The organism is Pseudoalteromonas sp. S2893, assembly GCF_005887105.1.
GTDB classification, from domain to species: Bacteria; Pseudomonadota; Gammaproteobacteria; order Enterobacterales; family Alteromonadaceae; genus Pseudoalteromonas; species Pseudoalteromonas atlantica.
Genome location: NZ_PNCY01000007.1, coordinates 1 through 51,321, shown reverse-complemented (window position 1 = coordinate 51,321; position 51,321 = coordinate 1). Strand labels below are relative to the sequence as shown.

The 51,321-nt window shown below is 40.6% G+C and carries 51 protein-coding genes and 2 tRNA genes; 22 read left to right on the top strand and 31 right to left on the bottom strand.

Annotated features, from left to right (window positions below; genetic code table 11):
• Positions 1 to 37: 37 nt before the first annotated feature.
• The 3 genes from CWC04_RS03635 to CWC04_RS03625 form a co-directional block, all read right to left on the bottom strand.
• Positions 38 to 114 (bottom strand) — tRNA-Val (locus tag CWC04_RS03635).
• Between the two features lie 113 nt (positions 115 to 227).
• On the bottom strand, positions 228 to 1,274 hold the full coding sequence (locus CWC04_RS03630; RefSeq protein ID WP_138684632.1) for a DUF3080 family protein: 1,047 nt from the start codon (positions 1,272 to 1,274) through the stop codon (positions 228 to 230).
• A complete protein-coding gene (locus CWC04_RS03625; RefSeq protein ID WP_024033477.1) occupies positions 1,267 to 2,616 on the bottom strand; it encodes an MATE family efflux transporter in 1,350 nt (449 codons plus the stop codon). The genes CWC04_RS03630 and CWC04_RS03625 overlap by 8 nt, the downstream gene beginning before the upstream one ends.
• A 128-nt stretch (positions 2,617 to 2,744) precedes the next feature.
• On the opposite strand from CWC04_RS03625, the gene CWC04_RS03620 reads away from it, so the two are divergent.
• Complete coding sequence (locus CWC04_RS03620) at positions 2,745 to 3,371, top strand: riboflavin synthase subunit alpha (RefSeq protein WP_138684631.1); 627 nt, start codon at positions 2,745 to 2,747, stop codon at positions 3,369 to 3,371.
• On the opposite strand, the gene CWC04_RS03615 is transcribed toward CWC04_RS03620, so the two are convergent.
• Both CWC04_RS03615 and CWC04_RS03610 read right to left on the bottom strand, forming a co-directional pair.
• Positions 3,368 to 3,571 carry a CPXCG motif-containing cysteine-rich protein gene (locus CWC04_RS03615; RefSeq protein ID WP_004586763.1) on the bottom strand — a complete coding sequence of 68 codons (204 nt, stop codon included), beginning with the start codon at positions 3,569 to 3,571 and terminating at the stop codon, positions 3,368 to 3,370. The two genes, CWC04_RS03620 and CWC04_RS03615, sit on opposite strands and share 4 nt — an antisense overlap.
• Before the next feature lie 197 nt (positions 3,572 to 3,768).
• Entirely contained in the window at positions 3,769 to 4,632 is an 864-nt protein-coding gene (locus tag CWC04_RS03610; protein WP_004586762.1) for a fructosamine kinase family protein, read from the bottom strand.
• A gap of 109 nt (positions 4,633 to 4,741) precedes the next feature.
• Here CWC04_RS03610 and CWC04_RS03605 point away from each other — a divergent pair, with 109 nt between their 5' ends.
• Complete coding sequence (locus tag CWC04_RS03605; RefSeq protein WP_126007259.1) at positions 4,742 to 5,434, top strand: DUF445 domain-containing protein; 693 nt, start codon at positions 4,742 to 4,744, stop codon at positions 5,432 to 5,434.
• Between the two features lie 49 nt (positions 5,435 to 5,483).
• On the opposite strand, the gene CWC04_RS03600 is transcribed toward CWC04_RS03605, so the two are convergent.
• Positions 5,484 to 5,849 (bottom strand): DUF3718 domain-containing protein, encoded by a 366-nt coding sequence (locus CWC04_RS03600; protein ID WP_138684630.1) that lies wholly within the window; start codon positions 5,847 to 5,849, stop codon positions 5,484 to 5,486.
• Between the two features lie 250 nt (positions 5,850 to 6,099).
• Between CWC04_RS03600 and CWC04_RS03595 the strand changes: the two genes are divergently transcribed.
• The 3 genes from CWC04_RS03595 to CWC04_RS03585 all read left to right on the top strand — a co-directional run bounded on the left by CWC04_RS03595 (position 6,100) and on the right by CWC04_RS03585 (position 9,623).
• The gene (locus tag CWC04_RS03595) at positions 6,100 to 6,885 is read left to right on the top strand and encodes a hypothetical protein (protein ID WP_138684629.1); all 786 of its coding nucleotides are present in this window, start codon (positions 6,100 to 6,102) and stop codon (positions 6,883 to 6,885) included.
• A gap of 100 nt (positions 6,886 to 6,985) precedes the next feature.
• On the top strand, positions 6,986 to 8,368 hold the full coding sequence (locus tag CWC04_RS03590) for an amidohydrolase (protein WP_004586758.1): 1,383 nt from the start codon (positions 6,986 to 6,988) through the stop codon (positions 8,366 to 8,368).
• A gap of 10 nt (positions 8,369 to 8,378) precedes the next feature.
• Positions 8,379 to 9,623: an amidohydrolase family protein gene (locus CWC04_RS03585; protein ID WP_138684628.1), complete on the top strand. Its 1,245-nt coding sequence runs from the start codon at positions 8,379 to 8,381 to the stop codon at positions 9,621 to 9,623.
• Between the two features lie 145 nt (positions 9,624 to 9,768).
• Here the strand turns inward: CWC04_RS03585 and CWC04_RS03580 are convergent, their stop codons facing one another.
• Positions 9,769 to 11,991 (bottom strand): NADP-dependent isocitrate dehydrogenase, encoded by a 2,223-nt coding sequence (locus CWC04_RS03580; RefSeq protein ID WP_138684627.1) that lies wholly within the window; start codon positions 11,989 to 11,991, stop codon positions 9,769 to 9,771.
• A 449-nt stretch (positions 11,992 to 12,440) separates the two neighbouring features.
• Positions 12,441 to 12,659 (bottom strand): cold shock domain-containing protein CspD, encoded by a 219-nt coding sequence (gene cspD, locus CWC04_RS03575; RefSeq protein ID WP_004586755.1) that lies wholly within the window; start codon positions 12,657 to 12,659, stop codon positions 12,441 to 12,443.
• Between the two features lie 209 nt (positions 12,660 to 12,868).
• Between cspD and clpS the strand changes: the two genes are divergently transcribed.
• Complete coding sequence (clpS, locus tag CWC04_RS03570) at positions 12,869 to 13,177, top strand: ATP-dependent Clp protease adapter ClpS (RefSeq protein ID WP_004586754.1); 309 nt, start codon at positions 12,869 to 12,871, stop codon at positions 13,175 to 13,177.
• A gap of 68 nt (positions 13,178 to 13,245) precedes the next feature.
• On the top strand, positions 13,246 to 15,507 hold the full coding sequence (clpA, locus tag CWC04_RS03565; protein WP_004586753.1) for an ATP-dependent Clp protease ATP-binding subunit ClpA: 2,262 nt from the start codon (positions 13,246 to 13,248) through the stop codon (positions 15,505 to 15,507).
• A gap of 244 nt (positions 15,508 to 15,751) precedes the next feature.
• Here clpA and infA read toward each other — a convergent pair whose 3' ends face one another.
• The 4 genes from infA to trxB form a co-directional block, all read right to left on the bottom strand.
• Positions 15,752 to 15,970: a translation initiation factor IF-1 gene (gene infA / locus CWC04_RS03560; RefSeq protein ID WP_002962494.1), complete on the bottom strand. Its 219-nt coding sequence runs from the start codon at positions 15,968 to 15,970 to the stop codon at positions 15,752 to 15,754.
• Between the two features lie 90 nt (positions 15,971 to 16,060).
• Positions 16,061 to 16,765 carry an arginyltransferase gene (locus CWC04_RS03555; protein WP_054982611.1) on the bottom strand — a complete coding sequence of 235 codons (705 nt, stop codon included), beginning with the start codon at positions 16,763 to 16,765 and terminating at the stop codon, positions 16,061 to 16,063.
• Positions 16,758 to 17,474, bottom strand: a complete 717-nt coding sequence (gene aat, locus CWC04_RS03550) for a leucyl/phenylalanyl-tRNA--protein transferase (RefSeq protein ID WP_138684626.1) — start codon at positions 17,472 to 17,474, stop codon at positions 16,758 to 16,760. The genes CWC04_RS03555 and aat overlap by 8 nt, the downstream gene beginning before the upstream one ends.
• 93 nt (positions 17,475 to 17,567) lie before the next feature.
• Positions 17,568 to 18,518 (bottom strand): thioredoxin-disulfide reductase, encoded by a 951-nt coding sequence (gene trxB / locus CWC04_RS03545; RefSeq protein WP_024033489.1) that lies wholly within the window; start codon positions 18,516 to 18,518, stop codon positions 17,568 to 17,570.
• Between the two features lie 287 nt (positions 18,519 to 18,805).
• Between trxB and pssA the strand changes: the two genes are divergently transcribed.
• Positions 18,806 to 20,131, top strand: coding sequence for a CDP-diacylglycerol--serine O-phosphatidyltransferase (gene pssA, locus CWC04_RS03540; RefSeq protein WP_004586749.1), 1,326 nt, complete (start codon positions 18,806 to 18,808; stop codon positions 20,129 to 20,131).
• 114 nt (positions 20,132 to 20,245) lie between these two features.
• On the opposite strand, the gene ald is transcribed toward pssA, so the two are convergent.
• Entirely contained in the window at positions 20,246 to 21,367 is a 1,122-nt protein-coding gene (gene ald / locus CWC04_RS03535) for an alanine dehydrogenase (protein ID WP_004586748.1), read from the bottom strand.
• Positions 21,368 to 21,509: 142 nt separating this feature from the next.
• Between ald and lrp the strand changes: the two genes are divergently transcribed.
• From lrp to serS, 6 genes are all read left to right on the top strand, one after another.
• A complete protein-coding gene (gene lrp, locus CWC04_RS03530) occupies positions 21,510 to 21,989 on the top strand; it encodes a leucine-responsive transcriptional regulator Lrp (RefSeq protein ID WP_004586747.1) in 480 nt (159 codons plus the stop codon).
• A 154-nt stretch (positions 21,990 to 22,143) separates the two neighbouring features.
• Complete coding sequence (locus CWC04_RS03525; RefSeq protein WP_138684625.1) at positions 22,144 to 24,672, top strand: DNA translocase FtsK; 2,529 nt, start codon at positions 22,144 to 22,146, stop codon at positions 24,670 to 24,672.
• Complete coding sequence (lolA, locus tag CWC04_RS03520) at positions 24,672 to 25,298, top strand: outer membrane lipoprotein periplasmic chaperone LolA (RefSeq protein ID WP_138684624.1); 627 nt, start codon at positions 24,672 to 24,674, stop codon at positions 25,296 to 25,298. Before CWC04_RS03525 ends, lolA begins: the two co-directional genes overlap by 1 nt.
• A complete protein-coding gene (locus tag CWC04_RS03515) occupies positions 25,291 to 26,634 on the top strand; it encodes a replication-associated recombination protein A (protein WP_138684623.1) in 1,344 nt (447 codons plus the stop codon). The genes lolA and CWC04_RS03515 overlap by 8 nt, the downstream gene beginning before the upstream one ends.
• Positions 26,627 to 27,007 carry a fluoride efflux transporter CrcB gene (crcB, locus tag CWC04_RS03510; protein WP_004586743.1) on the top strand — a complete coding sequence of 127 codons (381 nt, stop codon included), beginning with the start codon at positions 26,627 to 26,629 and terminating at the stop codon, positions 27,005 to 27,007. The genes CWC04_RS03515 and crcB overlap by 8 nt, the downstream gene beginning before the upstream one ends.
• Positions 27,008 to 27,016: 9 nt before the next feature.
• Positions 27,017 to 28,321 carry a serine--tRNA ligase gene (gene serS / locus CWC04_RS03505; protein ID WP_055018482.1) on the top strand — a complete coding sequence of 435 codons (1,305 nt, stop codon included), beginning with the start codon at positions 27,017 to 27,019 and terminating at the stop codon, positions 28,319 to 28,321.
• Positions 28,322 to 28,647: 326 nt separating this feature from the next.
• On the opposite strand, the gene CWC04_RS03500 is transcribed toward serS, so the two are convergent.
• Together CWC04_RS03500 and CWC04_RS03495 are read right to left on the bottom strand one after the other, a co-directional pair.
• Positions 28,648 to 29,328 (bottom strand): hypothetical protein, encoded by a 681-nt coding sequence (locus CWC04_RS03500; RefSeq protein ID WP_126007244.1) that lies wholly within the window; start codon positions 29,326 to 29,328, stop codon positions 28,648 to 28,650.
• Between the two features lie 347 nt (positions 29,329 to 29,675).
• On the bottom strand, positions 29,676 to 30,863 hold the full coding sequence (locus CWC04_RS03495; RefSeq protein ID WP_138684622.1) for a PQQ-dependent sugar dehydrogenase: 1,188 nt from the start codon (positions 30,861 to 30,863) through the stop codon (positions 29,676 to 29,678).
• Between CWC04_RS03495 and CWC04_RS03490 the strand changes: the two genes are divergently transcribed.
• Positions 30,848 to 31,294, top strand: coding sequence for a hypothetical protein (locus CWC04_RS03490; protein WP_138684621.1), 447 nt, complete (start codon positions 30,848 to 30,850; stop codon positions 31,292 to 31,294). The two genes, CWC04_RS03495 and CWC04_RS03490, sit on opposite strands and share 16 nt — an antisense overlap.
• Positions 31,295 to 31,371: 77 nt before the next feature.
• Here the strand turns inward: CWC04_RS03490 and CWC04_RS03485 are convergent, their stop codons facing one another.
• A complete protein-coding gene (locus CWC04_RS03485; RefSeq protein ID WP_138684620.1) occupies positions 31,372 to 32,634 on the bottom strand; it encodes a valine--pyruvate transaminase in 1,263 nt (420 codons plus the stop codon).
• Between the two features lie 239 nt (positions 32,635 to 32,873).
• Between CWC04_RS03485 and CWC04_RS03480 the strand changes: the two genes are divergently transcribed.
• Both CWC04_RS03480 and CWC04_RS03475 read left to right on the top strand, forming a co-directional pair.
• Entirely contained in the window at positions 32,874 to 33,968 is a 1,095-nt protein-coding gene (locus tag CWC04_RS03480) for an endonuclease/exonuclease/phosphatase family protein (RefSeq protein ID WP_138684619.1), read from the top strand.
• 144 nt (positions 33,969 to 34,112) lie between these two features.
• Complete coding sequence (locus tag CWC04_RS03475; RefSeq protein WP_004586735.1) at positions 34,113 to 34,532, top strand: MAPEG family protein; 420 nt, start codon at positions 34,113 to 34,115, stop codon at positions 34,530 to 34,532.
• Between the two features lie 369 nt (positions 34,533 to 34,901).
• Here CWC04_RS03475 and CWC04_RS03470 read toward each other — a convergent pair whose 3' ends face one another.
• Positions 34,902 to 36,749 (bottom strand): ABC transporter ATP-binding protein, encoded by a 1,848-nt coding sequence (locus CWC04_RS03470; RefSeq protein WP_138684618.1) that lies wholly within the window; start codon positions 36,747 to 36,749, stop codon positions 34,902 to 34,904.
• A gap of 91 nt (positions 36,750 to 36,840) precedes the next feature.
• On the bottom strand, positions 36,841 to 37,680 hold the full coding sequence (locus CWC04_RS03465) for a hypothetical protein (RefSeq protein ID WP_138684617.1): 840 nt from the start codon (positions 37,678 to 37,680) through the stop codon (positions 36,841 to 36,843).
• A 204-nt stretch (positions 37,681 to 37,884) separates the two neighbouring features.
• Between CWC04_RS03465 and CWC04_RS03460 the strand changes: the two genes are divergently transcribed.
• Positions 37,885 to 38,289, top strand: a complete 405-nt coding sequence (locus tag CWC04_RS03460; protein WP_138684616.1) for a GFA family protein — start codon at positions 37,885 to 37,887, stop codon at positions 38,287 to 38,289.
• 1 nt (position 38,290) lies between these two features.
• Here the strand turns inward: CWC04_RS03460 and CWC04_RS03455 are convergent, their stop codons facing one another.
• Positions 38,291 to 39,088, bottom strand: a complete 798-nt coding sequence (locus CWC04_RS03455) for a class I SAM-dependent methyltransferase (RefSeq protein WP_138684615.1) — start codon at positions 39,086 to 39,088, stop codon at positions 38,291 to 38,293.
• 228 nt (positions 39,089 to 39,316) lie between these two features.
• Here CWC04_RS03455 and CWC04_RS03450 point away from each other — a divergent pair, with 228 nt between their 5' ends.
• A complete protein-coding gene (locus CWC04_RS03450; RefSeq protein ID WP_138684614.1) occupies positions 39,317 to 40,720 on the top strand; it encodes a M28 family peptidase in 1,404 nt (467 codons plus the stop codon).
• A 142-nt stretch (positions 40,721 to 40,862) separates the two neighbouring features.
• Positions 40,863 to 41,309 (top strand): DUF4826 family protein, encoded by a 447-nt coding sequence (locus CWC04_RS03445; RefSeq protein WP_138684613.1) that lies wholly within the window; start codon positions 40,863 to 40,865, stop codon positions 41,307 to 41,309.
• Between the two features lie 46 nt (positions 41,310 to 41,355).
• Here the strand turns inward: CWC04_RS03445 and CWC04_RS03440 are convergent, their stop codons facing one another.
• The 5 genes from CWC04_RS03440 to mnmA all read right to left on the bottom strand — a co-directional run bounded on the left by CWC04_RS03440 (position 41,356) and on the right by mnmA (position 46,152).
• Positions 41,356 to 41,814: a GNAT family N-acetyltransferase gene (locus tag CWC04_RS03440; RefSeq protein WP_029772652.1), complete on the bottom strand. Its 459-nt coding sequence runs from the start codon at positions 41,812 to 41,814 to the stop codon at positions 41,356 to 41,358.
• 9 nt (positions 41,815 to 41,823) lie between these two features.
• Positions 41,824 to 42,969: a cupin domain-containing protein gene (locus CWC04_RS03435; RefSeq protein ID WP_138684612.1), complete on the bottom strand. Its 1,146-nt coding sequence runs from the start codon at positions 42,967 to 42,969 to the stop codon at positions 41,824 to 41,826.
• 77 nt (positions 42,970 to 43,046) lie between these two features.
• Entirely contained in the window at positions 43,047 to 44,417 is a 1,371-nt protein-coding gene (gene purB, locus CWC04_RS03430; protein ID WP_024033516.1) for an adenylosuccinate lyase, read from the bottom strand.
• 32 nt (positions 44,418 to 44,449) lie between these two features.
• A complete protein-coding gene (gene hflD / locus CWC04_RS03425) occupies positions 44,450 to 45,052 on the bottom strand; it encodes a high frequency lysogenization protein HflD (RefSeq protein WP_004586725.1) in 603 nt (200 codons plus the stop codon).
• Complete coding sequence (mnmA, locus tag CWC04_RS03420; protein ID WP_004586724.1) at positions 45,052 to 46,152, bottom strand: tRNA 2-thiouridine(34) synthase MnmA; 1,101 nt, start codon at positions 46,150 to 46,152, stop codon at positions 45,052 to 45,054. The genes hflD and mnmA overlap by 1 nt, the downstream gene beginning before the upstream one ends.
• Before the next feature lie 339 nt (positions 46,153 to 46,491).
• On the opposite strand from mnmA, the gene CWC04_RS03415 reads away from it, so the two are divergent.
• A complete protein-coding gene (locus CWC04_RS03415; RefSeq protein ID WP_138684611.1) occupies positions 46,492 to 47,760 on the top strand; it encodes a sensor domain-containing diguanylate cyclase in 1,269 nt (422 codons plus the stop codon).
• 54 nt (positions 47,761 to 47,814) lie between these two features.
• On the opposite strand, the gene CWC04_RS03410 is transcribed toward CWC04_RS03415, so the two are convergent.
• The 7 genes from CWC04_RS03410 to CWC04_RS03380 are packed head-to-tail and all read right to left on the bottom strand — an operon-like array spanning position 47,815 to position 50,960.
• Positions 47,815 to 48,258 carry an NUDIX domain-containing protein gene (locus tag CWC04_RS03410; protein WP_138684610.1) on the bottom strand — a complete coding sequence of 148 codons (444 nt, stop codon included), beginning with the start codon at positions 48,256 to 48,258 and terminating at the stop codon, positions 47,815 to 47,817.
• Positions 48,251 to 48,937 (bottom strand): pseudouridine synthase, encoded by a 687-nt coding sequence (locus CWC04_RS03405; protein WP_138684609.1) that lies wholly within the window; start codon positions 48,935 to 48,937, stop codon positions 48,251 to 48,253. Before CWC04_RS03405 ends, CWC04_RS03410 begins: the two co-directional genes overlap by 8 nt.
• Complete coding sequence (locus CWC04_RS03400) at positions 48,937 to 49,266, bottom strand: TusE/DsrC/DsvC family sulfur relay protein (RefSeq protein WP_004586720.1); 330 nt, start codon at positions 49,264 to 49,266, stop codon at positions 48,937 to 48,939. The genes CWC04_RS03405 and CWC04_RS03400 overlap by 1 nt, the downstream gene beginning before the upstream one ends.
• Before the next feature lie 3 nt (positions 49,267 to 49,269).
• A complete protein-coding gene (tusB, locus tag CWC04_RS03395) occupies positions 49,270 to 49,536 on the bottom strand; it encodes a sulfurtransferase complex subunit TusB (RefSeq protein WP_054982589.1) in 267 nt (88 codons plus the stop codon).
• The gene (tusC, locus tag CWC04_RS03390) at positions 49,533 to 49,889 is read right to left on the bottom strand and encodes a sulfurtransferase complex subunit TusC (protein WP_138684608.1); all 357 of its coding nucleotides are present in this window, start codon (positions 49,887 to 49,889) and stop codon (positions 49,533 to 49,535) included. Before tusC ends, tusB begins: the two co-directional genes overlap by 4 nt.
• On the bottom strand, positions 49,886 to 50,239 hold the full coding sequence (tusD, locus tag CWC04_RS03385) for a sulfurtransferase complex subunit TusD (protein WP_138684607.1): 354 nt from the start codon (positions 50,237 to 50,239) through the stop codon (positions 49,886 to 49,888). Before tusD ends, tusC begins: the two co-directional genes overlap by 4 nt.
• A 55-nt stretch (positions 50,240 to 50,294) precedes the next feature.
• Positions 50,295 to 50,960: a Bax inhibitor-1/YccA family protein gene (locus CWC04_RS03380; protein WP_004586716.1), complete on the bottom strand. Its 666-nt coding sequence runs from the start codon at positions 50,958 to 50,960 to the stop codon at positions 50,295 to 50,297.
• 251 nt (positions 50,961 to 51,211) lie between these two features.
• On the opposite strand from CWC04_RS03380, the gene CWC04_RS03375 reads away from it, so the two are divergent.
• Positions 51,212 to 51,302: transfer RNA gene (locus tag CWC04_RS03375), tRNA-Ser, on the top strand.
• Positions 51,303 to 51,321 lie beyond the last annotated feature (19 nt).

The window sequence follows — 51,321 nt, the reverse complement described above, 5'->3', positions numbered from 1 at the left end:
TATCTTAATTATATTTATTCAGAGGGGAGAATAGATTTGGTACGACTGAGTGGATTCGAACCACCGACCTCTACCATGTCAAGGTAGCGCTCTAACCAACTGAGCTACGGTCGTATTACCTAATTAAGATGCGATAAATTTAATTATCAGCGGCCGCTAATATATAGCGTGGTGAGTGGTGAATCAAGCAAGTTTGTTGCTTTTACGTTTGTTTGCCGTTTTTTTATTCATATTGGGCTGATTTCACACGTTTTATAAAAGTTTTGCCACCAGGTAACGTGTTTTTTGGCTGAGCCTTTAAGCTGGTTTAGTAGATTGCTTTGTGAATCGAGCGCTATAAAAGTATTTATTTGCTTATTTGTTATGGCTTGGTCAAACCACAGTTGGTTATACAAAGGTAAAAGTGTTTCAAGGTAGCCTGCTAAATTAGCCTGATAAGGCTGTATTTCTTTAAGGAAATACTTTTGAAACACGTTACTGACGATAGTGGCTACTTTTTTATTTTTTCCTGCTGGGCATATTTCATCAATGGATTGCGATTCAATAAATTGCGTGGCTGAATTATTAAACGCTATTTGCAGCCGTGCAGAATAAATGAGTAATTGGTTAAAACGGTACTTATTCAGCTGCTCTAACGCGTTAAAAATGTCTGCGGAGTTAATTTTTAAGTAATGTTTATTGAGTATGTGTTGTTTTATGAGTGCAAGCTGCTGCATGGCCGCTACCGTGTCGCTAAACCCTGCCGGCGAGACAGAAAGCTCTGCGCTGCTAGCTTGCCACGTGTTTTTTAGCTCAAATTCGTTATACAACATTAAATTAAAGTAGTGGTTTAGTGTTTGCTCTTTATGTGTTTTTGCTTTTAACAGGGTTTTATAAACTGCTGAGTCAGGCTCAAGCGTGCTTAAGCACTGCTGTGCATTTTGCACAAACTCTATTTGATACTTTAAAACACCGGCATGTCCGGCCGTTTTACCAAGCTGATTGTTGTGCTCACTAATAAGTAAGCTGAGCTTACAATGGCTTAAGCTGGCAAGTTCAATCAAGCTAATGGTGGTGGTGTTTAAAAGCGTGTTAGGGGGTAAAAGCGGGCTAATTGCTTCAGGTTTACTTAAACCGGGGGCTTGGGTTTCAAGGGTATTACTTAAGCGTGCTGTGTATGTTTGATAAGTGTTGCTAGGCGCTTTTGAACACCCAGCAAGCACGGCGCAACACACAGCTAATAAACAACTTAACCATGTTTTGCTTGGTATTAATGTTAGTGCTTTTTTATACAAATGGCGCCTGCTTTAATCGCTTATTAACGGTGAACATAAGCCATACAGCAGCAACGGTTAAGCCAAAAATAATACCTATCCAAAAACCGTGCGGCCCCATGGCGGGCACAATTAAATCTGTTCTTCCCAATACGTAGCCTAAAGCAAACCCGATTAACCAGTAAGATATAAACGTTATATACGATATAGGCTGCGTATGTTTTAAACCTCTTAAAATGCCGTTCGCAGCGACTTGAAGTGCATCAGGAATTTGATAAATACATGCCAAAATCATAATTGAGGTCGCTAATGCAATAACAGCTGGGCTGTCGGTGTATAGTTGGCTTATTAAATCGCGGCCAATAAAGGTTATAAAAGCTAAAAATAACGCAATAGCAATGGCTAATATGTAGCTGGTTGATATAGCAGTTTTTAATTGGCTTAAATGGTTTTGACCAAATAAATTACCAATACGAATACTAATGGCGATAGATAAGCTCAGTGGCATCATAAATAATAACGCGGTCACGCTTCCCGCAATTTGATGGCCCGACACAGCAACAGCACCTAAGTGTGCAATAAATAAAGGTATACACGCAAATAGCGTAATTTCAAAAAAGGTAGCCAACGAAATGGGTATACCTAATTTAGTAATAATTCCAATGGTTTTAATATTGGGCTTTTCAAAATTTGCCAGCAGGGCTTTTGCATCGATTTTTTTACTAAACTGGCAATACGTTACTTGTGCAACAGCCATTACAGTCAGTACCAATGCCGTAGCAATACCACAACCTGCACCGCCGTAGGCTGGTAAGCCAAATAAACCATTTATAAAAATATAGTTAGCTGGAATATTAACACCAAGGCCCAGTAAGCTGATATAAAAAGCGGGTTTTGTCATCCCCATGCCTTCGGTCATATTGCGATAAACGGTAAAAATTAAAAAACCAAAGGCTCCCCATTTCACAAAATGGATATAGTCGTACGCAAGGCTTGCGATAGCGGGGGTTGTATCGAGTTTTAAAATCACTATATCGGCTAGGTTGGCTATACCAAAACCAATTGCGCTTAAAATAGCGGTTAAATACAGAGCTTGCTGAAAATAATGGCTAATACCCTTTTTATCATTAGCGCCCGCAAATTGGGCAATAATACCGGTTAACGCGAGCAAAATACCTTGCAGCGCCAGTAATAACGGGTTCCATATACCGGTTGCAATCGACAGCGCAGCTAAATCTGTTGGGCTTACTTGGCCTGCCATAATGGTGTCGACCACCGACATTAAAACGAGTGTTACTTGTGCTAAAAATACAGGTACGGCAAGGGTGATTAAACGTTTGGCTTCCCAGCTACTAAAGGTCATAAAAACAGCTATTTGATAAAACAGGGCGCAATTGTAATCGATTGTGTTTCAAATAAAAATCACTGTAGTGAATGATTTTACGAGTTGATACGTTAAACTAGCACTTTGTAATAATTTTAAGTGATTTTATGTTTACAGGAATCGTTCAAACTCAAGCTACTGTTGTATCTACCACGCATACCGAAGGGGTTTTACGTTTGGTTGTATCGGTAGGTGATGAATACGTTAAACATTTAGATTTAGGCGCGAGCATTGCAATTAATGGCTGTTGTTTAACGGTGGTTAAAGTTGAATTAAGTAACCACGATGTAGTGGCGCAAGTACATTTTGATGTAATTGATGAAACACTATTACTAACGAATTTAGGCAAGCTTGCACTAGGTAGCTTAGTTAATTATGAGCGCTCAGTAACCTTTGGTACTGAATTAGGTGGGCATATTGTGTCGGGGCACATACACTGCACTGCCCGAATTGGGCAAATAGTTAAGCAACAAAATAACTGTAAAATTCAGTTAAGCTTACCTACTAAATGGCAAAAGTATGTTTTGTACAAAGGCTTTGTAGCAATAAATGGCGCAAGTTTAACCGTGGGCGAAATTGACGAGCAGGGGTTTTGGTTACACCTGATCCCCGAAACGCTGGCCATTACAAATTTAGGCAACGCTCAAGTGGGTGATGAACTAAATATAGAAGTTGATCAGCAAACTTATATCATTATTAACACGGTAGAAAATTACTTACGCCACCAAGGCTAAAAAATTTGTTCATCGTCGCTGTCTATGTGTAACTCTAATTTTTTATGAGCATGGTCTATGTGCATGTTTAAATGAATAGGGTTACAACAGGCACTGCATTCTTCTACGTAGTCTTGATCCCCCATACTTGCGTCAATGTCTAGGTGTATGTGGTTGCCACAGTGTGGACACGTGATACGTTGTGATAAAAAATCTTTCATAATCACTCCAATAGTACCAAGGTAAGAATTAACTTGTTGATACGCGTTAATTAAGTTGTGCAGTTATACTAGCAACAACTTGATGGCTCAAAACTGAACTAAACAACAAGGTATTGAGCCTAAATAACATCCTTTTTAAATATAGTGCTGAAGCAACGATTATGACAGTTATTTTACGTCTTATGAGGCGTTATTATTTAAAGCGATAGCAGCTCATCAATATGCTGCTTAGCCTGAGTAAGATAGTGCCCTGCAAATATATTTGCGTGATTTAAAATAGGGTAAAGTTGGTATATTGCTTTGCGCTTTTTATAGTTTTCGCTTAATGGGTATTGCGCGTTATAGGCGTTATAAAAATCATCAGGTAAGGGGGCAAATAGCTCGCTCATTGCAATATCTACCTCGCGGTCTCCGTAATAACATGCGGGATTAAATAAGGTCGGTACATTTTTAATAAAGCCCATATTTCCTCGCCAAAAGTCGCCATGTACTAAAGAGGGCTCCACAATATGGCTGTGCAATTGCTCTTTTACCAGATTAATTAATAGCTCAGGCTCTACAAGCTGAATGCCTTTTTCGGCTAATAGTTGCAGTTGCCAGCCTATGCGCTCTTCTGCGTAAAATAAGTCCCATTTTTTATGCCATTGGTTTGGTTGCACGGTGGTGGCTAGATAATTATCTACATCAAAGCCAAACATTGCTTGGTCGTGCTTTTGGTGCAGCATAGCCAGTTGTTTACCCATATCGTGCCAATGTGTGTGGGGTTGTTTATCAAGTACTAACCACTCTAGTACAATAAACGAAAATTCAATATTAGCACCTGTTACAATGCAGTCGGGCACCATAAAAACACTATTTTGGGTGAGCTGCTTAAGTCCTATCGCTTCGCTTTCTAGACGATCTAGTTCGCTTTTAAGGGCAATTTTAACCAGGTAATTGTGTTTTCCATCGGTGAGTTGATAGAGTTTATCGGTATTTGTACTTTGCAGCTGACGTTTGTAAGTATGTTTAAAGTCATAATGAATGGCTTGGCTAATGTGCTCGTTTACTGTTTTCCACATATCAATTGCTCGCCTTTTAAACAGATACTTAAACTATGGCAAAAAAGTATTAATTTAACAAACTAATCGTTGTAAAATTAACGATATAAAAAATGCTAATGGAGTAACAATGAACAAAAGTTTTATCACCAATTTGCTCGCTGTCTTGTGCGTAGTTATAGGCTACCTTTTTAACCACGCTATTGTGTTATCGGTGGGGTTATTTGCGCTATCTGGTGCTGTCACAAACTTATTGGCTGTTCATATGTTATTTGAAAAAGTACCTTTATTATATGGCTCGGGTGTTATTGCTCTAAAATTTGAAAGTTTTAAAGTGGCTATTCGTAATTTAATTTTGACTGAGTTTTTCTCTGAGCAAAAAATTAATAACCTACTTAGCAAAGCACAACCTAATATCGACTTTGAGGGCATTATTACTAAGGTTGATTTAAACCCTGCATTCGACAACCTACTTCAAGTAATAGAGCAATCTCAGTTTGGCAGTATGTTAGGTATGTTTGGTGGCACAGCGGCTATAGAGCCAATGCGAGAAAAGTTTATTGAAAAAATGCAGCTATCACTTGCGCAAATTAGCCAAACAGACGATTTTAAAGCGCTAGTAAACGATACGTTATCGCAAGGGAATAGCGCACAAAGCTTACATGCTACGGTACTTAAATTAGTTGATGAGCGCTTAAATGAACTCACCCCTAAAATGGTTAAAGACATTATTCAAACTATGATACGTGAGCATTTAGGCTGGCTAGTAGTATGGGGCGGTGTGTTTGGCGGTTTATTTGGATTAATTGCGGCCATTATTTAATAAATTAAGCCTGCTTACAAAGCAGGCTTAATTTTGCGTTAACACCATACTATTTTGGCCCTGTGATGATTACTTTTTCTGGGTTGTACGATTTAGCTAAATCTTTAATTGATGTGCGAGTACTGGTATCAATATTTAAATAATTTGCGCTTTTATCAAGGTTATACAAAGTAACAAAATCGCCCATTGATAAGTTATTACAGTGCAGCTTTTTGCTCATTACCGCTTTGCTTATATTTAAATCGTGTGACGCTTTACGTACTACGTACGATTTATTTGCTGCAACAGCCATACAAGCCTGTGTACCTGGCGATGAATCGGCCGCGACAAATTGGGTGGCTAATGCTGGTTTTGCAATTAGTAAAGTTGCGCCTAGTACCATAGTTGTGCATAAAGTAGCTTTTAACGTGTTCATAATTAGTCCTCATTGTTTGTGGTTCAGCTTTATTATTGAGCGATTTAAACTAAAAAGCTGTTAACCAAACGCAACAAGGTGTAAGCAGGTATGTTTAAAAATACACACTTAAGCTAGGTGACTGAATTTAAGCCCTAATAAATGTGTTTTTTGACACACTTAGGCAAAATTATTTTATAGCTACTGACATATTTTCTCAGCCTGCTATTATCGCCCCCATTATTTACGCGCTTAATTTTTAGGAGAACCAGTGAGCAAAACGTTAGCCAGCTATTACCAGCAAGCGTATGCCTGCGAGCACAAGCATTTTAATCAATGTTTTTATTGTGGATGCGAAGCCACAGAGCGCGATCATTGCCCGCCGTTACATATGCTGCAGAGCATTATTGATTTAGGCGAAGAGGCCGACTTTGTCTCTATTGCCGCGTGTTATGAGTGCCATGCCTTATTGCATAATGAAAGGCTAATGACGATAGATGAGCGTTTTACAAAACTTAAAAATAAGCTCTCTAATAAGTACGCTAAGGCGCTGCGTGTTTATAACATGTGGGAAGAAAATGAATTAAGTGAAATGAGTGACGAATTTGCGCACAGCATTCAAGCGGGTATGAAATTAGGTAAAGAGGCATCTGAGCGTTTAGCGTTTACAGGCTTTACATATGCCACCGAAGAAGCCCGCGTGACCGTACGCGAAAAAACCAAAGAGTTTGATGTAGAAGGCGCCGTTTTTACCGACTTTAAAGACGCGTTAAATTACTGTATTAACGTACTTAAAGTTCAAAAAAGTGACTTTTATAAAATATTGGTAGAGGATTATAACGGCGACTTTAATAGAGCACTTAGCCAGTATCGTCATCGCCATGATAAAGTAACAGCAGCAAGCGATGGTAATACATTAATTAAGGATTTTGCTAAGCAACATAAGCAAAACTCAGACTTTGTAACTCGCACCGTAAAACACTTTATAAACAAAGATCCATCGCTTACAACCGAAGGCGCACTTGAAAAGCTGTATAACAATTATATAAAAAAATAATTACAGCCGTTTAACTCATTTAATCGCTTTTTTACCTGTTTTTTTAGCTTTATTACGCCGCTTTAGCTAAAGTAGCAAAAAAACAGGAGAACCTAACAACATGCAAAAATTTGCTCCCTCATTGTTAGCAGTTGGTTTAGCTGCTGCCCTTGTTGGCTGCCAAGAAAACGGCCCACAAGATGCAAAAATCACCATTAATAAAAACCCATACCCAAGCACCTACACACCGCTTGCAAGTAAAAGCACACTAATTACCAATGCAACAGTACTAACTGGCACTGGCGAGCGCTTAGATGACGCCGATGTGTTACTTGTTGATGGTAAAGTACAACAAGTAGGTAAAGACTTATCGGCCAATGCAGATGCAACCATTGATGCACAGGGAAAATGGGTTACCCCAGGTATTATTGACGTACACTCTCACTTAGGTGCTTATCCAAGCCCATCGGTTGAGTCTCATCAAGACGGAAACGAAATGACCAGCCCAAATACTGCTGAGGTGTGGGTAGAGCATTCGGTATGGCCTCAAGATCCTGGTTTTAACCGCGCGCGCGAAGGCGGTATTACTTCACTACAAATTTTACCAGGCTCAGCTAACTTATTTGGTGGCCGTGGCGTAACACTTAAAAACATTCCTGCGCATACCATGCAAGCAATGAAATTCCCTGATGCGCCTAATGGTTTAAAAATGGCCTGTGGTGAAAACCCAAAACGCGTATATGGTCGCCAAGGTACTTTGCCTTCAACCCGTATGGGTAACATGGCCGGTTACCGTATGGCATGGGCAGAAGCACAAGAGTACAAACGTGCATGGGATAAGTACGACGCCGATTATGAAGCAGGTTTAAACCCAGAAGCACCAGTTCGCGATATTAAGCACGATACTCTTCGCGCGGTCATTGAAGGTGAAGTGTTAATTCATAATCACTGTTATAAAGCTGAAGAAATGGCGATGATGATCGACCTTTCAAAAGAATTTGGCTATCACGCAGGTACGTTCCATCACGGTGTAGAAGCTTATAAAATTGCAGATTTATTGGCTGAAAATGGCTCGTGTGCTGCACTTTGGCCAGATTGGTGGGGCTTTAAAATGGAAGCCTACGACATGGTTCAAGAAAACGTAGCTATTGTTGATGCGGTAAAAAATTCGTGTGCCATTGTGCATTCTGACTCAGACACCACTATTCAGCGCTTAAACCAAGAAGCGGGTAAAGTAATGTACCGTGCAAACGAAAATGGCTTTGATATTTCGGAGCAGCACGCGATTAAGTGGATCACCTCAAACGCGGCTAAATCATTAGGTATTGAAGATAAAACTGGTTCGCTTGAAGCAGGTAAGCAAGGTGATGTGGTTATTTGGAACCAAAACCCATTTAGCGTTTACGCAAAAGCTGAACAAGTATTTATTGATGGCGCAAAAGTTTACGATAGAAACGATAGCGCATTTCAAGCACAAAGTGATTTTATGTTAGGTCAACAATAAGGAGCCCAGAATGAAAAATTTATCACGTTCGTTTTCGCTATCTCTGGTTGCTGCCGGACTATTAGCCTCAGGTGCAGCTAATGCACAATCGCTTGCAATTATTAATGCCACGCTGCATACCGCAACCGAGCAAGGCGTTTTAGAAAACGCCAGTATTGTTATGGATAACGGTAAAATTACCGCTATTAATCCACAGCAAGTACAAGCAGATAAAGTTATTGATGCAAATGGGCAAATTGTAACCCCAGGTTTTATTGCTAGCATTAATCAACTTGGCTTAGTGGAAGTAAGTGCAGTTGCAGGCTCACGCGATGCAGGCGAAGAAAAAGCAGGCATTGATTTTGATGTAAGCCTTGCTTACAACGCTCACTCAAGTCTTATCCCGTATGCACGTAAAGGCGGTGTAACCCGCGATGTAATTACCCCGCATGGTGGGGATAGTATTTTTTCGGGCTTAGCAAGTGTGGTTGATTTAAGCGGTGATTTACAAGGCGACATACAAAAACAAGCTGCATTAGTGGTTTATTTAGGTGAGCGCAGTAAGGGCTCGCGCGCATTTACATTGCAAACGCTAATTAATAAGCTTGAAGAGCATCAAACAAAAGCAGCTAAAAAGCCTAAAAAAGACGACGACAGCACCCCAAGTACTGAAGATAAAGTAATGGTTAAAGTACTTAGCGGCGATATGCCACTTGTAGTGGGTGTATCTCGTGCGGCTGATATTATTGAGCTACTTAAAGTTAAAGAGCGATTTGGTATTAATTTAGTACTCAATGGCGCACAAGATGCCGTTGTTGTTAAAGAGCAGATTGCTAAAGCGCAAGTACCAGTAATTATGAGTGCTATGGATAGCTTACCTTCAAGCTTTGACTCTTTACATGCCAGTTTAGATAACGCAGCCGCGCTTGAAAAAGCTGGGGTAAAAGTTATTTTAACTGTGGGCGGCGATGCCAGTCATAATATTTATCAACTTCGATTTGATGCAGGCAATGCCGTATCATATGGAATGAGCCAACAAGGTGCATTAGAGGCCGTTACATCTAATGTGGCGAGCGTGTTTAATATTAACGCCGGCAGCATTGAAGTTGGTAAAGCCGCAGATGTAGTGATGTGGAGCAATGACCCGTTTGAGCTAAGCTCGCACGTTAGTAAAATGATTATTAACGGTGAAGAAGTATCTACGCAGTCGCGCCAAGATAAACTACGTGAGCGTTACACTACAGATTCAACAATGCCGCGTGCATATACAAAATAATTAATATAGCTTTAATTATCCAAAATTCAGGTTAATTATTAACGGCCGCTACTTTAAAGTTAAAGTAGCGGCCTTTTTATTTAAAATAAAGACACAAAAAAACCGCTTACTTTAAACGTAAGCGGTTTTTTAATTTAATCTAAAATTATACTAATTTAGATAAAATTTCGTTAAACGTTGCACTTGGGCGCATTGCTTTAAACGCTGCATCATCATTTGGTTGGAAGTAACCACCAATATCCATTGAAGGACCTTGTGCATCGTTAAGCTCGCTTACGATTTGCTCTTTTTGCGTTTCTAAATCGCTCGCAATTTGTTTAAATTGCGCTTTAAGCTCGCTGTCTTCGTCTTGCTTAGCCAGCTCTTGTGCCCAGAATAAAGATAAGAAGAAGTGAGAACCACGGTTATCAATTTCTTTTACTTTACGTGAAGGCGACTTGTTTTCAGCTAAGAACGTACCTGTTGCTTTATCTAGCGTATCAGCAAGTACTTGTGCTTTTTTGTTGCCTGTATTCACGCTTAGGTGCTCAAGCGAAGCCGCTAGTGCTAAAAACTCGCCTAACGAATCCCAACGTAAGTGGTTTTCTTTTTCGAACTGTTGAACATGCTTAGGTGCTGAACCACCTGCGCCAGTTTCAAATAAACCACCACCGTTCATTAGTGGCACAATAGAAAGCATTTTAGCACTGGTACCCAGCTCTAAAATTGGGAATAAATCTGTTAGGTAGTCACGTAGTACGTTACCCGTTACAGAGATAGTGTCTTTACCTTCTTTAATACGCGCTAATGAGAATAAAGTTGCTTCAAGCGGTGCTAAAATTTGAATGTCTAGGCCATCAGTATCGTGATCTGGTAAGTATTTGTTTACCTTTTTAATAAGCTCTGCATCGTGAGCACGATTTTCATCTAACCAGAAAATGGCAGGTACGCCCGTAGCACGTGCGCGGTTTACAGCAAGCTTAACCCAATCTTGGATTGGTGCGTCTTTAACCTGACACATTCTCCAAATATCGCCTTGCTCAACAGTGTGCTCAAGTAATGTTGTGCCATTAGCATCAACAACACGAATAGAACCATCCGCTTTTGCTTCAAACGTTTTATCGTGAGAACCGTATTCTTCTGCTTTTTGAGCCATTAGGCCTACGTTTGGTACGCTACCCATAGTGGTAGGATCGAACGCGCCGTTTTCTTTACAAAAATCAATTGTAGCTTGGTAAACGCTTGAGTAGCTACGATCTGGGATCACAAAGCTAGTGTCTTGTAGTTTACCGTCGTTGTTCCACATTTGACCGCTTGAACGAATGGCAGCAGGCATAGACGCATCAATGATCACATCGCTTGGAACGTGTAAGTTAGTAATGCCACGGTCAGAATCAACCATTGCAATAGCAGGACGCTCAGCGTAAACCGCTTGAATGTCTGCTTCAATTTCTTCGCGCTTAGCATCATCTAATGTTTGAATTTTAGAATAAACGTCGCCTAAACCGTTATTTACATCAACACCTAGCTCTTCAAAAAGCTCGCCGTGTTTAGCAAATACGTCTTTGTAGAAAACTTTTACCGCATGACCAAAAATAATAGGGTCAGATACTTTCATCATTGTCGCTTTCATGTGAAGCGAAAATAATACGCCTTTTTCTTTAGCTGCATCAATTTCTGCTGCTAAAAACGCTTGTAGTTTAGCTGCGCTAATGCGCGATGCATCAATTACTTCGCCAGCAATTAGCGGCGTGCTTTGTTTAAGTACAGTCACATCGCCATTAGTCGCTACGTGCTCAATACGTACATCAGTTGCTGCATCAACAGTTACAGATTGCTCAGAACCAAAGAAGTCACCTTCGCTCATGCTTGCAACGTATGATTGTGAGTCTTTGCTCCACGCACCCATTGAATGAGGGTTATTGCGTGCATATTCTTTAACAGAACCTGGTGCACGACGATCTGAATTACCTTCACGCAATACTGGGTTTACAGCACTGCCTTTAATTTTGTCGTAAGTGGCTTTAATTTTAGCTTCTTCATCATTTTTAGGCTCAGCCGGGTACTCTGGTAGTGCGTAGCCTTTTTCTTGAAGCTCTTTAATGACAGCGCGTAATTGCGGTACAGACGCACTGATATTTGGTAATTTGATGATGTTTGCTTCTGGTGTTTTTGCAAGTTCGCCAAGCTCTGCAAGCGCATCGCCGATGCGTTGCTCTTCAGTAAGGTAATCAGCGAAGTTTGCAATTACACGACCTGCTAATGAGATATCGCGAGTTTCAACTTCAACACCTGCCGCATTTGTATAGGCTTGGATAATTGGTAGCAACGAGTAGGTTGCTAGCGCCGGAGCTTCGTCCGTTTTAGTGTAGATAATTTTTGATGTCATCATCATTCCTAGATAGTAGGCCGCAGTGGCCGTATTCAACAATGCAAAGAAACTCATTAGCGCATGGTTGCGTTAACAAGCAGTTTGTTAGGTGTCGGTACTCTTAATATGCCAAAAGGCAGAATAGTCACACCTGACTAACTGATTTTTATAGGTTGCAAAGTACACGTATTTTAGCCGCGTAAAAGCATAAGCTAAAATGTAACCGCGTAATTTAGCAACAAGAGTGTAACAAGCTTGTTTAAAAAGGGCTAGCGCTTGCGCTTTTGAACAGCCTTAATTAGCAGGTAACTGTTAGAACATTGGGGTATATAAAATAAAATCAAGGAAAAGGGTTGAATTTAGCGTGTACAGGAGCAATTTAGTAATAAGAAGAGAGTTGAATGGTAAGTGGGGAATTAAGCGAGGATCTAAATTAGGTCGCTCGCTTTAGTCGAACAAATTTTTGATCACTCTAAAATGTCGCCGTTAGGCGCAATGTTTTTAGCGTGTAAGCCCTTAGGGCCTTGTTCTAGCTCGAATGTTACATCCTGACCAGCTTTAAGTGTCTTATAACCGTCCATTACAATCGTTGAGTAATGAGCGAAAATATCATTCTCGCAGCCGTCTTCTACGATGAAACCAAAACCTTTGGCGTTGTTGAACCATTTGACTTTACCACAAGCCATACTTCTACATCCTTCTATAAGTTGACTAATTTAGTTATTCTAAACCGTATAATTTGCTAGACTGACTAAGGATTAATCAATCTACTTCTGACTGTAGTTTATTTGGCCAGTCAGTCAAGTGTTTTGTGGTATTTTTTTAACATTTAATTTATTTTTTATTCAAGTTTGCTTGAGTTCTAAAGACAAGACTATATTTAATTATGAGTGGTATGAAAGATTCAGGTGTCATCGACACAGTTCGCGATAGTGAAAAGCAAAAGCTGCAGCCACCGCGAAAATACAAAGTTGTTTTAAATAACGACGACTACACGCCAATGGACTTTGTAATAGAAGTTCTAATGACGTTTTTCAATATGGATAGCGATAGAGCAACTGATGTGATGCTACAAGTTCACGAAAAAGGTAAAGGGATATGCGGTGTATTTAGCGCCGATGTAGCCCATACCAAAGCGGAACAAGTTAACCGTTATGCACGGGATAACGAGCATCCACTGCTTTGTAGTTGTGAGCAGGAATAAATACCAATTAGGTGATCAATCATCTCATTGTTGTGGTATAAAATAATTATCTCAGTAAGGGGTTGCCAATGCTAAACAAAGACTTAGAACTAACGTTAAATGCCGCGTTTCGTGAAGCGCGTACACGCCGCCATGAGTTTATGACGGTAGAACACCTTTTACTTGCGCTTTTAGATAACCCTTCAGCAGGCGAAGCGCTAAACGCCTGCGGTGTTGATATTTCTGGTTTAAAAACCGAACTATTAGAATTCATAGACGAAACCACACCGGTTATTCCCGATTTAGAAGAAGAACGCGAAACCCAACCAACACTGGGCTTTCAGCGCGTGCTTCAACGTGCGGTTTTTCATGTTCAATCATCTGGTAAAAACGAAGTTACAGGCGTTAACGTGCTCGTTGCTATTTTTTCTGAACAAGAAAGCCAAGCGGTTTATTTACTTAAGAAAAGCGATATTTCTCGCTTAGATATAGTGAATTTTATTTCTCATGGTATTTCTAAAACGGATGATGAGTTAGGAGATGACACTGACGATATTCATGAAGAAGTACAAGAGGTTCAAAACGAAGAGGCAAGTAAGTTAGATAGCTTTACCACTAATTTAAATGCCCAAGCCAAAGACGGTAACATTGACCCATTAGTAGGGCGCGACAGCGAAGTAGAGCGCACCGTGCAGGTTTTATGTCGCCGTAAAAAGAATAACCCACTGCTTGTTGGTGAAGCAGGGGTAGGTAAAACAGCCATTGCAGAGGGCCTTGCGTACCGCATTGTTAATGAACAAGTGCCTGAAGTAATTGCCGATGCTGTTGTTTACTCGCTTGATATGGGCGCATTGCTTGCCGGTACTAAGTACCGCGGCGACTTTGAAAAACGCTTTAAGAGCTTATTAAAAGAGTTACAAGCAAAACCTAACTCAATTTTATTTATTGATGAAATACACACTATTATTGGTGCAGGCGCTGCATCGGGTGGTGTTATGGATGCCTCTAACTTACTTAAACCGCTGCTTTCAAGCGGGCAGTTACGTTGTATGGGCTCAACCACTTACAATGAATACAAAAATATTTTTGAAAAAGACCGTGCGTTAGTACGCCGATTCCAAAAAATTGATGTACTTGAACCAAGTGTGGCCGATACCACTAAAATTTTAAATGGTTTAAAAGAGCGTTATGAAGAACACCATGGTATTCGTTACACGCAAAAAGCATTAAAAGCAGCTGCTGAGCTAAGTGCTAAATACATTAATGAGCGTCATTTACCTGATAAAGCCATTGATGTGATAGATGAAGCCGGTGCCAACCAGCGTTTGCAGCCAAGCTCTAAGCGCAAAAAAACCATTGGTGTATCAGATATTGAATCGATTATTGCTAAAATGGCACGTATCCCAGCTCAAAGCGTGTCATCGACCGATAAAGAAACGCTTAAAAATCTTGATCGTAATCTTAAAATGTTGGTGTTTGGGCAAGATCAGTCTATCGACGCGTTAACATCTGCGATTCGTTTATCTCGCTCTGGGCTTGCAAACGAAGATAAGCCAGTGGGCTCGTTCTTATTTGCGGGGCCAACGGGTGTAGGTAAAACCGAGGTTACTAAACAGCTCGCTAAATGTATGGGCGTTGAGTTTATCCGCTTTGATATGTCAGAGTACGTTGAGCGCCATGCAGTAAGCCGTTTAATTGGTGCGCCTCCGGGGTATGTTGGTTTTGAACAAGGCGGCTTACTTACCGAAGCCGTTATTAAAAACCCGCATGCAGTTGTATTATTGGATGAAATTGAAAAAGCCCATCCAGATATTTACAACATATTACTGCAAGTAATGGATCACGGTACGTTAACCGATAACAATGGTCGTAAAGCTGACTTTAGAAACGTAGTGGTGGTTATGACAACCAATGCCGGCGTGCAAGAAACCACACGTAAATCGATTGGCTTTACCGAGCAAGATCATACGCACGATGCAATGAGTGAAATTAACAAGGTATTTTCACCTGAGTTTAGAAACCGCTTAGATAATATTATTTGGTTTAACCACCTTGAAAAAGACGTTATCTTGCAAGTGGTCGATAAATTTGTAGTTGAGTTGCAAGCACAATTAGATAAGAAGTCAGTTAACCTTGAGCTGACCTCCAAGGCTCGAGAGTGGTTAGCAGATAAAGGCTACGATAAAGCAATGGGTGCACGTCCAATGGCACGTGTTATTCAAGATGAGCTTAAAAAGCCATTGGCTAACGAAATACTCTTTGGTGAACTGGTTGATGGCGGTACAGTTAAAGTATCAGTTAAAGATAAGAAAATTAACTTTGACTATGAAAGTAATTTAACACCCGCTTAAATAAGTGTATTCACTTATAGTACCCATCCGCAAAATAAATAACTTAATTATGCGAATGGGTATATAAACTAGCCTGCGCGATACGCGTGGGCTTTTTTGTGCTTTTTTATAGGCAACAAAAAACCCAACAAAAGCTGGGTTTTTTGTTTATTAAATGTAATTGCTAGTCAGTACCATCAATTACATTTAATAAACGCTTTAAGCTAGTTATTCACTAGCCAAAAACTAAATCTCGTTTACGCACTTAGCGAGCACGGAATACGATACGTCCTTTCGATAAATCGTAAGGAGTCATTTCTACCGTTACTTTATCGCCGGTTAAAATACGGATATAGTTTTTGCGCATTTTACCTGAAATATGAGCCACAACTACGTGACCATTTTCTAGCTCAACTCGGAACATTGTATTTGGTAAAGTATCAAGGACTGTCCCTTGCATTTCGATTACGTCTTCTTTCGCCATGTTTAGCGTAACACCTCTTTAATAGTTAAACGCTGCAGATTTTGCCCAAAATACGCCAATAAGTAAAGGCGCAGCGGGCATTTTTGCAAATTAAATAGCCAACCACTGGTCATTAACGTGTTTTTGCGCGGGTAAAAACTGAGTTTTGTATTTCATTTTGGTGCATTCATCGATTTGGTAGCCCAAATACACAAATTCTTTATTTTGCTGTTTGGCAAATTCGAGCTGCTGTAAAATCATCACAGTCCCTAAACTGTAGTGCTCAAAGTCGGGATCGAAAAACGTATAAATAGCCGAAACAGCGTTATCCATGCAATCTGTTACGGCCACTGCAACTAAAGTGTCTTGGTGCCAAAGCTCAATAAACGTTATTTCTAACCAGCTACAAAATAAAAAACTTTGAAACTGTTCTAAGTTAGGCGGAAACATAGTGCCATCGCTGTGGCGCATTGAAATGTATTTACTATAAAGTGGGTAATATTCTTCGCGCTTAGCTTGTGTGTATTTAACTTCAAAGTTTGCTTTTACTTTATTTAGTTTTCTTTTTTGTGACTTTGAAGGGGTAAACTCTTGGGCTAACACGCGCACCGAGTTACAAGCGCTACACGAAGGGCAGTGCGGTCGATAAATTTGATTACCACTGCGCCTAAAACCGAGCGATAAAAGCATCTCAAATTTATGCGTGCTGTAACAGGTTGGGTCAAGTATTACCAATAATTGCTCTTGCCTGTCAGGTAAATAGCTACAAGCAAACTCTTGGCTAAGGCCAACGCGTGCAGGAATGTGTTCACTCATAAATTGCTGTTAACTCCTGTGGTTGCCACATGGTTGAGTTGAGGGTGTAAGCATTTGCTCGTTTAAGTTTAGTCAAAAATTCTGAGCGAGGGATCACTTTTGCGCCTAAAGAGGTTAAATATGGGTTTTCTAGTTGGCAGTCAATAAAATGTGCGTTATGGCGTTTTAACCAATTAACTAACGCCCACATGGCCAGTTTTGAGCAATTAGTTTGATTATGAAACATCGACTCGCCACAAAAAACGCCATTTTGCATAATGCCATACAGCCCACCGGCAAGTTCGCCGTCTTGCCATACCTCAACACTATGCGCAATATTAGCGTCATGTGCAGCAATATAAGCGCTTAACATGTCGTTTGTTATCCATGTGCCTTCGGTGTCTATACGTTGCTCACAGCACGCTTCTATCACCTCAGCAAAGGCATTGTTAACAGTTACTTTAACAGGGTGTTTTTTTAAATGTTTACGCAAGCTTTTACTTATATGAAAGTCATTTAGCTCTACAATGCCGCGTTCACTTGGCGACCACCACATAATGGGCTCACCTTCGCTAAACCATGGGAAAATACCCATTTTATAGGCATTACTTAAGCGCTTTACAGATAAATCGCCGCCTATGGCAAGCAGTCCATCGGGGGAGGTAAGTGCATATTCGGGATTTGGAAATGCTATATCGGTTTCACTTAGTTGGTATAGCTGGTTTCTCATAGAGGGCTTAACTTATTAATTATCATAAAAGTGTAACTATATTTTAGGCATAAAAAAAGGCTGAACTAACAGCCTTTATTAATTTTGTAGCGTTTATAGGTTATCTAAGAAACGCTCTGCATCTAGGGCTGCCATACAGCCTGTACCTGCAGATGTAATTGCTTGACGGTAAATGTGATCAGACACATCACCTGCGGCAAATACGCCAGGTACGCTTGTTTGTGTAGCGTTACCGTTAAGACCAGACTCAACCACTAAATAGCCGTCTTTCATTTCTAGTTGGCCTTCAAACATGTCGGTGTTTGGCTTATGGCCGATAGCAATAAACACACCCGCTAAATCAAGCTCTTCGGTAGCATCAGATTGCGTATCTTTAATGCGTACACCAGTTACACCCATGTCATCGCCAAGTACTTCGTCTAGCGTTCGGTTGTAGTGCATTACTACGTTACCATTTTGCGCTTTTTCGTTAAGACGATCAGCAAGGATTTTCTCACTGCGGAAGCTATCACGACGGTGAATAACGTGTACTTCATCCGCAATGTTAGATAAGTAAAGCGCTTCTTCTACAGCAGTGTTACCACCACCTACAACGGCAACTTTACGCCCTTTATAGAAAAAACCATCACACGTAGCACATGCAGATACACCACGACCTTGAAAATTAGTTTCAGACTCTAAGCCTAAGTATTTAGCCGATGCACCAGTGGCAATAATTAATGCATCACACGTATAAGTACCTTGGTCGCCAGTAAGCGTGAACGGGCGCTTAGACACATCTACTTTATTAATGTGGTCAAACACAATTTCCGTTTCAAAGCGCTCAGCGTGCTCTTTCATACGGTCCATTAATGCAGGGCCTGTTAAACCGTGCGCATCGCCTGGCCAGTTTTCAACTTCAGTTGTGGTCGTTAATTGGCCACCTTGTTGAATGCCGGTAATTAAAACAGGGTTTAAATTTGCACGTGCTGCGTATACTGCGGCAGTGTAACCCGCAGGGCCAGAGCCTAAAATTAGTAACTTAGAGTGTTTTGCTTCAGTCATGATCTTTTCCTAAACGTTTAATACTGAACTTAATGGCTTCGATTCTAAGAAAAACAAGGCACAAGTAAACAAATTATGTGAATATTTTTTTCTGACAAAATTAAAAGCTGTGCAATATTATGTACTGACTTTGCCTTGAATGATAAAAAAGCCCGCGTAAAGGCTAAAAAACAAACAGATGAGCAACAAAGCTTCGTTAATTCATGACCCGTTAGTATTTTTTTGATATGTTTTACCTAATTTTATTTGTCACTGATAGATTATGTGACCTTAGTGAATAGGCAACTATGTTATTTTGGCAGGAAAAACCCGCATTTGGGTTGACTTCAAAAGACGTTAACGTCTTAACCAACGCACAAGAGTACCGTACGCAATTGCTACGTTTAATTAGCAATGCAAAAAAAAGAATCTACATTACGGCACTTTATTTACAAGATGACGAAGCAGGGCGCGAAATACTTGAAGCGCTGCATCGTGTGTCGTTGGCAAACCCCAACCTTGAAATAAAAGTGTTGGTTGATTTTCATCGTGCTCAACGTGGTCTTATTGGTGCGGAAAAGTCAGACGGTAACGCAAGTTTATATTGTGACTATTTAGAAAAATTTAAATCAAACGTACAAGTTTACGGTGTACCGGTTAAAGCCAAAGAGTTGTTTGGTGTGTTACACCTTAAAGGCTTTGTTGTAGATGATACTTTATTATACAGCGGCGCCAGCTTAAATAACGTGTACTTACAATACAACGAACGCTACAGGCTCGACCGTTACTTTTTAGTTGACCAAGCAGCACTGTGCGACTCTGTGGTTGATTTTATTGAGTCTAAGCTAATAGGCTCGCAAGCCGTGCCACGTATTGATACACGCCCGCTTAAGCGCTTAATAGACTTTAAATTTGAACAAAAGCAATTAATGCGCGAGCTAAAGTCGGCCAGTTATGCAAACCCAACTACGCCCAATACCGACCCACTCGGTGTGCGTTTGTTTTTAGGTTTAGGGCGTCGTAATAATAGCCTTAACCGATTAATTAAAAACTTGTTTGATACCACAGAGCAAGAGCTTGTACTTTACACACCGTATTTTAATTTTCCGGCGCCGCTTATGCGCTCACTACGTCGATTATTAAAACAAGGTAAGCAAGTAACCATTGTAGTAGGTGATAAAACCGCAAACGATTTTTATCTGCCGCCAAGTGAGCCATTTAGTAAAATTGGTGCACTCCCGTATTTATACGAAACTATTTTGCATAAATTTGTAAAATCGCAAAAGCGCCATATAGATAACGGCAATTTAAACGTGTATTTATGGAAGCACGAGAGTAACTCGTTTCACTTAAAAGGTATTTGCGCCGACCGACAACGCCACTTATTAAGCGGCCATAACCTTAATCCACGAGCGTGGGGCCTTGATATCGAAAACGGTATTTTAATTGAAGACCCACAGCAAAGTATTATGCAAGCCATAGATAACGAAAAGCAGGAAATTTTAAAACACTGCCGCCGTCTAACTGGGCCAAATGATTTAGAAACAGTAGAAAATTACCCGCAACCGGTTAAAAAGCTACTTGGTCAGGCTAAACGCGTAAAAGTTGATTTTATAATTAAGCGTTTTATATAAATTAATTTATATAGTCAAAATTTAGATACAAAAAAGCAGCTAATTAGCTGCTTTTTTATTGTTCGTAGTTAGGTAACTATTTTGTTCAATAACACCTAACGACTAAACGCAAAATTACGCGTTTTCTACTGCAGTACGAGGGTCAACATATTCCATGTTGAACGCTTCAGCTACTTCTTTGTAAGTTACTTGGCCTTTAATTACGTTTAAGCCTTTTAAGAAGTGCGCGTCATCTAGTAGTGCCTTTTTGTAACCTTTGTTTGCAAGGTTAATAATAAACGGCAATGTTGCATTGTTAAGTGCAAAGGTAGAAGTACGCGGTACTGCACCTGGCATGTTAGCAACACAGTAGTGAACAACTTCATCAACAATGTATGTAGGATCAGCGTGTGTTGTTGCTTTAGAAGTTGCAATACAACCACCTTGGTCAATAGCAACATCAACAATTGCAGAGCCTGGCTTCATTGCTTTAATGTGATCGGCTGTTACTAGTTTAGGTGCTGCAGCACCTGGAATTAGTACGCCACCAATTACTAAGTCAGCTTCTAGTACGTGTTTTTCAAGTGCGTCAGCTGTTGAGTAAATCGCTTTAACTTTGTTACCAAATTGCGCGTCTAGTGCACGAAGTACATCGATGTTGCGGTCAAGTACTACAACGTCTGCGCCCATGCCAACAGCCATTTGCGCTGCGCTACGACCCACCATGCCGCCGCCAATAACAACTACTTTAGCTGCTTCAACGCCTGGTACGCCACCAAGTAACATGCCACGGCCGTGGTTAGATTTTTCAAGCGCTTGTGCACCGGCCTGAATAGACATACGACCTGCTACTTCACTCATTGGTGCAAGAAGCGGTAAACCGCCGCGTGCATCAGTCACTGTTTCGTAAGCAATACAAATCGCTTTGCTTTTAACAAGGTCTTCAGTTTGTGGAAGATCAGGTGCAAGGTGAAGGTAAGTAAATAAAATTTGGTCTTCGCGTAGCATTGCACGCTCAACAGCTTGTGGCTCTTTTACTTTTACAATCATGTCTGCTTTTGCAAAAACATCAGCTGCAGTTGCTAAAATTTCAGCGCCAGCTTGTGTGTAATCTTCGTTAGTAAAACCAATGCCCATACCTGCATCTGTTTCAACAATCACTTGGTGGCCGTGATTTACTAATTCACGAACACTCGCAGGAACCATACCTACACGGTATTCATGGTTTTTAATTTCTTTAGGTACACCAATAATCATAAAATTTGCCTTATTAAGAACGGATTAACATTTTTCACTATTATATTCATCATAAGGCAGTGTGTCTCACCTTTTTTAAAAGGCTAGCCAGTGTTATTATCTAAATAATAAAAATAAACAGAATATTAAACTAGTTGGGTGTATGCATCAGTTATTAGATAGAATTGACCGTAAAATTTTAATGGAATTACAGCACGATGGCCGCCTTTCTAATGTAGAACTGGCCCGACGAGTTGGCCTGAGCGCCACGCCCTGTCTGGAGCGCGTAAAAAAGTTAGAACGTGAAGGTTATATACTTGGCTACAAAGCGGTGGTTGATCCAGCAAAGCTTGGCCAAGGCTTATCTGTGTATGTTGAGGTAACCATTACCAAAACATCGCCCGACGTATTTGATGAGTTTAGTGCGGCGGTTAAACAGCACGAAGAGATAATAGAGTGTCACTTGGTATCGGGTAATTTTGATTTTTTATTAAAAACACGCGTAAACGATATGTCAGAATACCGAGGTGTACTAGGCGACATTCTTTTAAAGCTGCCAAATGTTAGTGAGAGCCGCACCTATGTAGTAATGGAAGAAGTAAAAGGTGAAGACGGCGTAATAATTCGCCCTTACATTGCGTAAATTTAACCGCAAAAGATAAACACACTCTAATTTATAAAAACTTGTTCATAATCAGGCCATACACATTAAGATAAAGTGCATCAAATTGCATTTCCTGCTAAGGTATTTGATTGCAAGCAAGTGCCAATAGAACAATAAAGAGGGATAGGAAGTTATGCGCCTAAACGGTGTGCAAAGACTATTAGAAACAGGGCTGATCATCAGTACCTTTGCGGCAATATTCATTTTATGTGCTTTAATCAGCTTTGATCCCGCTGACCCTGCGTGGTCGCAAACGGGTGAATTTAGAAACGTAAAAAATATTACAGGCACTGCCGGTGCTTGGGTAGCCGATATATTATTACTGTCATTTGGTTGGCTTGCTTATTTAGTGCCGGCCGCTATTCAGCTGTTTGGCTATTTATTATTTAAACAACCTCATCGTATTTTACAGCTCGACTACACCACACTTGCCTTGCGTGTTATTGGCTTTGCTTTATTTATTACCTCAGCAACGGCAATCAGCAGCATTAACTTTGATGATATTTATAACTTTTCATCCGGTGGGGTAGTGGGCGATGTGATTGCATCGGCCATGATGCCGGCATTTAACTTTACCGGTACCTCTATACTATTATTGTGCTTCTTTTTTGCTGGGCTTACTTTATTAACCGGTGTGTCGTGGGTTGAATTTGTAGACTACCTCGGCGATTTAGTGGTTAGAGGCTACCGTTACATTGCTAATTACGCCCAAGGTTGGATGCAACGAGAGCGTATTGCGGCAAATCCGGTGCAAGCCGATGCGCAATTTAATGATGACGTTGACGATTATGAGCAAAGCGATACCACACTCGAGCAATCATCAGAATTTGAACAAGAGCCTGCTAAAAGTAAAAAACCAGCTAAACAAAAAGCTATTACTAAAGAGCAACCTACCTTTAGCGAGCCGCAAATTAGTGATGACTACAGCCCATTTGATGAGCTAGACGATATACTCGACCAAGAAATTGGCTTTAGCGCCATAGACGATGAGCCAATGGATACAGCGGCTGCACTTAATGCGCTTGATCAAAGCCAAGTTGTTGAGCCTGAAAAACCGGTTACCACGGTGGTATCGCCAGCAAGGCCTATGCCTAAGCCAAAACCTGCATATCAGCCTCCGCCAACAGCAAAAGAAAAGTTTGAAGAGTTACTAGATAAAGAGCCACCGCCAGGGCCATTACCGTCGCTTGATTTACTCGACAGACCGGATAAAGCCAAAAACCCGATATCGGAAGAAGAGCTTGAAAGTGTATCGCGTCTTGTTGAAACAAAATTACTCGACTTTAACGTACAAGCAAAAGTGGTTGGCGTATACCCAGGCCCAGTTGTAACACGTTTTGAGCTTGATTTAGCACCGGGTATAAAGGTGTCTAAAATTACTGGTTTATCAAAAGATTTAGCCCGTTCGTTATCGGCAATTAGTGTACGTGTGGTTGAGGTGATCCCAGGTAAAACTTACATAGGGATAGAGCTGCCTAATAAGTACCGTGAAATTGTACGTTTATCTGAGGTAATTAACGCCCCTAAATTTGAGCAAAATCCATCGCCACTAACCATGGTGTTAGGTAAAGATATTGCAGGGCAACCTGTGTGTGCCGATTTAGGTAAAATGCCCCATTTACTGGTAGCGGGTACCACAGGTTCAGGTAAGTCAGTGGGCGTTAATGTAATGATATTAAGCTTACTGTACAAATCGGGCCCTGATGATGTTCGTATGATCATGATTGACCCGAAAATGCTTGAGCTTTCGGTTTACGAAGGTATTCCGCACCTATTGTGTGAAGTTGTTACCGACATGAAAGAAGCCGCTAACGCGCTGCGTTGGTGTGTAGGCGAAATGGAACGCCGTTATAAATTAATGTCGGCGTTGGGTGTACGTAACTTAAAAGGTTACAACCAAAAAGTACTTGAGGCCAAAGAAGCGGGTTACCCAATTCTTGACCCATTATTTAAAGACACCGACGGCATGAAAGAAGGCCCAGACGAGTTAGATAAACTACCGAGCATAGTGGTTGTAATAGATGAATTTGCCGACATGATGATGATTGTAGGTAAAAAAGTTGAAGAACTTATTGCCCGTATTGCGCAAAAAGCGCGTGCCGCAGGTATACATTTAGTGCTTGCAACACAGCGCCCATCGGTAGATGTAATTACCGGCTTAATTAAAGCCAATATACCTACGCGTATGGCGTTTCAGGTGTCGAGTAAAATAGACTCGCGTACCATATTGGATCAACAAGGCGCAGAAAACTTACTCGGTATGGGTGATATGCTTTACTTACCGCCAGGCACAAGCGTACCAGAGCGTGTGCATGGCGCATTTGTAGACGACCATGAAGTACATGCGGTAGTAAACGATTGGAAAGCACGCGGTAAACCTAATTACATTGATGAAATTTTAAATGGTGATGCAACAGAAGATGTTTTATTACCAGGTGAAACCAGTGAAAACGCAGATGAAGAGTCAGATCCGCTATACGACGAAGCCGTTGCGTTTGTAATCGAAACCGGCAAAGTATCGGTATCGTCAGTACAACGTAAATTACGTGTTGGCTATAACCGCGCAGCACGACTAGTAGAACAAATGGAAACATCGGGTATCGTGAGTTCACCAGGCCATAACGGCGCTCGCGATGTATTAGTACCTAATGGAGCAAATTAATGAAAAAGTTAAACAGTTTATTATTAGTGCTTGGCAGTTTAATTGCCACGCCTAGCTTTGCTGATGACAGCCAAGCACTGCAAGACAAACTCGCAACCCTTAAAAGTTTTAAAGCGCAGTTTTCTCAAAACGTAACCGATCCGCAAGGACAAGCGGTTATGCAAGGCGAGGGCACAATTGCCCTTAAACAACCTATGATGATCCGCTGGCAGCAAACAAACCCAGACGATACCTTATTTGTATCAAATGGTGACAAAACCTATTACTTCGACAGCTTTGCTGAGCAAGTAACTATTATGGATACCCATAGCCTTATAGATTCAACACCGTTTGTACTGCTTACTTCAAAAGATCCCGCTCAATGGGAAAAATACAGCGTTCAAGCCACAGACTTTGGCTTTAGTGTAACGCCAAATAAAGGCGTAGAAAGCCAAGTAGAGCAACTTGATATTACCTTTGCAGGTAACGAGCAAGGCCTTGCTAAGTTAGTCGTGACGGATAATTCTGGTCAGCTTTCATCGTTTAGTTTTAACAATGCACAAGTAAATACCGCGCTTGATACAAGCACCTTTGAATTTACCCCACCAGAGGGTGTAGAAATAGACGATCAGAGTAACGGTGAATAATTTAGGCTTTAATTTTGGGCCCGATGTACGCCCACTTGCGGCGCGTATGCGCCCAACAACGCTTGACGAATACATAGGTCAGCAGCATTTATTAAGTGTTGATAAACCCTTGCACCAAGCCATTGTTGCAGGGCGTTGCCACAGCTTAATTTTGTGGGGGCCGCCTGGGGTAGGTAAAACCACCCTTGCGCAAATTATTGCAAACCACGCCGATGCCGAACTTATACAAATGTCGGCTGTGACCGCAGGCGTAAAAGATATACGCGACAGCGTAACGCAAGCGCACGATAACCTACAAAGCCGCGGGCAGCGCACTTTAATGTTTGTGGATGAAGTACACCGTTTTAATAAATCGCAGCAAGATGCATTTTTACCTCACATAGAAGACGGCACTTTTATATTTGTAGGCGCGACAACCGAAAACCCCTCATTTGCACTTAATAATGCGATTTTATCGCGTGCACGCGTGTATGTTTTAAAGTCGCTAGCCGATACCGACCTATACACAGTGATAGAGCGCGCACTTAAGCAAGATGAGCAACTAAACCAAAAAAACATTGTTATTGCCGAAAACGCCAAACAGGCGCTTTGCCAAGCAAGTGGCGGCGATGCCCGTAAAGTGTTAAACCTGCTTGAGCAAGCGGTTGATTTAACGAGTGAGCAAAACGGCACATACAACGTAGATGAGCACGTATTAAGCCAAGTACTGCCTACCCATTTAGCTAAATACGATAAAGGCGGCGATGAATTTTACGATTTAATATCGGCTTTTCATAAATCAGTACGAGGCAGCTCACCTGATGGCGCGCTGTATTGGTATTGCCGTATTTTAGCCGGCGGCGGCGACCCACTTTATGTAGCAAGGCGTTTACTTGCCATTGCCACAGAAGACATAGGTAACGCAGACCCACGGGCGATGGAAGTGGCGTTAAACGCATGGGATATATTTCAGCGTGTAGGCCCAAGCGAGGGCGAACGCGCCATTGCACAAGCCACTTTATATTTAGCCAGCGCACCTAAAAGTAATGCCGTTTATATGGCATTTAACCAAGCAAAAGCTGATGCCAAAAACGAGCCAAGCTACCCAGTGCCAGAGCATTTACGAAACGCGCCTACAAACTTAATGAAAGATTTAGGCTATGGCGCCGAGTATCGCTACGCACATAACGAAGAGGGCGCCTTTGCCGCCGGTGAAAAATATTTACCGCCAGAAATTCAAGACAAACACTATTATTTACCGAGCGATCGTGGCCTTGAGCAAAAAATTAAGCAAAAGCTTGATTACTTAAAAGAACGCGACGCGCAAAGCCCACTTAAACGATACGAAAATGATTAAACTTTATATGATGATCGCCCTTGGCGGCGCCTCAGGGGCCTGTTTACGTTTTTTTATTAGCGAAACCATGCTAAAACTCCTTGGTAGGGGATTCCCTTTTGGCACGTTGACGGTTAATATTCTGGGTTCATTGTTAATGGGCATTTTGTACGGTTTGATAGAGAAAGAAATTATCGCCACAAGCCCCGCTAAAACCCTTATTGGTATTGGCTTTTTAGGTGCGTTAACCACCTTTTCAACATTCTCAATGGACTCGTTGTTGTTATTACAACAAGGTCACTTTATTAAAATGGCCCTCAATATCATCTTAAATGTGATGATCTGTATTTTTATGGCTTGGCTGGGCCTTCAGCTGGTAATGCAAAAAGGTTAAAAAACTAACATGTTAGATTCTAAATATTTACGACAAGACGTTGAGCAAACTGCAGCACGCTTAGCGGCTCGTGGCTACGAGCTTGATGTTGCAAAAGTGACAGAACTTGAAGAACAACGCAAAACATTACAAGTAAAAACGCAAGAGCTTCAAAGTCAACGTAACGCCAGTGCTAAAGCCATTGGCCAAGCAAAAGCAAAAGGCGAAGACGCACAACCACTACTAGACGCAGTGGCAAATTTAGGCAGCGAATTAGACGCAACTAAAAAAGCGCAAGACGAAGTACTCAATGCCATTAACGACATTGCTTTAGCAATTCCAAACTTGCCAGATGAATCAGTACCAGAAGGCGCTGATGAAGATGACAACGTTGAAATACTTACCTGGGGTACGCCTAAAAAGTACGACTTTGAAGTAAAAGATCACGTAGACGTAGGGCAAGACCTAAACGGCTTAGACTTTGAAATGGGCGTTAAAATTAGTGGAGCACGTTTTACAGTAATGCGTGGCCAAGTAGCGCGTATGCACCGTGCACTTACGCAATACATGCTAGATACCCACACAGATAAAAACGGCTATACAGAAATGTATGTACCGTACTTAGTAAATAGCGCAAGCCTTTACGGTACAAGTCAATTACCTAAGTTTGCAGGCGATTTATTCCATACATTAGGCCTAGTAAACGACGACGGTGAACAACAAGCTGGCTTTAGCTTAATCCCAACAGCAGAAGTACCGCTGACTAATAGCGCACGCGACGAAATTTACGAAGAAAGCGATTTACCGATTCGCTTAACTGCGCACACGCCGTGTTTTCGAAGTGAAGCGGGCAGCTACGGTCGCGATACACGCGGCTTAATTCGCCAGCACCAGTTTGATAAAGTTGAACTAGTACAACTAGTAAAACCAGAAGATTCAATGCAAGCGCTTGAAGAGCTAACAGGCCACGCAGAGCAAATTTTACAAGCACTAGAACTACCATACCGTAAAGTAATTTTATGTATGGGCGACATGGGCTTTGGCGCAGCTAAAACATACGACTTAGAAGTATGGTTACCGGCGCAAGATACCTACCGCGAAATTTCGTCTTGTTCAAATATGGTCGACTTCCAAGCGCGCCGTATGCAAGCACGTTTTCGCCGTGAAGGTGCTAAAAAGCCAGAGTTACTACATACACTAAATGGCTCAGGTTTAGCGGTTGGCCGTACCCTTGTAGCCATACTAGAAAACTACCAACAAGCCGATGGTTCAGTAGTAGTACCTGAAGTATTACGCCCATACATGGGTGGACTTGAAGTGATTGGTAAAGTTTAAGGTTTAGCTATAAGCTATAAGCTATAAGCTATAAGCTATAAGCTATAAGTAGAAAAGCTGCTGTTCTAAATGAACAGCGGCTTTTTTATTGAGTAAAAATTAGTATGATTGCTCAAGGTTTTAAATATGAGGTGGGTTTCTTCACATATAGGAATAATAAATTTGAATTAATAAATATTTTAAGAGAGGTAATGTATAACGACTTTGTTTAATTGGAGCGCGTTAAAATTTGTTAATTATGAAATTGAATTCTTAGTAAAGATGCAAAAAAGTTTCCAAGAAGAATAGGGCTTAACAAAGCCCCATTTAAATAATTAATACTTTGATTAATTATTAGCTGTTAAAGCTTTTGTATCATCAGCAAAGAGGCCTTTCCACTTACTTGGTATGTAACTATCAATAACCTTTACCTGAGCTTTTAAGTTAGCTATCGAATCTTTTATCTTAACCATAGTAGTAGGTATACTTTGACTTGTATCGCCTGCAATAGAACGAACTAGACTTTGGCTTAGAGCATTAACTGATACGCCGCCAGATTGCTGCTCAAATGTCGTGTATACATCAACTTGAAAGCCTTTTTGATATTGAACTACACATATAAAAAATGTCGTTCTTTCACTCCAGCCACTTGCAGATTTATCGGATTTCATAGTCAGCAGAGGATCTTTACACTGAGGGATTTTCATAGTTGCCCCACCGGAAGCTTGTGATAAAGCAGAAAATCCATTTACTAACCCGCCTAGTTGGGTATTTTCAAATGGGCTTACTAGCTCAAATCTTGAAGCATTTTCGGGAATTGATGAAGGTGGGATTCCTCGATTAACTGAGAGGCTAGTCATACTACTTTGAGCTGTTTCAATGATAGTATCTAATAGCTCATCTCTTATTGTTGCATCAGCTTTAACGTCTATTACCATATATGCTTGTTCGGTTGTTCTTGTAGGTGTTGTAGCAGCGCAACCAGCTAAAGCTAAAATGCTCAAAGCTAAAAATATTTGATTTCTCATAAAAATTTTCCTTTTTATTTTATTGTATTCTTAAGTGATATCCTTAAGAAGGGCGATACTTTACAATAAGTTAAAGGTAAATCAACATATTACTATTAGATCTGATTTGTTTGCTATAAAAGTGGTCAGATGAGTCATAATTTAATCAGTTTTTACTCTTTATGCATGTTACTTTACTTAAATTGAAAGCAGTTGGATGTATCAAGCTTATTGGGTGAATTAAGTAAGTATTTAAACGATAAGAGTCAATTCTAGACTTCGTACATCAGAACTTAAATTAAAGAAATCCGTTTATTTTAGCCGCTATCATTCTCTAAAAGCGAAGCGCCTCTAACCCTCTTTGTGAATTAATCAGCTTTAAACAACATCAGCTTAGCATCTTTTCCATCGGTTAATATTGCTACATTACCCACAGTGGTTACATACACATCCCTTAATCGTCCTGTTGCTTCTGGAAATATGTGTGACTGGGTGAATTTTCCATTAGCTAAATTAACGCTGTAGAGCTTTTTATCAACGAGGGTGGTAATGAGCACATGTTTTTGAAGTGAAGGGAATGCGGCGTGTTTAGTGCCGTAATACGCCATGCCTGACGGGGCGATTGATGGCGTCCAATCTACGCTTGGCTTTTGCATGCCGGGGTAGTCTCTAAATGGAGAAATACGTGCTTGTGAGTAATCGTCACCGTAGGTGATCACCGGCCAGCCGTAGTTGGTCGCTGGCGTTAAGTAATTTAGCTCATCGCCACCTGCGGGGCCGTGCTCGTGGCTAACAATTTGCTCGAAATCGTAATCATATATTAAGCCCTGTGGGTTTCGGTGACCGAGCGAGTAAACAGCGTGTGCATTGGGGTTTTTGTGATTAATAAATGGGTTATCTTTTGGAATAGTGCCATCTAGGTTTATGCGTAATAGTTTGCCAAGTTGGCTGGTTATTACTTGTGCTTGCTCTCTAAAATCAAAGCCATCACCAGTTGAAAACAGTAGAGTGTTGTCGGGTAAAAAGAGGGCGCGGCCAGCGTAGTGTTGTGGGGTATTCTTATCAGTCGCTACTGTGTAAATAATAACAGGCGTTGAAAAGCCGGTGCCATTAAAGGTAGCTTTTGCAATTACTAGGCGATTAGCCTCAGCTGTGCCTTGTGCGTAGGTAAAAATGAGTTCTTTGCTGGTGTTAAAATTAGGCGAGAGCACTATATCAAGTAATCCGCCTTGGCCTGCAACGTATAAACCTTCAAGGTTTAAATTTACTCTAGTTTGCTGATTGTTTTTTACAATAACAACGTGGCCGTCGCGCTCTGTAATTAGCCATGTATCATTTGGCAGTTTAACCATGCTCCACGGCGAGTTTAATTGTGCTGCGAGTGTGTGAGTACTGTATTGCTTTTTAGGTAATTCAGCTGCACTGGCCGTGGATGCAAAAAGCCCTACATATAAACATAGTGCGAATTGAGAGAGTCGTTGTTTACATTGCAAGCCTTTGCTACTGTAAGAAAAAAGCTTTATTTTAAGTTGAGATAACCATGCCATTTTTAACACGTTTACTCCCTATATTTTTAGTTTCTTGGTTATTTACCTTTACGCTTGCTAGCTTGTTTCATAGCCAATACGTTGTCAATCAATTAGTTGATGTGGGCGTTGTGGTCAGCTTAAGTGACCGTATTAATTTAACGCTAGATGATTGGTTAGGGCTATTACCTACCTATGGCGCCATTATTGCTATTGCTTTGGCTATCGCTTTTTTTGCTGTTGTGTTACTTGTTAAAAAGTTTAAAAAATACAGCATGGCGTTATTTGTGGCATCGGGTATCACTGCTTTTGCCGTGGTGTTAGTGGCCATTGAGTCGATTATGAATATTCATATTATAGCAGGCGCACGTGGATGGGGATTTTATTTGCAGTTACTAGCAGGTGCTTTAGGTGGCTTGCTGTTTGCCTTATTAACCAAGGCGTTAGCCCTTAAACAGTAGGTTAAATAAAAAATCAGTGGCTAATGCTAAGCGTTAACCACCACGTTAAAATACGATGTAAAACGTTAATTAAAGCGCTATATAATAAGCGCCTTAATAGCCTCTAAGCCTTTTCTGAGAGTGGCTTCATCGTTGGCGTAGTTAATGCGTACGCACTGGTGTTTGTGCTCCCAGCTATCTTCAATGCCAATAAAAAAGTTATGCCCAGGAATTATATATACATCTTGCTCTTTGAGTTTTTGATAAAGCATTTCGCTGGTTATTTTTGAGTCTTTAAACCATAGCCACATAAAAAACGCGCCTTCTAGTTTATGTAAATAGACAGGCAAGTCTGCAAAAATTTCATCAAACAGGTTTATGGCTATCTCTGCTTTATTTTTATAAAAAGGCAATACCGTATTTTTACACAAAGGCAGTAATTCGCCTTCGTTAATTAAGCGGGTTACTAAGCTTGGGCCAATAGCGTTAGGCGATAACACCATAGAGCCGTTAACACGGCCTATGGCTTTAATTATTTCGTTATTGGCAACCACAATACCAGTGCGCAGGCCTGGCAAGCCAAGTTTTGAAAGCGACATACACAATATAATATTTGAGTTCCACGTAAGGTTTGCATCGGTGTAAATACAACCTGGGAAAGGGTCGCCGTAGGCGTTATCAATAATTAGGGGAATATTGTACTTGTGTGCTAGGGCGTCAAGATGGCGTACTTCCTCATCGGTAATGACATTACCAGTTGGGTTGGTAGGGCGCGATACGCACAGTGCACTAATACTGGTATCGTTGGCTAATACGTTTTCTACCGCGTCAAAATCAATGACATATTTAAACTGCTTAGAGCCACTGGGTGTATTTAAAATTTCGATGTCAGGCTTGATTGCCACAAACATATCATCAGATAAACCTTGGTCGGCGTAACCTACGTATTCAGGCGCAAGCGGAAACAAAATACGCTTATTAGTGCCATCGCTCATTTTGCCCGCAAGCATATTAAACAATACAAAAAAGTTAGCTTGGCTGCCGTTACCCAATGCTATGTTTTGTGGTGTTAAGCCCCAGTCAAACTCGCTATTGAGCTGTTTAGCAAGGGCTGCTCTAAATTCGTCATTGCCAGTTGGCCCGTCGTACAAACCAAATACTTGCGATACTTTATTACTGGCTACTAGCTTTTGTAATTCATCTAAAAATACAGCATTAACCTGTGGTACGTGTGCGGGGTTACCGCCACCTAGCATAACAATATTTGGATTATTGCTTGCGTTAGCGCTGCCTAAATCTTCCATAAGCTGCGTTATTCCGTTGGGTTGTGTAAATTTAGTACCAAAATTTGAGTAGTTCATAATACCTATGTGTGCGCTAATAACGAGGAGGGCAGTATAGCGTAAATAAAGGGCTTTATTTGCATGTTGAGAATAATTCACGGTTTAGAACTTTAAACCCTTTAGGGTATAATTAACGCACTTTTATTCGCTAGGCTATTGTTATCAGTAATTTTGAATCGACTTTACATCACACTACGCTTGAGGCTGAACCTGCCGCTGATTTAAACGAGCCTGTAGTCAAAAACACGCAATTTAAAATAGCTACGTTTAATTTATTTAACTACCTTGAGCCGCCTAATGCGTATTACGATTTTGAAAAAATTTATACCGCAGAGCAATGGGCACGCAAACAGCGTTGGATTGTAGATTATTTAAATGAGTACGCGCCTGATGTAGTAGGTTTTCAAGAAGTATTTAGTATTGAATCGCTAAAAGCGTTAATGGCGCAGCAAGGCTATACATATTTTGCTGTGGTTGATACGCCAGAGGTGATTGATGATTTTATTTTTAAACGCCCGGTCGTGGCAATAGCGTCTAAATTTGAGATTGTTGATGTGGCTGCGGTTAAGCACAATACCGAGCTTGTTGAAATGCTTGGCCTTAATAGTAATTTTACGTTTAGCCGTAAGGTGTTAAGAGCAACCATTAAATTACCCCATGTAGGTAATACCGACTGTTATGTAGTGCATTTTAAGTCAAAACGAGCCATGATTGAAAGTGATGAAAGTACTACTAGCTCAGCCAAAACCGAGCCGCTCTCAAGCGAAAAAAACATAATAGACACTCTCAAAGCAAATGTGGCCGGCTCGTGGGGCTCAACCATTCAGCGCGGCAGTGAAGCCACTTTACTAATGATAGAAATGATTGCCCGACGCGAAGCTACACAACAGCCTATGGTGTTAATGGGCGATTTTAATAACGACCTAGCCGATGGCGTGTTGAGCCATTTATTAACGAATACATTGCGATTTGCCCCAGCGTTTGATGTTAAAACATACCTTGCTAAATATTGTTTAAATGACGCATGGCAGTTATTTAAAACACTAAAAATGAGCCAATTTACGGCGCACAATACACAGCAAAACGCTGGCAGCCATGCAGATGCTCAACAAAGTAATGCCCCCGCTGCGCCGTTATTAAATCGAAGCCCTACCCATTACTATGGAACGAGTAGTACGGTACTTGATTATATTTTACTCTCGTGTGAATTTGACCCAAGTTACGATGATAGCTTTTATGAAGTGAGTGATTATCATACATACGACAGGCATTTAATAAACCCAGAATACGAACGAGACGATTTAACAACCGATCACGCAGTGGTATCAATTACGCTAACGTTAAGGAGTTAATACGTGGGTAACATTTATAAATAGGTTGGCAGCTTTTACATTATTATTGAACCTATAAATTATAAGTTATTAATTATAAAGAACTTATTTTAGGCTTAAAACTTGCTGTAACTACTAAGTTAAAACAATTTTAAGGACATAAAAATGACTGAAGTTGCGCTTTCTGCCTATATGGCGTTTTACGTTTACTTAATAATGTTAGTGGTACAGTGGTCGGTAGCTACCTTTAGCAAAGCTAAACAGCCTAATGCTGTACCGGGTAAAATTAGCGATGATTTATCGCACGACAGTTTTATATTTAGAGCCCATCGTACTTTTCATAACACACTAGAAAACAGCGCGTTGTTTATTGGTACTGTGTTGTTTGCATTTGTTATAAATTACCAAAGCCCTATATTTGCCATGTGTGTTTGGGTGTATGTAATAGCGCGATTAATTCATATGGCGCTGTATTACGCTATAGCCACAGAGAAAAACCCAAGCCCACGCACGTACTTCTTTTTAATCAGTTTTATAGCCAATATTGTTATGCTAATTTTAATTGGCTTAAGATTAATGGCTTAAGATTAATGGCTTAATACCATGCGGTTAAAGGCTATTAAACCGTTAGTATAAAAAAGCAAAAGGGCTGTAATTAGCCCTTTTGCTTTTTAGTTTTTAACTGAGATTAGGGCGTGTTGACCTTTGGCGTTTGAATTTGCAGCAGTATGTTTGGTTTTTAGGCAAGGCAGAGCCTATGAAGTGTGGTTATTCCCCATAAATAGGCGATAACGCAGCATAAATGCCAAACATACGCTGCCCTTTGGGTTCTGCCTAGGGGCGATAAACTCTTTGTTGCTCGGTTTTTACTTAGCCCACTAGGTTGCAAACCTCGCGCCGCGATTTGATCGCCCCTAGATTGAACAAATTTCAATTCGCAAAGATCAACACGCCCTAATCTACACCAATAAACCCACCGGTTTGATGCGCCCAAAGGCCAGCATAAATACCATTTTGCGCAATGAGCGCTTCGTGGCTGCCTTGCTCTACAACGCGTCCTTCATCAAGTACAATAAGTCTGTCCATTTGCGCAATGGTCGATAGCCTGTGAGCAATGGCAATCACAGTTTTACCTGTCATTAAATCATCTAGGCTTGCTTGTATTGCGGCTTCTACTTCTGAGTCGAGCGCGCTGGTGGCTTCATCGAGTATTAAAATAGGTGCATTTTTAAGTAATACCCGCGCTATAGCGATACGCTGGCGTTGCCCGCCGGAGAGGGTTACACCGCGCTCGCCTACTTGAGCATCAAACCCTTTATTGCCTTTGCTATCTTCTAAATCGCTTATAAACTCGAGTGCTTTAGCTTGCTTGGCAGCGCTGAGCATTTCGGCTTCTGAGGCATCGGGTCGGCCGTATAAAATATTATCTTTTACAGAGCGGTGAAGCAGGGAGGTGTCTTGCGTAACCATGGCTATATAGCGGCGAAGGCTTTCTTGGCTTACATCGGTAATGTTTTGGCCATCAATTTTAATTGTCCCCGAATCCGTATCGTAAAAGCGCAGGAGTAAATTAACTAATGTTGATTTACCAGCGCCAGAGCGACCCACTAAGCCAATTTTTTCACCGGGTTTGATATGTAGGTTTAGGCCGTTCATTACCGGACCGCGATTAGTTTCGTTAGCGGCTTTGCCGTAGTTAAAGTGAACATTTGAAAAAGCGATATCGCCCTTAGAAACGTTAAGCGTTTTTGCATCGGGTTTGTCATCTACTTTAATGGGCGTAGATAAGGTTTTCATGCCATCGGTTGCGGTACCAATGTTTTCAAACAAGCTGCTTATTTCCCACATGATCCACTGCGCCATGCCATTTAATCTAAGCGATAAACTAACAGCAACAGCAATGGCGCCTGCGCTAATTGCACTTAACGACCATAAATAAAGGGATAGTGCGGCCACACTAAATACTAATAAGTAATTTAGGCTATTAATGGCAAAGTTAAGGCTGGTTACTAAACGCATTTGCTTATAAACAGGCTGTAAAAATACATCCATACTTTGTTTAGCGTATTGTTCTTCACGTTGTGTGTACGAAAAAAGCTTAATGGTTGATATATTTGTATAGCTATCGACTATACGGCCGGTCATTTCAGAGCGCGCATCGGCCTGCGAGCTGGCAATTTTTTTAAGTTTTGGCACAAAGTACATTTGAATAGCGGCATAAATAATTACCCACACTAAAAGCGGTAGCATTAAACGCCAATCAGCTTCAGCAACTAAAAACACCATAGCGCCAAAATAAACCACAATATACATTAGTACATCGAGCAGTTTCATTACGGCTTCTCGTACGGCCAGTGATGTTTGCATTACTTTTGTGGCAATACGCCCTGCAAACTCGTTTTGATAAAAGCTAACACTTTGGCGTAATAAGTATCTATGCGCCGACCAACGAATCGACATAGGGTAATTACCCAGTAATGCTTGATGCAAAATAGCCGAGTGAAAAAACACCACAATAGGCAATATCACTAAAAGCACTACCGCCATTTTTATAAGTTCGGCTTTTTGCTCTTCAAACAGGGTTTGCGGTGTGTAGGTGCCCAACCAATCTACTAATTGGCCCATATAGCTAAATAACGATACCTCTAAAATGGCAAGCAGGGCAGCACTAACAGACATTAAAACTAACGACAGCTCCATACCTTTAGTGTAATGACGATGAAACGCAAATAAGGTAGAGGGCGGCTGCGTTGGCTTTTGCTCAGGAAATGCGTTGGTCATTTTTTCGAATAATCGATACATTTTATAAACTTAAATGACAAATAATAGAAAATGATCATACCATTTAAGTGGCGCGCTGTAGATCTTTAGCGACTAATTTACACTGCTACTTTTATCGAATAGGGTTTGTGAGGTTTACGCCTTTAATCATGTAAATGTCGTCATAGCGTAAACCGCCATTTCCGTAAGGCTTTTTATGTGGGCCCGTATTACAGTTAGCTAAAAAATAGCTAAGTGGGCGTTCGCGTTTCATTCTAAAGGTGGCATTTTTATACACTAAGGTTTGGTTTTTAAATTCGCCGCCTTGTACATATACATTGTATTGCTGGCCTTGCATTTTTACCGATGCATTATTAACAACGTACCAAATGTTGTACCAACTGTTTGTATCAAGTGGTTTAGCCGATTGCGCTTGTGCATAGTTTTGGATATTACTATAGCCTTTATCAGTTTTGACCATTAGCGCCCCGGTATTGACTAACCCATTTGATTCGGTTTTATCGGTTACTCGTAGAGTGGCTTCAAAGGCGTCGTAGCCATGAACGTTTATTTGCTCTGGCTCTAAGTTACTTAATCCAAAAGCATGGTTATTTGGAAAAGAGGCAACGTTAATGCGGGTAAAAAAAGTGTAGGTTTCGCCAACGGGCACTGTTTTTGGAAGCTTTTTATAGCTGAGGGCTTTGCGGTTGCCGACAATACCCTTTTCGGCAGGCTTTTTAATTAAAAAATGGTTTATCCCTTTGGCTGTGTCCTCAACTTCTATTTTAGTTACTTGTGGGTTAGCGACATAAGGTTGAGTTTGGTTGTCTGTGTCAGCCTTTGTCCAGCCTTTTAGCGGTTGTTCAAAGTTATCTACTAATAACCACTTTGCAGAGGGAGCGTTTTGATTGTTTTGGCTACAGGCTAATAATCCTGAGCAGGCCACTAACAGTAAGCTGTATTTAACGCGCATAATCCCTCTTTTACTAATCTAAGTATAGGTATATAAATTGGTTAACCAATATATGGATTTTAATTTTTAAAACTTAAAATCTATATAACCAATTTAGTTTAAGTTAGTCAACCAATATTGTATTTTATCTATTCTACTGACGTTTATATTTTAAACGCGTAAAATACCTAACTACACGCAATTAAAAATAATAAAAGGGATTATATGTATACTGGAACGTGCCTATGTAAAGCGGTAAGTGTTGAAATTAGAGGGGCTATTTCTCAAATTATTCATTGTCACTGCTCACTATGCAGAAAAAACAGCGGGACTGCTTTTGCTACTAATGGTTTTGTAAACACTCACGAATTTACACTTACCAAAGGTGAAGATAATTTAACTGAATTTAATTTCAAACTTGGGCGTGCGCGCTTTTTTTGTAAAACATGTGGCTCACCTATTTACAGTGCTAATGCAGAGGATAAATCTCGCTTGCGAATACGCCTAGGGTTGATAGATGACGATATTACTGAACAGGTAATGTCGCATAATTTTGTTACCTCTAAAGCCAATTGGGAGCAATTAGAAACCCATTTGCCGTGCTATGAAAAACACGAACCAGGGCGCTAAATTACTCTATGTGATAAATGCTGTTTATGTCGTTGTGAAGGGTGGGCGCCCACGTTTTAAATAATGGCGAATGGGCTATTTCTTCTTTATTAATGTGCACTAAGCTTTGCTGAGAAAGCATCACGACAATATTTTTGTATTCGTTAAATTCTATAAGGGCAATACAGCTAAAATGTTGCCTAAACAGGACGAGTAAAGCTTGGAGCTCTTTTCCTGTTTTAGGGTTTAAATTTATAATAATTTGCGCATTTAGCCCGCTGCAGCGACGTATGTTTTGCCAAAATACGCTGTTAGATAAAAAGTCTTGATGTACATCGCCACTAAAAATATCAATTGTAATGACATTGTATGTGCGCGTGCACGTTGCAACAAACAGCTCTGCATTTTGTAAGTGCACTGTATGATTAGCGGGCAAGTTAAAATGGTGCTTAGCAACGCTTATCATCGCGGGGTTTATTTCTACACTGTCAAACACAGCTAAGTTATTTATATAAGCCGTTTTGTTATGTAAATAATGAATGGCTCGTTCAATGCCCGCAGTGCCTAAACCTAAATTTAAAACCCGTAGTGGCTCAGCTGCTTTGAGTAAAAATAACAGCATACATTGATTAACCGCAATCAGTAATTGTTCATTCTCATTAAGGCTCATCACCCCTTGAATAGTGATAACGCTTTGCGCATTTTGGGCAAGTGTTAACCAGCGATAGGCCTTATTTTGATAAACACAAATAGGCCCATATTGGTTGTTACTAGTGGCTATTAAATTGGCAGAGACAGTGTCGGCTTTAAGCTGGCGCATAGGTTACAAATACAAATAAAACACCCCATTAGTTTGCCACGAAAACACGCTATGTATATAGCGTATTTATGTAACAAGGTTTGTAATGCGCTTGGTTACTTAAAAGAGGGGAGTACTTAAGTGTGGTTAATTTTTACAGTTGAGCTTACTTGTATAAAGCTTTAACTCAAAATAGTTGCACTATATAGGTTGTTGAGTAATGGTAAGGTAAAAAATAAGGAGCTTATAATGCGCAAAACCTCTTTTTCTATTACCACTAAACTTATTAAATTGAGTACGTTAGCCTTTGCTTGTACGGCAGGCTTATCAACACAGGCTCATGCCAGCATAAAATATGAAGAACAACAAAAGCTACATGATATTGCAGCGCAGGTTTCAGCTAAACGTATTGGGAGCGACATACAAACGCTGGTGGATTTTGGTACCCGCCATACTCTTTCTGAAACTAAGTCAGATACACGGGGCATAGGTGCTGCACGGCGCTGGATCAAAAAAGAGTTTGAAAAAATATCAGCGCAATGTGGTGGTTGCCTAGAAGTTATTGAAGTTAAAGACACTATATCAGGTGAAAAACGAATTCCTAATCCTGTTGAAGTAGTGAATATAGTGGCCATTCAGCGTGGTAGTACTGAGCCAAACCGAATGGTTATTATGTCGGGTGATATTGATTCGCGGGTGAGCGATGTAATGGACTTTACCAGTGATTCACCGGGTGCTAATGATAACGCTTCAGGCGTGGCAGGGGTTATTGAAGCTGCACGTGTACTAAGCAAGCATAAATTTAATGGCTCAGTTGTGTATGCAGCGTTGTCTGGCGAAGAGCAAGGTTTATTTGGCGGTAAAATACTCACAGCGTATGCGCAAGAGCACAATTGGCAAGTACATGGCGTTTTAAATAACGACATGATTGGCAATATTACCGGTATTAATGGCGTTACCGACAATACAACGGCGCGTATTTTCTCAGAAGGCACGCGTGTAGTAGAAACGAAACAACAAGCAAGAACGCGCCGTTTTACAGGTGGTGAAGTCGATTCGGCGAGCCGTAACTTAGCGCGCTATATAGATACAATTGCCGATAGGTACATTCCAAATTTAGATACAATGTTAGTTTACAGGTTAGATAGATTTGGCCGGGGCGGGCACCATAGACCGTTTAACGATGCGGGTTTTGCAGCAGTCAGAATTATGGAAACTAATGAGCATTACGACCGACAACATCAAGATTTACGTACAGAAAATGGGGTGGTTTATGGCGATACCATAGATGGCGTTGATTTTGACTACACAGCAAAGCTTACATCACTGAACGCAGTAACAATGGCTTCAATGGCTTGGGCGCCAGCTCCCCCTAAACAGGTAAAAATTGAAGGCGCGGTTAAGGCTGACACTACGCTTTCGTGGCAAAGTTCAGATGATAGTAATATTGCCGGTTATCGTATTTATTGGCGCTATACCAGTGAGCCACAATGGCAATTTAGCCAAGATGTGGGCAATGTAAGTAAAGCTACACTTAAAAACGTGGTTATTGATAATTACTATTTTGGTGTTGCAGCGATAAGCAAAGACGGGATTGAATCGCCTGTGGTGTTCCCAGGTGATGTAGGCTCGTTTGATCACAATATAAAATAACAGCGATTTATTATTGCTTAAGCGCAATTGTGATTAAAAACAAATCAAATGGTGTATTTAAGGTGCAAAGCAGGTGTTTTATGCTTGCACCTTATTTGTTATGCACTTAGAGTGTAGAAAAAAAGCAGTAAAGGTTAATAAAATGCAGCAAGAAGAAAAAAAACCATTAACAGCGCAAGAGCAAGCACAAATAGAGCAACAACGGGCTGCTTGGCAACGCGAGTGTTTTCAAAACGCCCAAAAATACTTAGCAGAAAAAGGCATTATGCCTAAATCAGTAATAGACAAAGACAGCCGCTTTTTAGCGCCATTGTGTGCTATGTGGAAATTTAAAGCGCAAAATGGCAAGAGCTACTGGGTAATAACAGGGCGCTTACCTACTGATCATGCAGAAGTAAGTGCAGCAAAAGATGCGCGCGATGCTATGCGTTATTTTTCATTACAATGGCAGTTAAAAGCAGATCAAATAATGAGTGTTGGCGCACGCGATAAAACCCAAGTCGACTTTGCTAACTTACTTATAAACCGTGCTCACGGCTTATACGAAATGCATGAAAACGAGCAACTTTGGGCTAATGAACCAAAATAAGGTATCGCTTGTATAAACGTAAAAAAGGGCTATTAACGGCCCTTTTTTAATGTACTAATGTAAATGGTTTAGTGACAAACTCAGACACTTGGCATTGCATTCGCTGCCTAGGTATACCTGCTTCCATAAAAACACCGCCTTGTTGTATAAAGCCGTTTCGTTTAAAACGTTCAACTTCGTTTAAAATACAATTAATACTAATAACTTGGTGCCCATCGTTAGCGGCAAGATTAACAATAAAAGTAAGTAATGAAGTATAAACGTGGCGATTACGGTGTGCGGGTAAAACGGCTATTCGGCCTATTAAACCATCTGTACACAGCCTACCTGTGGCTACGGGGGCGTTACTGTTGTGAGTAACTAGCACATGGTGTGCTAGTTTGTCTTGGCTATCAAATTCTATTCGTTTGGGTATGTGTAGCTCATATACAAATACTTTTTCACGTATTTGTTGTAGCTGGTCTTTTTGCCTATCCCACTCGACCTTATTAATTTGATAGCCCATAGCGCACCTCTAATTAAACCACATCCCCTCATTAACTAGTGTAGTAAAGGTTTGAATAAAAACTAGGCTGGGCTGCGCTGCGTTTAAATCGTCGGTATTAACATAATCATGATCTGTTAATAGTTTAACGGCATTTAAGTCGCAAAGTGGTAACGGGTAGTTTTCGCCATTAATACTTAATAATAAGGTGTCTTCTAGCTGCTGATAGATAGCACGTATGCCACCTAAACGCTTAAATTCTTCTGCATTGTTTGCTATTAAATCACTCATTTGCTCGCAGGTTATAGGCTCTTCAAGTGGTGCTAAGTCCATTTCGTGCTTGGCTTGGCTTAAGGTATTACCAAGCCAATGCTTAAATAGCTCATCGTTATTAAGTAGCGCTTGCATAAGGGTTTTAACTTTATCGGTTTCGCTCTGTAAAAGCTCACCTTTAGAGTCCCTAAGGGTTAAAGTATGATCGGTATAGCGTTTTTGGCCGCTGTCGGTATCAATAACATGATCGGCAAAACTAGAAAATAAGTCTTGCTGATTAGGCGCTCTAAACCCAACCGAGTAGTTAAGGGCGTTTTCTATTGCATAGCCTTCGTGAGGGCACCCAGGTGGTATATATAAAATATCGCCGGGCTCTAAAATACAATCTATAACGGCTTCAAATTGCTCAACTTGCAGTAGTTTTTTATTTTGCGCAAATTGTTTAAGTGTTGGATCAGGTAGGCCAACACGCCAATGACGCTTACCCTCGCCCTGTATAATAAATACATCGTACTGATCTAGGTGCGGACCTACGCCGCCTTTAGGGGTTGAGTAGCTGATCATTAAATCATCTATTCGCCAGTTAGGTATAAACCTAAATGGGTGAAGCAGTTGTGCTGCATCGCTATGCCAATGATCAACCGCTTGTACCAATAAAGTAGCGTGTTGCTCAGTTAATTTTTCAAAGTCTTCAAATGGGCCTTGGTATGCTCGCCAATCGTTATTGTGGTTAGTAACAATTCGCGACTCTATACTTTCTTCCATAGCAAGACCGGCAAGCTCTTCTGCCTCTATTGGGTCTTGAAAGTCTGTAAAGCCTTGTTTAATTAATAGCGGTTTTTTTTGCCAGTATTGGTTTAAAAATTCTTGCTCACAGAGGTTGTTTATTTTTAATTGGTACATAGAGTTGGCCTATAATTTTTAGTACAAAAAAAGCGAAAGGGATTATCCTTTCGCTTTTTATATGCGCAATTTAGTATTTAAACTAAATCGTCAATAAACTCAACAGCGCGGCCAATGTAGTTGGCAGGTGTTAGTTTTTTCATTTCTACTTTAGCGTGCTCTGGCAGGTCTAAACCATCGATAAAGTCGGCCATAATCTCTTGATTTACACGTTTACCACGCGTTAAATCTTTAAGTTTTTCGTATGGTTTTTCAATACCGTATTTACGCATAACCGTTTGAATTGGCTCAGCAAGTAATTCCCAGTTTTGATCAAGCTCATCAAGTAAACGTTGCTCATTTACTTCAAGCTTGCTTACGCCTTTAAGTGTAGATTGATACGCAATAAGCGTGTAGCCCATACCCACACCTAAGTTACGTAAAACGGTTGAGTCGGTAAGGTCACGCTGCCAACGAGAAACAGGCAGTTTTTGTGCAAGGTGAGCAAATATAGCATTTGCTAAGCCTAGGTTACCTTCTGAGTTTTCAAAGTCGATAGGGTTTACTTTATGCGGCATTGTTGAAGAGCCGATTTCGCCAGCAATGGTTTTTTGCTTAAAGTGGTTTAGGGCAATGTAACCCCAAACGTCACGATCAAAATCAAGTAAAATAGTGTTAAAGCGGGCAATAGCATCAAATAGCTCGGCAATGTAGTCATGCGGCTCTATTTGTGTAGTGAACGGGTTAAAGGTTAAACCAAGGCTAGTTACAAAGTTGCTTGCGTGGGTATGCCAATCGTAATCTGGGTAAGCACTCAGGTGAGCATTGTAGTTACCTACAGCACCGTTAATTTTACCTAGCATTTCTACCTGTGCGATTTGGTCGCGTTGGCGTTTTAAACGCATGTATACGTTAGCAAACTCTTTACCCATTGTTGAAGGCGTAGCTGGTTGGCCGTGGGTACGCGTCATCATAGGTACTGCTTTGTACTCAATGGCTTTTTCTTTTATAGCGTTAAGTAGTTGGTCGCAGTATGGAAGGAGCACATTATCACGAGCTTCGCTTAGCATTAAACCATGAGATAGGTTATTAATATCTTCTGATGTACAGGCAAAATGGATGAACTCGTTAATAGCGTTAATTTCGCTGTTATCGGCTACTTTTTCTTTTAGTAAATATTCTACCGCTTTAACATCGTGGTTTGTGGTGCGTTCAATGTCTTTAACACGCTGTGCGTCTGCTTCGCTGAAGTTATCAACTATGGCATTTAAAAGTGCATTGGCTTGTTCGCTAAATGCAGGTACTTCTTTAATATCGCTTGCTGCAGCTAAGGCTTGCAACCAACGCACTTCAACGGTTACGCGGTATTTGATTAAGCCAAATTCGCTGAAAATACTGCGTAGTTCAGTGGTTTTGCTGCCGTAGCGACCATCCACTGGAGAGATAGCGGTTAACGCTGAAAGCTCCATAATAACTCCTAAATTTTAGTTTTGAACGATAATTAAATGTTTGTTTTTGCAATAGCGAGAATTTTTCTTTTTGCAAAGAAAAAGTGACGGCGTTTACCGCCCATTTGTCGCCATAATACAGCACTGCGAATTCCTGCTAATAAAAGGGCACGAATTTTATTTTGCGTTTGCTGCTGTTTTAATAACTCGGGTTTACCATAAACCTGAATTCGGTGCCCAAGGGGGCTCAGCACCGACGAGTATATATCTGCTAAACCGGCAACTACGGTGTCATCGGTTATGGCAAAGTGATCTAAGCGACGATGAATGTCGTCGATACGACGGCCAAGTTCAGCTAGGCTTTTTGGCTCGTTATTTAAAATACGTTCAAGCTGCATCAAACCACCTACGTACTTAACTATTTCAACATCTTTTTGAGCGCCAGCAGTAAGCTGCGCCATTAATGTTTTATAGCCGTCGCGCAAGTTATGCGTACCTTGGTAAACATCAACCGGGGATGCGGGTGATGTTTGTACAATACTTGTAAATAGCACGTCTAAGTCTGAATCGTTTGCGCTGCCGTATTGCGCGATTTTTTGTACTTGTTTAGCCACTTGGCACATGGCGGCAAGCGCCATGACTTGGTGTTGATTCATTACTTAATCACCGAATCTATAATACCGCCACCTAAACACACATCATCGGCATAAAATACAGCTGATTGACCCGGTGTAACGGCTTTTTGTGGTTCATCAAACAATACGCGTGCCATACCATCTTCCCCAACGAGAAGGGTACAATTAATATCTTCTTGGCGGTAACGGGTTTTAACGGTGCAGCGCGTTGTACCTTGAGGACCAACACGGTCTACCCAATGTAATTGATTGGCGTTTAGGCCATTGCTGTACAGGCGAGGGTGGTCTTTACCTTGTCCGACAACGAGCACATTGCGCTCAACGTCTTTATCTACCACGTACCATGGCTCGCCAGAGCCTTCTTTCATGCCACCAATTAACAAGCCTTTACGCTGGCCAAGTGTATGATACATAAGCCCTTCATGCTCACCTACGTTGTTGCCGTCAGTATCTTCAATCACACCTGGTTGAGCAGGTAAAAACTTTTGTAAAAAGTCTTTAAATTTACGCTCACCAATAAAACAAATACCGGTGCTGTCTTTTTTGTCATGGGTGATTAAGTCTTGCTCTTCTGCAATACGGCGTACGTCTGGTTTAGCTATATCGCCTACTGGGAAAAGAGTTTGGCCTATGTGTTCATGGCTTAAGGTATATAAGAAATAGCTTTGATCTTTGTTATCGTCTAAGCCTCGGCACATAACGTATTTGTCGTCTCGTAGTTCACGACGAACATAATGGCCTGTTGCAATATAATCGGCGCCAAGTGCTTGTGCTGCAAATTCTAAAAATGCTTTAAATTTAATTTCTTTGTTACACATAATATCTGGGTTTGGCGTACGGCCCGCTTTGTACTCTTCTAAAAAGTACTCAAAAACGTTATCCCAGTATTCGGCTGCAAAGTTAACGGTATGAAGCTCGATGCCTAATTTGTCACACACTGCTTGTGCATCTTTTAAATCTTCAGCGGCTGCACAGTATTCGTCATTGTCGTCTTCTTCCCAGTTCTTCATAAACAGGCCTTCTACTTGGTAGCCCTGTTGTTGTAATAAATATGCAGATACAGAAGAATCAACACCGCCGGACATACCAACGATGACTTTAATGTGACTATTTTCGCTCATGAATAGTTTCGCTTATACAGATTGCTGTTAACTTGGAAAGGCCGCGATTATAGCACGCATTTTGTTTTTGCTTAAAGGGAGGAGTGGCGCAAACACACGATTTTGTAGTTATTTTATTCATATAATAAATAGCAAATAAGACTGAATCGCATTTAACATAAAAAATGATGAAAAATTTAAATAAGCCATTGTAAAAAGATATTTCGGTGCCATTATTGTCTGAGCGCATAATAATAGCGTCCGTATTACCTTGTGTTTGTTGTACAATTAAGGAACAGGCAAGATTTTTGTATTAAATTTGCATTTTTATTGCCTTAATATTTTCAACGGAATGAATATATGAATTACGCCTTTCAGGTAAAAAAACTTACGACCCTAATTACGTTTTATACGACTAACTCAAGCTTTCATGTAAAGCAGTTACTTGAAAACCCGACGAGTGAGTTTAAGCAATCTGCCTACAAACTTTTTCATGAAATATTTAAACACAACGTACCCGTAGACTCTCAACAGACTAGTCCCGTTGATGCTATTTTTGATTCAGTTACCGCATCTTTAGATTTAATTAACCAATCTGAAGTGGCGTTAGTTGAAACAACACAAAAATGGTGGAACGAGTGGTACTTTGTATTAACTATGGAGCATTCGCTTTCTCACGAAAAAGAAGATGCGCCATACAGTTTCCTTTCTAAAAAAATGCATCATCCTATGAAGCGCCACGAGATGAGCCACTACGCCCATTTATTTACTATTTTGCCTATGCCTATCTCTAATGTGTGTGCCAAAACCGGTGATATTATTAGAGTTAATCAGCGCTTTATAGATGTATTTGGTTATACCGTTGATGACTTACCTAACTTAGAGCAGTGGTGGGTTAATGCATACCCAGATCCTCACTATCGAGAGTCCGTGAAAAAGACGTGGCAATCGGCGTTAGAAATTGGCAATGAAACAGGACAAGACATCCCCGCGCATGATTACCATGTTACTTGTAAAAACGGTAATACAATTACCATGGAAGTATCTGGAATCAATTTGGGCGATGAATATATTGCTGTATTTAATGATGCGACCAAGCGTTTAGAAGATCAAAATATTTTACGCGACATGGCATTTTTAGATTCGCTAACACAAATAGCAAATAGACGTCGTTTTGATGAAAAGCTAAGTAAAGAGTTCGAAAAAGCCGTTGAGTGTGGTGACGATTTGGCAATTATTTTAATCGATATTGATCACTTTAAACTCTTTAACGACCGCTACGGGCATGTTGAAGGTGATTTATGTTTGTATAACGTGGCGCAAGCAATAGCGTGTACGGTAAGCCGCACAGAGGACTTTGTGGCGCGTTATGGCGGAGAAGAATTTGTTGTATTGCTGCCTCAAACCGATAAACAAGGGGCCTTATTTATTGCAGAGCATATTCAAAAGGCAATTGAAGAGCTGCATATCCCTCATGAAGACAGCTTTACCGGCTACTTAACCCTGAGCATGGGTATTCACGCAATTAATAAAGAGGATAGTTGCGATCAAAAAGAGTTTATTAAGGCCGCCGACAGCGCACTTTATTATTCAAAAAGGCAAGGACGAAATTGTTTAGCATTAAGTTAATTTATAGCCTTGGACTATTTATATAGCTTTTAGAATTATATAAAGCGCAGATGTTTAATTATCGTCGTAAATAAAGTCTATGTCTTGAATAGGGCGGTTTACGCTGTCTTCAATACATTTTAAAACTAAATGGCTTCTTAGAGGCAGTGCTTTAATTTCCCCTAAACTGTGCCAGTTGGCACTAATTATATCTGCATCTTTTGGGCAGGGCTCAGTGGTGATTTGAGTGCCATCAAACATAAAACAAAAGCGTAAGTAATGCACCCCATTAGCCGCATGTAAGTTATAAATACCGATTAAGCCAGTGGGCGTTAGGGACAAACCTGTTTCTTCAAAAAGCTCTCTACTGGCTGCTTGAGCCAGTGTTTCGTTTACTTCTAAATGGCCGGCAGGTTGGTTATAACAAATATTAGAAGTAAATTTATCTCGCTCTTTTACCAGTAAAAAACGCTCTCCTTTTTTTACTACAGCAGCCACCGTTACATGGGGTTTATGCATTTACCTCACCTTTTATAACACTGTACTGCGCGCTGCTTATGCCATCTAGCGTGTAATTGCCAATACTGTAGCGAATAAGCCTTAATGTAGGGTGCCCAACATGGGCGGTCATACGGCGAACTTGCCTATTACGTCCTTCATTAATTGTAATACTTAACCACGTTGTAGGAATCGACTTTCGCTCTCTTACCGGCGGCACGCGAGGCCAAAGTTTTGGCTCGTCAATAATTTTTACGTTTGCGGGTAAGGTCATCCCATCTTTTAGTTCAACACCTTTACACAGGGCATTAATGGCCTCTTCACTAGGCTCGCCTTCAACTTGCACCCAATAGGTTTTATTGGTTTTTTTATTCGGTGCGGTAAGGGTATTTTGAAGCTTTCCGCAGTTTGTTAAAAGTAACAAGCCTTCACTGTCACGGTCGAGTCTGCCTGCAGCGTATACACCTTTAATGGGAATAAATTCAGCCAAGGTTTTTCTATTGGCATCGTCTGTAAATTGGCAAAGCACATCGTAAGGCTTGTTAAATAAAACAATTTTTCTATCTTTAGGCGCTATAGCGGGTTTAATTTCACGCGAAGTTGTACTTTTTTTAGTGAGCGCACTGCGTGAGTAAGTTCTACCCGTGGTTCGTTTAGTGGTACTTTTACTTGCGCGATTATGCATTGGTTTGTTCGCCATTAAATACACCTAGCGGGCTTGGGTAAGCCGGCAATTTTTGTGGCTTGTTTTGCAGGCCCCTTGGGAAATAATTTATACAAATAAATACTATTGCCTTTGTCCTCGCCAAGCGCTTTAGCCATGGCTTTAACAAGCATTCTTATTGCTGGGCTGGTGTTATATTCTAAGTAAAAATTGCGCACAAAATTAATCACTTCCCAGTGTTGTTCACTCAAGATAATGTTTTCTTGCTCAGCGATAATGGGGGCTAACTCTTTTGTCCACAAGGTGTAATCTAGTAAGTAGCCTTGTTTATCAGTGTCGATTTGTTGATTATTAAATTCAAGCATGGATTACCAGGTAATAGATTGGTTAGTAGATAGAGTAAGGGCAACAAACTCATCGTAATTAATAAGTGTTTGGCCTGGGCTTAGTTTAACTGCGCGTGCCTGCGCATCCTCTAAAAGCAACAATAACGAATCGTTTAATTGAAAATACTGCTTAGCGGCATAACAGGCATCACCGACAAGGAGTACTTTATCGGTGTCTTTAATTAAGTTTTCAAGCTGAGTAGAGTCGTAATAAGCCAGTGGCTTTGAAAAAATATGTAATGTACTCATAGGTTCACCACAAAGTCTTGCTGGCCGATCAGCTGCTGTTGCTCAGTGTAATTGAGGCTGGTTGAATCAATAATTAATTGAGATTTGCTTAAGTTATAATCTAGTAACGATTTTTCACATACATATATGTTTTCTACTTCATAGATTTCAAGCGTTTTGATGTTTTTAAAAAAATCTTTTACACCAAGTTGCTGTGTTGATTGATTATGTTTTAAAGCAAGCACAGCAGGGCCGCTAAATAGCCAGCTAATATTTTGATCAACTGCGGCAAATATCAGTGAGATGTCTAGGGCATCGCGGGTATTAAGCTCATCAAAAGGGCTGGATTGACTCATTACTAAAACGTTTTTCATTTAAACTGTATCCATTTATCTGCATCACTCGCTAGCATGGCAAATTCTGCAAGGCCGGCTACAGTAAACACACCTGTTTGGCTTGTGTTTAAGCCACGTTTTTCTGCTGCAGTAATACATAGCATTAAGTTGACGTTTTTATCTGCAAGTTGTTGCCATTGCTTTGGAATTTGCAGCTCGTCAGAGGCTAGCTCAAAGTGAGCTGATGCGTGATAAATCCCATTTTGATACAAAAATATCGCATCTATGGTGTGCCCTTGTGCTAAACATGCATTCGCAAACTTTATAATACGTTGCGTTGAGTCATGATCTGAAGGAGGAGTATGTAAAGAAAGAACAAATCGCGCCAAAACAATTCCAATAAAAAAGCCCCAATAAAGGGGCTATTTTAACAGAACTATTTAATTAGTCATCACTTGCGCCAAGAAGGTGCAGTAAAGAAGTAAATAGGTTATATACGTTTAAGTATAGAGCGACCGTCGCGCGAATGTAGTTAGTTTCGCCGCCATTAATAATACGGCTAGTATCAAATAAGATTAAGCCAGACATAATTAACACAACAGCAGCGTTAAGCACCATAAACATTAGCGAGCTGCCAATGAAGATGTTAACTATGCTTGCAACAATAACCACTAGTAAGCCTACTGTTAAAAAACCACCCATAAATGAGAAGTCTTTTTTAGTGTTTAATGCATAAGCCGATAGACCAAAAAATATTAATGCAGTAGAACCAAGCGCCTGCATAATAAGCATAGGGCCATTAGGCATAGCTGCATAATAGTTAAGTAGTGGGCCAAGGCCTGCGCCCATACAGCCTGTAAAAGCAAACACCCAAAACACGCCTGAGGCTGAGTCTGCTTTTTTGTTTACAACAAATAATAAACCAAACGAAACCAGTGTGAACACAATTCCCATAAAGTAAGGTAATTGTAATGCCATTGAAATACCCGCCGTAACAGCACTAAATGCTAATGTCATGGCCAGTAAGAAATAGGTGTTTTTAAGTACCTTGTTTGTTTCAATGGTCGACATTACCGGTTTAGCGGTATTGTACGAATGATTAAATGCCATTGTAGAGCTCCTTTAAGTGAAACATGTTTGTTTCGATAATTTAACTAAAATTAGATTACCAACTCTTATATGTTTGGGCAAACCTTTGTAGATCAATAGAGTGTTATTTTTTAATTAAAGTTCATTAAAGCATCAAAAAGAAATTATTTGTTTTATCTTTAAACAAATTAATTGTTTTTTAAGCACTTAAACAATTTTTTTAAAAAAAAGCTTCACAAAGCCAATGGGTTTCCCTATTATGCAGGCCGTGCGGAGAGATGGCAGAGTGGTCGAATGCACCGGTCTTGAAAACCGGCATGGGTTTGTAGCCCATCTAGGGTTCAAATCCCTATCTCTCCACCATTATATTAAAGCCCGCTTT

Excerpts from the sequence above, each read along its gene's own strand:
- CWC04_RS03625 (WP_024033477.1), bottom strand. The coding sequence starts at position 2,616 with ATGACCTTTAGTAGCTGGGAAGCCAAACGTTTAATCACCCTTGCCGTA.
- CWC04_RS03620 (WP_138684631.1), top strand. The coding sequence starts at position 2,745 with ATGTTTACAGGAATCGTTCAAACTCAAGCTACTGTTGTATCTACCACG.
- CWC04_RS03615 (WP_004586763.1), bottom strand. The coding sequence starts at position 3,571 with ATGAAAGATTTTTTATCACAACGTATCACGTGTCCACACTGTGGCAAC.
- CWC04_RS03610 (WP_004586762.1), bottom strand. The coding sequence starts at position 4,632 with ATGTGGAAAACAGTAAACGAGCACATTAGCCAAGCCATTCATTATGAC.
- CWC04_RS03605 (WP_126007259.1), top strand. The coding sequence starts at position 4,742 with ATGAACAAAAGTTTTATCACCAATTTGCTCGCTGTCTTGTGCGTAGTT.
- CWC04_RS03600 (WP_138684630.1), bottom strand. The coding sequence starts at position 5,849 with ATGAACACGTTAAAAGCTACTTTATGCACAACTATGGTACTAGGCGCA.
- CWC04_RS03590 (WP_004586758.1), top strand. The coding sequence starts at position 6,986 with ATGCAAAAATTTGCTCCCTCATTGTTAGCAGTTGGTTTAGCTGCTGCC.
- CWC04_RS03585 (WP_138684628.1), top strand. The coding sequence starts at position 8,379 with ATGAAAAATTTATCACGTTCGTTTTCGCTATCTCTGGTTGCTGCCGGA.
- CWC04_RS03580 (WP_138684627.1), bottom strand. The coding sequence starts at position 11,991 with ATGACATCAAAAATTATCTACACTAAAACGGACGAAGCTCCGGCGCTA.
- cspD (WP_004586755.1), bottom strand. The coding sequence starts at position 12,659 with ATGGCTTGTGGTAAAGTCAAATGGTTCAACAACGCCAAAGGTTTTGGT.
- clpS (WP_004586754.1), top strand. The coding sequence starts at position 12,869 with ATGAAAGATTCAGGTGTCATCGACACAGTTCGCGATAGTGAAAAGCAA.
- clpA (WP_004586753.1), top strand. The coding sequence starts at position 13,246 with ATGCTAAACAAAGACTTAGAACTAACGTTAAATGCCGCGTTTCGTGAA.
- infA (WP_002962494.1), bottom strand. The coding sequence starts at position 15,970 with ATGGCGAAAGAAGACGTAATCGAAATGCAAGGGACAGTCCTTGATACT.
- CWC04_RS03555 (WP_054982611.1), bottom strand. The coding sequence starts at position 16,765 with ATGAGTGAACACATTCCTGCACGCGTTGGCCTTAGCCAAGAGTTTGCT.
- aat (WP_138684626.1), bottom strand. The coding sequence starts at position 17,474 with ATGAGAAACCAGCTATACCAACTAAGTGAAACCGATATAGCATTTCCA.
- trxB (WP_024033489.1), bottom strand. The coding sequence starts at position 18,518 with ATGACTGAAGCAAAACACTCTAAGTTACTAATTTTAGGCTCTGGCCCT.
- pssA (WP_004586749.1), top strand. The coding sequence starts at position 18,806 with ATGTTATTTTGGCAGGAAAAACCCGCATTTGGGTTGACTTCAAAAGAC.
- ald (WP_004586748.1), bottom strand. The coding sequence starts at position 21,367 with ATGATTATTGGTGTACCTAAAGAAATTAAAAACCATGAATACCGTGTA.
- lrp (WP_004586747.1), top strand. The coding sequence starts at position 21,510 with ATGCATCAGTTATTAGATAGAATTGACCGTAAAATTTTAATGGAATTA.
- CWC04_RS03525 (WP_138684625.1), top strand. The coding sequence starts at position 22,144 with ATGCGCCTAAACGGTGTGCAAAGACTATTAGAAACAGGGCTGATCATC.
- lolA (WP_138684624.1), top strand. The coding sequence starts at position 24,672 with ATGAAAAAGTTAAACAGTTTATTATTAGTGCTTGGCAGTTTAATTGCC.
- crcB (WP_004586743.1), top strand. The coding sequence starts at position 26,627 with ATGATTAAACTTTATATGATGATCGCCCTTGGCGGCGCCTCAGGGGCC.
- serS (WP_055018482.1), top strand. The coding sequence starts at position 27,017 with ATGTTAGATTCTAAATATTTACGACAAGACGTTGAGCAAACTGCAGCA.
- CWC04_RS03500 (WP_126007244.1), bottom strand. The coding sequence starts at position 29,328 with ATGAGAAATCAAATATTTTTAGCTTTGAGCATTTTAGCTTTAGCTGGT.
- CWC04_RS03490 (WP_138684621.1), top strand. The coding sequence starts at position 30,848 with ATGCCATTTTTAACACGTTTACTCCCTATATTTTTAGTTTCTTGGTTA.
- CWC04_RS03485 (WP_138684620.1), bottom strand. The coding sequence starts at position 32,634 with ATGAACTACTCAAATTTTGGTACTAAATTTACACAACCCAACGGAATA.
- CWC04_RS03475 (WP_004586735.1), top strand. The coding sequence starts at position 34,113 with ATGACTGAAGTTGCGCTTTCTGCCTATATGGCGTTTTACGTTTACTTA.
- CWC04_RS03470 (WP_138684618.1), bottom strand. The coding sequence starts at position 36,749 with ATGTATCGATTATTCGAAAAAATGACCAACGCATTTCCTGAGCAAAAG.
- CWC04_RS03465 (WP_138684617.1), bottom strand. The coding sequence starts at position 37,680 with ATGCGCGTTAAATACAGCTTACTGTTAGTGGCCTGCTCAGGATTATTA.
- CWC04_RS03460 (WP_138684616.1), top strand. The coding sequence starts at position 37,885 with ATGTATACTGGAACGTGCCTATGTAAAGCGGTAAGTGTTGAAATTAGA.
- CWC04_RS03455 (WP_138684615.1), bottom strand. The coding sequence starts at position 39,088 with ATGCGCCAGCTTAAAGCCGACACTGTCTCTGCCAATTTAATAGCCACT.
- CWC04_RS03450 (WP_138684614.1), top strand. The coding sequence starts at position 39,317 with ATGCGCAAAACCTCTTTTTCTATTACCACTAAACTTATTAAATTGAGT.
- CWC04_RS03445 (WP_138684613.1), top strand. The coding sequence starts at position 40,863 with ATGCAGCAAGAAGAAAAAAAACCATTAACAGCGCAAGAGCAAGCACAA.
- CWC04_RS03440 (WP_029772652.1), bottom strand. The coding sequence starts at position 41,814 with ATGGGCTATCAAATTAATAAGGTCGAGTGGGATAGGCAAAAAGACCAG.
- CWC04_RS03435 (WP_138684612.1), bottom strand. The coding sequence starts at position 42,969 with ATGTACCAATTAAAAATAAACAACCTCTGTGAGCAAGAATTTTTAAAC.
- purB (WP_024033516.1), bottom strand. The coding sequence starts at position 44,417 with ATGGAGCTTTCAGCGTTAACCGCTATCTCTCCAGTGGATGGTCGCTAC.
- hflD (WP_004586725.1), bottom strand. The coding sequence starts at position 45,052 with ATGAATCAACACCAAGTCATGGCGCTTGCCGCCATGTGCCAAGTGGCT.
- mnmA (WP_004586724.1), bottom strand. The coding sequence starts at position 46,152 with ATGAGCGAAAATAGTCACATTAAAGTCATCGTTGGTATGTCCGGCGGT.
- CWC04_RS03415 (WP_138684611.1), top strand. The coding sequence starts at position 46,492 with ATGAATTACGCCTTTCAGGTAAAAAAACTTACGACCCTAATTACGTTT.
- CWC04_RS03410 (WP_138684610.1), bottom strand. The coding sequence starts at position 48,258 with ATGCATAAACCCCATGTAACGGTGGCTGCTGTAGTAAAAAAAGGAGAG.
- CWC04_RS03405 (WP_138684609.1), bottom strand. The coding sequence starts at position 48,937 with ATGGCGAACAAACCAATGCATAATCGCGCAAGTAAAAGTACCACTAAA.
- CWC04_RS03400 (WP_004586720.1), bottom strand. The coding sequence starts at position 49,266 with ATGCTTGAATTTAATAATCAACAAATCGACACTGATAAACAAGGCTAC.
- tusB (WP_054982589.1), bottom strand. The coding sequence starts at position 49,536 with ATGAGTACATTACATATTTTTTCAAAGCCACTGGCTTATTACGACTCT.
- tusC (WP_138684608.1), bottom strand. The coding sequence starts at position 49,889 with ATGAAAAACGTTTTAGTAATGAGTCAATCCAGCCCTTTTGATGAGCTT.
- CWC04_RS03380 (WP_004586716.1), bottom strand. The coding sequence starts at position 50,960 with ATGGCATTTAATCATTCGTACAATACCGCTAAACCGGTAATGTCGACC.